The sequence below is a fragment of the Pseudomonas sp. 1 genome (genome assembly GCF_056626735.1).
This window is the reverse complement of the sequence record NZ_JBWXMQ010000012.1, coordinates 1-55578: the sequence shown is the minus strand read 5'-3', so window position 1 is coordinate 55578 and position 55578 is coordinate 1. Positions and strand designations below refer to the sequence as shown.

Annotated in this window: 51 protein-coding genes and 1 pseudogene (1 of these 52 only partly in view); 17 read left to right on the top strand and 35 right to left on the bottom strand. The window is 61.9% G+C overall.

Going from position 1 to position 55578, the window contains the following annotated elements:
• Together AC1MDC_RS18780 and AC1MDC_RS18775 are read right to left on the bottom strand one after the other, a co-directional pair.
• A protein-coding gene (locus AC1MDC_RS18780) for a PAS domain-containing sensor histidine kinase (protein WP_480393479.1) crosses the window boundary here: on the bottom strand, positions 1–1484 show its 5' portion. It extends 1276 nt beyond the left edge of the window; 1484 of the gene's 2760 nt are visible here — the first part of the coding sequence; it begins with the start codon at positions 1482–1484; its stop codon lies beyond the left edge, outside the window.
• The gene (locus tag AC1MDC_RS18775; protein ID WP_085703465.1) at positions 1481–1921 is read right to left on the bottom strand and encodes a TadE/TadG family type IV pilus assembly protein; all 441 of its coding nucleotides are present in this window, start codon (positions 1919–1921) and stop codon (positions 1481–1483) included. The genes AC1MDC_RS18780 and AC1MDC_RS18775 overlap by 4 nt, the downstream gene beginning before the upstream one ends.
• A gap of 75 nt (positions 1922–1996) precedes the next feature.
• On the opposite strand from AC1MDC_RS18775, the gene AC1MDC_RS18770 reads away from it, so the two are divergent.
• Both AC1MDC_RS18770 and AC1MDC_RS18765 read left to right on the top strand, forming a co-directional pair.
• Positions 1997–2467, top strand: coding sequence for an A24 family peptidase (locus tag AC1MDC_RS18770; protein WP_085703466.1), 471 nt, complete (start codon positions 1997–1999; stop codon positions 2465–2467).
• 124 nt (positions 2468–2591) lie between these two features.
• Positions 2592–3368, top strand: coding sequence for a response regulator transcription factor (locus AC1MDC_RS18765; RefSeq protein ID WP_085703497.1), 777 nt, complete (start codon positions 2592–2594; stop codon positions 3366–3368).
• 516 nt (positions 3369–3884) lie between these two features.
• Here AC1MDC_RS18765 and AC1MDC_RS18760 read toward each other — a convergent pair.
• The 9 genes from AC1MDC_RS18760 to cpaB form a co-directional block, all read right to left on the bottom strand.
• Positions 3885–4259: a DUF6124 family protein gene (locus AC1MDC_RS18760; RefSeq protein ID WP_085703467.1), complete on the bottom strand. Its 375-nt coding sequence runs from the start codon at positions 4257–4259 to the stop codon at positions 3885–3887.
• A 322-nt stretch (positions 4260–4581) separates the two neighbouring features.
• Positions 4582–4854, bottom strand: a complete 273-nt coding sequence (locus tag AC1MDC_RS18755) for a DUF3613 domain-containing protein (RefSeq protein WP_480393478.1) — start codon at positions 4852–4854, stop codon at positions 4582–4584.
• A gap of 11 nt (positions 4855–4865) precedes the next feature.
• The gene (locus tag AC1MDC_RS18750; protein ID WP_227234344.1) at positions 4866–5555 is read right to left on the bottom strand and encodes a tetratricopeptide repeat protein; all 690 of its coding nucleotides are present in this window, start codon (positions 5553–5555) and stop codon (positions 4866–4868) included.
• A gap of 10 nt (positions 5556–5565) precedes the next feature.
• Positions 5566–6456 carry a type II secretion system F family protein gene (locus AC1MDC_RS18745; RefSeq protein ID WP_480393477.1) on the bottom strand — a complete coding sequence of 297 codons (891 nt, stop codon included), beginning with the start codon at positions 6454–6456 and terminating at the stop codon, positions 5566–5568.
• Entirely contained in the window at positions 6453–7334 is an 882-nt protein-coding gene (locus AC1MDC_RS18740; RefSeq protein ID WP_227234347.1) for a type II secretion system F family protein, read from the bottom strand. The genes AC1MDC_RS18745 and AC1MDC_RS18740 overlap by 4 nt, the downstream gene beginning before the upstream one ends.
• 10 nt (positions 7335–7344) lie before the next feature.
• Positions 7345–8616 carry a TadA family conjugal transfer-associated ATPase gene (locus AC1MDC_RS18735; protein ID WP_085703472.1) on the bottom strand — a complete coding sequence of 424 codons (1272 nt, stop codon included), beginning with the start codon at positions 8614–8616 and terminating at the stop codon, positions 7345–7347.
• Positions 8613–9803: a CpaE/TadZ family protein gene (locus tag AC1MDC_RS18730; protein ID WP_085703473.1), complete on the bottom strand. Its 1191-nt coding sequence runs from the start codon at positions 9801–9803 to the stop codon at positions 8613–8615. The genes AC1MDC_RS18735 and AC1MDC_RS18730 overlap by 4 nt, the downstream gene beginning before the upstream one ends.
• Positions 9800–11068, bottom strand: coding sequence for a type II and III secretion system protein family protein (locus tag AC1MDC_RS18725; RefSeq protein ID WP_227234349.1), 1269 nt, complete (start codon positions 11066–11068; stop codon positions 9800–9802). The genes AC1MDC_RS18730 and AC1MDC_RS18725 overlap by 4 nt, the downstream gene beginning before the upstream one ends.
• Before the next feature lie 21 nt (positions 11069–11089).
• On the bottom strand, positions 11090–12028 hold the full coding sequence (gene cpaB / locus AC1MDC_RS18720; RefSeq protein ID WP_085703475.1) for a Flp pilus assembly protein CpaB: 939 nt from the start codon (positions 12026–12028) through the stop codon (positions 11090–11092).
• Between the two features lie 338 nt (positions 12029–12366).
• On the opposite strand from cpaB, the gene AC1MDC_RS18715 reads away from it, so the two are divergent.
• The 3 genes from AC1MDC_RS18715 to AC1MDC_RS18705 all read left to right on the top strand — a co-directional run bounded on the left by AC1MDC_RS18715 (position 12367) and on the right by AC1MDC_RS18705 (position 15792).
• The gene (locus tag AC1MDC_RS18715) at positions 12367–12567 is read left to right on the top strand and encodes a Flp family type IVb pilin (RefSeq protein WP_085703476.1); all 201 of its coding nucleotides are present in this window, start codon (positions 12367–12369) and stop codon (positions 12565–12567) included.
• Between the two features lie 89 nt (positions 12568–12656).
• Positions 12657–13064 (top strand): response regulator, encoded by a 408-nt coding sequence (locus AC1MDC_RS18710; protein WP_085703477.1) that lies wholly within the window; start codon positions 12657–12659, stop codon positions 13062–13064.
• Between the two features lie 334 nt (positions 13065–13398).
• Entirely contained in the window at positions 13399–15792 is a 2394-nt protein-coding gene (locus AC1MDC_RS18705) for an autotransporter family protein (RefSeq protein WP_480393476.1), read from the top strand.
• Between the two features lie 17 nt (positions 15793–15809).
• Here AC1MDC_RS18705 and AC1MDC_RS18700 read toward each other — a convergent pair whose 3' ends face one another.
• The 4 genes from AC1MDC_RS18700 to AC1MDC_RS18685 all read right to left on the bottom strand — a co-directional run bounded on the left by AC1MDC_RS18700 (position 15810) and on the right by AC1MDC_RS18685 (position 21677).
• Complete coding sequence (locus AC1MDC_RS18700; protein WP_085700957.1) at positions 15810–17480, bottom strand: ShlB/FhaC/HecB family hemolysin secretion/activation protein; 1671 nt, start codon at positions 17478–17480, stop codon at positions 15810–15812.
• Between the two features lie 133 nt (positions 17481–17613).
• Complete coding sequence (locus AC1MDC_RS18695; protein ID WP_170929798.1) at positions 17614–19161, bottom strand: collagen-like triple helix repeat-containing protein; 1548 nt, start codon at positions 19159–19161, stop codon at positions 17614–17616.
• A 306-nt stretch (positions 19162–19467) separates the two neighbouring features.
• Entirely contained in the window at positions 19468–20322 is an 855-nt protein-coding gene (locus AC1MDC_RS18690; RefSeq protein WP_480393475.1) for a MaoC family dehydratase, read from the bottom strand.
• A 2-nt stretch (positions 20323–20324) separates the two neighbouring features.
• Positions 20325–21677 (bottom strand): 3-oxoacyl-ACP reductase, encoded by a 1353-nt coding sequence (locus AC1MDC_RS18685; RefSeq protein ID WP_480393474.1) that lies wholly within the window; start codon positions 21675–21677, stop codon positions 20325–20327.
• Positions 21678–21854: 177 nt separating this feature from the next.
• Here AC1MDC_RS18685 and AC1MDC_RS18680 point away from each other — a divergent pair, with 177 nt between their 5' ends.
• Positions 21855–23132 (top strand): acetyl-CoA C-acetyltransferase, encoded by a 1278-nt coding sequence (locus AC1MDC_RS18680; RefSeq protein ID WP_480393473.1) that lies wholly within the window; start codon positions 21855–21857, stop codon positions 23130–23132.
• A 47-nt stretch (positions 23133–23179) separates the two neighbouring features.
• Here AC1MDC_RS18680 and AC1MDC_RS18675 read toward each other — a convergent pair whose 3' ends face one another.
• Together AC1MDC_RS18675 and AC1MDC_RS18670 are read right to left on the bottom strand one after the other, a co-directional pair.
• On the bottom strand, positions 23180–23908 hold the full coding sequence (locus AC1MDC_RS18675; protein WP_371320909.1) for a methyl-accepting chemotaxis protein: 729 nt from the start codon (positions 23906–23908) through the stop codon (positions 23180–23182).
• Positions 23909–24037: 129 nt separating this feature from the next.
• A pseudogene (locus AC1MDC_RS18670) lies at positions 24038–24970 on the bottom strand (HAMP domain-containing protein); the annotation flags it as partial.
• Between the two features lie 597 nt (positions 24971–25567).
• Here AC1MDC_RS18670 and AC1MDC_RS18665 point away from each other — a divergent pair.
• Positions 25568–26464, top strand: coding sequence for a PA4780 family RIO1-like protein kinase (locus AC1MDC_RS18665; protein WP_085700952.1), 897 nt, complete (start codon positions 25568–25570; stop codon positions 26462–26464).
• 56 nt (positions 26465–26520) lie between these two features.
• Positions 26521–27738, top strand: a complete 1218-nt coding sequence (locus AC1MDC_RS18660) for an MFS transporter (RefSeq protein ID WP_480393472.1) — start codon at positions 26521–26523, stop codon at positions 27736–27738.
• Here the strand turns inward: AC1MDC_RS18660 and cueR are convergent.
• The 3 genes from cueR to AC1MDC_RS18645 all read right to left on the bottom strand — a co-directional run bounded on the left by cueR (position 27692) and on the right by AC1MDC_RS18645 (position 31092).
• The gene (cueR, locus tag AC1MDC_RS18655) at positions 27692–28105 is read right to left on the bottom strand and encodes a Cu(I)-responsive transcriptional regulator (protein WP_480393471.1); all 414 of its coding nucleotides are present in this window, start codon (positions 28103–28105) and stop codon (positions 27692–27694) included. The two genes, AC1MDC_RS18660 and cueR, sit on opposite strands and share 47 nt — an antisense overlap.
• Complete coding sequence (locus tag AC1MDC_RS18650; protein WP_480393470.1) at positions 28102–30495, bottom strand: heavy metal translocating P-type ATPase; 2394 nt, start codon at positions 30493–30495, stop codon at positions 28102–28104. Before AC1MDC_RS18650 ends, cueR begins: the two co-directional genes overlap by 4 nt.
• A gap of 213 nt (positions 30496–30708) precedes the next feature.
• A complete protein-coding gene (locus AC1MDC_RS18645; protein WP_085700948.1) occupies positions 30709–31092 on the bottom strand; it encodes a hypothetical protein in 384 nt (127 codons plus the stop codon).
• Between the two features lie 148 nt (positions 31093–31240).
• Between AC1MDC_RS18645 and AC1MDC_RS18640 the strand changes: the two genes are divergently transcribed.
• Both AC1MDC_RS18640 and AC1MDC_RS18635 read left to right on the top strand, forming a co-directional pair.
• The gene (locus AC1MDC_RS18640) at positions 31241–31438 is read left to right on the top strand and encodes a heavy-metal-associated domain-containing protein (RefSeq protein WP_085700947.1); all 198 of its coding nucleotides are present in this window, start codon (positions 31241–31243) and stop codon (positions 31436–31438) included.
• 117 nt (positions 31439–31555) lie between these two features.
• Complete coding sequence (locus tag AC1MDC_RS18635; protein ID WP_480393469.1) at positions 31556–32758, top strand: multidrug effflux MFS transporter; 1203 nt, start codon at positions 31556–31558, stop codon at positions 32756–32758.
• An 11-nt stretch (positions 32759–32769) separates the two neighbouring features.
• Here AC1MDC_RS18635 and AC1MDC_RS18630 read toward each other — a convergent pair whose 3' ends face one another.
• The 3 genes from AC1MDC_RS18630 to AC1MDC_RS18620 form a co-directional block, all read right to left on the bottom strand.
• Positions 32770–32943, bottom strand: a complete 174-nt coding sequence (locus tag AC1MDC_RS18630) for a hypothetical protein (protein WP_170929797.1) — start codon at positions 32941–32943, stop codon at positions 32770–32772.
• Between the two features lie 166 nt (positions 32944–33109).
• Positions 33110–34123 carry a zinc-binding alcohol dehydrogenase family protein gene (locus tag AC1MDC_RS18625; RefSeq protein WP_480393468.1) on the bottom strand — a complete coding sequence of 338 codons (1014 nt, stop codon included), beginning with the start codon at positions 34121–34123 and terminating at the stop codon, positions 33110–33112.
• 32 nt (positions 34124–34155) lie between these two features.
• On the bottom strand, positions 34156–34449 hold the full coding sequence (locus AC1MDC_RS18620; RefSeq protein ID WP_085700944.1) for a putative quinol monooxygenase: 294 nt from the start codon (positions 34447–34449) through the stop codon (positions 34156–34158).
• Positions 34450–34566: 117 nt separating this feature from the next.
• Between AC1MDC_RS18620 and AC1MDC_RS18615 the strand changes: the two genes are divergently transcribed.
• The 3 genes from AC1MDC_RS18615 (at position 34567) to AC1MDC_RS18605 (ending at position 38042) form a co-directional block, all read left to right on the top strand.
• Positions 34567–35496: a LysR family transcriptional regulator gene (locus AC1MDC_RS18615; RefSeq protein ID WP_085700943.1), complete on the top strand. Its 930-nt coding sequence runs from the start codon at positions 34567–34569 to the stop codon at positions 35494–35496.
• A 305-nt stretch (positions 35497–35801) separates the two neighbouring features.
• On the top strand, positions 35802–36536 hold the full coding sequence (locus tag AC1MDC_RS18610) for an ArsR/SmtB family transcription factor (RefSeq protein WP_085700942.1): 735 nt from the start codon (positions 35802–35804) through the stop codon (positions 36534–36536).
• 126 nt (positions 36537–36662) lie between these two features.
• Entirely contained in the window at positions 36663–38042 is a 1380-nt protein-coding gene (locus tag AC1MDC_RS18605) for an MFS transporter (RefSeq protein WP_234206380.1), read from the top strand.
• Between the two features lie 49 nt (positions 38043–38091).
• Here the strand turns inward: AC1MDC_RS18605 and AC1MDC_RS18600 are convergent, their stop codons facing one another.
• The 3 genes from AC1MDC_RS18600 to AC1MDC_RS18590 form a co-directional block, all read right to left on the bottom strand.
• Positions 38092–39045, bottom strand: coding sequence for an adenosine deaminase (locus AC1MDC_RS18600; protein ID WP_007958502.1), 954 nt, complete (start codon positions 39043–39045; stop codon positions 38092–38094).
• Positions 39046–39125: 80 nt separating this feature from the next.
• Positions 39126–40091: an isopenicillin N synthase family dioxygenase gene (locus AC1MDC_RS18595; RefSeq protein ID WP_480393467.1), complete on the bottom strand. Its 966-nt coding sequence runs from the start codon at positions 40089–40091 to the stop codon at positions 39126–39128.
• A 72-nt stretch (positions 40092–40163) separates the two neighbouring features.
• On the bottom strand, positions 40164–41237 hold the full coding sequence (locus tag AC1MDC_RS18590; RefSeq protein ID WP_480393466.1) for a BMP family ABC transporter substrate-binding protein: 1074 nt from the start codon (positions 41235–41237) through the stop codon (positions 40164–40166).
• Between the two features lie 287 nt (positions 41238–41524).
• Here AC1MDC_RS18590 and AC1MDC_RS18585 point away from each other — a divergent pair, with 287 nt between their 5' ends.
• On the top strand, positions 41525–42616 hold the full coding sequence (locus AC1MDC_RS18585; RefSeq protein WP_085700937.1) for a calcium:cation antiporter: 1092 nt from the start codon (positions 41525–41527) through the stop codon (positions 42614–42616).
• A gap of 138 nt (positions 42617–42754) precedes the next feature.
• On the opposite strand, the gene AC1MDC_RS18580 is transcribed toward AC1MDC_RS18585, so the two are convergent.
• From AC1MDC_RS18580 to AC1MDC_RS18570, 3 genes are all read right to left on the bottom strand, one after another.
• Positions 42755–44113 carry an 8-oxoguanine deaminase gene (locus AC1MDC_RS18580; RefSeq protein WP_085703492.1) on the bottom strand — a complete coding sequence of 453 codons (1359 nt, stop codon included), beginning with the start codon at positions 44111–44113 and terminating at the stop codon, positions 42755–42757.
• Positions 44114–44296: 183 nt separating this feature from the next.
• Positions 44297–44983 (bottom strand): SDR family oxidoreductase, encoded by a 687-nt coding sequence (locus tag AC1MDC_RS18575; RefSeq protein WP_085701019.1) that lies wholly within the window; start codon positions 44981–44983, stop codon positions 44297–44299.
• 36 nt (positions 44984–45019) lie between these two features.
• On the bottom strand, positions 45020–45370 hold the full coding sequence (locus AC1MDC_RS18570) for a MerR family transcriptional regulator (RefSeq protein WP_085700934.1): 351 nt from the start codon (positions 45368–45370) through the stop codon (positions 45020–45022).
• Between the two features lie 83 nt (positions 45371–45453).
• On the opposite strand from AC1MDC_RS18570, the gene AC1MDC_RS18565 reads away from it, so the two are divergent.
• Positions 45454–45870: a hypothetical protein gene (locus AC1MDC_RS18565; RefSeq protein WP_085700933.1), complete on the top strand. Its 417-nt coding sequence runs from the start codon at positions 45454–45456 to the stop codon at positions 45868–45870.
• Here AC1MDC_RS18565 and AC1MDC_RS18560 read toward each other — a convergent pair.
• The 6 genes from AC1MDC_RS18560 to AC1MDC_RS18535 all read right to left on the bottom strand — a co-directional run bounded on the left by AC1MDC_RS18560 (position 45867) and on the right by AC1MDC_RS18535 (position 52255).
• Positions 45867–46793 carry an ABC transporter permease gene (locus AC1MDC_RS18560; protein WP_085609257.1) on the bottom strand — a complete coding sequence of 309 codons (927 nt, stop codon included), beginning with the start codon at positions 46791–46793 and terminating at the stop codon, positions 45867–45869. The genes AC1MDC_RS18565 and AC1MDC_RS18560 overlap by 4 nt on opposite strands.
• Positions 46793–47899 carry an ABC transporter permease gene (locus AC1MDC_RS18555; RefSeq protein ID WP_085700932.1) on the bottom strand — a complete coding sequence of 369 codons (1107 nt, stop codon included), beginning with the start codon at positions 47897–47899 and terminating at the stop codon, positions 46793–46795. The genes AC1MDC_RS18560 and AC1MDC_RS18555 overlap by 1 nt, the downstream gene beginning before the upstream one ends.
• A 12-nt stretch (positions 47900–47911) precedes the next feature.
• Positions 47912–49462: an ABC transporter ATP-binding protein gene (locus AC1MDC_RS18550; protein WP_085700931.1), complete on the bottom strand. Its 1551-nt coding sequence runs from the start codon at positions 49460–49462 to the stop codon at positions 47912–47914.
• A 536-nt stretch (positions 49463–49998) separates the two neighbouring features.
• Complete coding sequence (locus AC1MDC_RS18545) at positions 49999–50580, bottom strand: IMPACT family protein (protein WP_085700930.1); 582 nt, start codon at positions 50578–50580, stop codon at positions 49999–50001.
• Positions 50581–50588: 8 nt separating this feature from the next.
• Complete coding sequence (locus tag AC1MDC_RS18540) at positions 50589–51239, bottom strand: TetR/AcrR family transcriptional regulator (RefSeq protein ID WP_085700929.1); 651 nt, start codon at positions 51237–51239, stop codon at positions 50589–50591.
• Positions 51240–51334: 95 nt separating this feature from the next.
• On the bottom strand, positions 51335–52255 hold the full coding sequence (locus AC1MDC_RS18535) for a LysR family transcriptional regulator (protein WP_085690635.1): 921 nt from the start codon (positions 52253–52255) through the stop codon (positions 51335–51337).
• A gap of 139 nt (positions 52256–52394) precedes the next feature.
• On the opposite strand from AC1MDC_RS18535, the gene aptA reads away from it, so the two are divergent.
• Both aptA and AC1MDC_RS18525 read left to right on the top strand, forming a co-directional pair.
• Positions 52395–53744, top strand: a complete 1350-nt coding sequence (aptA, locus tag AC1MDC_RS18530; protein ID WP_480393465.1) for an omega-aminotransferase AptA — start codon at positions 52395–52397, stop codon at positions 53742–53744.
• 76 nt (positions 53745–53820) lie between these two features.
• Positions 53821–55314: a CoA-acylating methylmalonate-semialdehyde dehydrogenase gene (locus tag AC1MDC_RS18525; protein WP_011332326.1), complete on the top strand. Its 1494-nt coding sequence runs from the start codon at positions 53821–53823 to the stop codon at positions 55312–55314.
• Positions 55315–55578: the final 264 nt, after the last annotated feature.

Here is a 55578-nt window from a genome sequence, read left to right as displayed (position 1 = left end):
CCCTCGCGCAGCAACTGCCGGGTACGTTCGAAGTACGCCGCACGATCCTCGGGATGCACATGATTCACCAGCCCGCCATCGGCGCAATCGGCGAGGCCCCAGCCCAGCAGCGGTTGCAGGCTGGCGCTGAAAAATGTCGGCTGCAACGCACCTTCGACATAACGCTGCACATAGATCACAGCTGGCGCGCTGGCGATCAGGTTGTCCAGTCGCGCATGGGCGGCGGCGGCCTGTTGCTGCTGGTTCTTGATGTCGCTGATGTCGAGCATGAAGCCCACGAGACGCCGCTCGGCACCGATGCCCAGCGATTGGCCCTGCAAACGGAACCACTGCGGTTGCGCCTGATCGTCGGATTGCAGGCGCACGCAGAGTTCCAGCGGCTGACCTTCATCCTGCAACGCTTGCAGTCGGCTGCGCAGTTCTTCGCGGTCGGCCGGGTGTACACGGGCGAACCAGTCCTGGATCGGCAGGCGCCCGGCGCTCAATCCGAGGCAGGTGGCCAGTGCGTCGGCCAGCAGCACTTCGGCGCTGTCGCTGAACATCTCCCACCAACCGGTTCCGAGCAGACTTTGCAGGATTTCCAGACGTTCCAGCTGCAAGTGGTGACGATGTTCACGCAGCCGTTCCAGCAGCGGCGCGGCCACGGCGGCGGCCAGTTGCAGCCAGTCGTGATCGTTCAAGTCCGCGGTGTGTGGCTGCACGCTGAAGCAGCCGAAGAGCAGCCACGCCGCCACGCCATGAGCATCGCGATAGGGCACCGCAAACCCTTCGGCGGGGCCGAACACACTGCTCAGGCGAGGATGCTCGGCGGGCAGCACACGTTGCGGTGCAGCGCCGTTGAGGCTGTCGAGGCCGGTGCCCAGGCGCTGATCGGTGTCCCATAACTGCGGAGCATCGGGCGCGCTGTAATGGTGACGGATCTGCCAGCTCCCGGTCTCTTCATCCAGCAGCGCCACGGCCAGGCTAGGCACCTGAAAACGCTGGCTCAGGCACTGCAACTGTTCGCCCAGCACTTGTGGCAGACGCGCCAGGCCGCAGAGCCGCAAGTGGTCGCGGATGTGTGCGGCGAGCCACTGGCACTGCTCGCGGCTGCGCGCCTGACGCCTTTCCCCCAACAGGTCGCCGATGTCCAGCAGTTGCAGAACCCAGCCATCCCCCTGCGGTTGCACCCAGCCGCGCAAATGCAGTGGCGGGCCGGCGAGGCTGAAAAAATCCAGATCGAGCATTTGTCCCTGCCAGTCCGCGGGCACGCCTTCGATCGAAAGCGCGCTGTGCGGCAGCAGGTAATCGAGCAAATGCAGCGTGTGGGTGGCGGACAGTTGTTGCGCCAGCAGATGGCGCAGCGGCCCGGTCAGGTGGGTGACCTGACCTTCGCCATCCAGATGCAGCTGCAAGCCGACGCCGGGCACCATGGGGTTGTCCACGGATGGTGTGGGCGTTTGACGATTGAGCAGGCGGTCGAACAGCTTGTCTCCGGAACTCAAAATTGCAGGCTCGAGCTGGCGGTCAGGTTGGCAGGCAGATTGGGCACCGCGCCGATACCGGGCAAGACCAGAAACGGTAACGCCTGGTTGAGCTTGTTGGTCGGGTAGTTGATGGTGACGGTCAGCAGGCCTCCCGCGTAGGTAACCGTGGCGTCGGTGGTTGCGTTGAAGTTCAGCGCCGGTGGCAGCCAGGTCAGGCGCCGGGCCAGTTCAGCGCGAGCGACGTTCTGGATCGCGGTGGCGTAGTTGGCGGTCGACGGATCCAGGGCCACGCCACGCCGCACGGCTTCGGACGTCGACTGGGTGAAGGCCTGCATCAGCAACATCGGCAGGCTGTAGCTCACGATCCCGTAAAACACTGCAAAGAAAATGACAAAGACCAAGGCAAATTCGATGGCGGCAGCGCCTTTTTGCTTGCGGGGGAGGCCGGTTTTCATGAGCGCGTCTACCCTGACAGTCACTACGTAGTATCAGCATAGAATCATTCAGCCAAAACGGACGATTTTTACCGGATGCACAGCTTTGCCCTACTGATCTGGCTGTCACTCTGCGCTGTGCAGGATGCCCGCGAACGCCATATCGGCAACGTCCTGACCCTCGGCGTCGGCGCGCTGGCGCTGGTCTGGTTGCTGGTCACCGGCAGCACCTGGCTCGGTGCCGATGCGGCGCAGGGCGGCTGGGCAGTGTTGCTGGCGCTGGCGCTTACGCTGCCGGGTTATCTGTTGGGGCGAATGGGCGGCGGCGATGTGAAACTAATGACAGCCCTAGCCCTTGCGACAGACGGTCAGCACCTGCTCGGCGCGTTTATCGGCGCCGCACTTTGCAGTGCGATCTGGATGCTTCTGGTGCCAAAAGTCTGGCTGCTTGCAAGTCAAGAGGTTAGGGGCCGCCTTCGATATTTGAGCCCAGAACCGTCAAAAAAGCTGCCATTTGCGCCTTTCGTGCTGGTTGGAACAATCCTGACTTTCTGTTGGATCCATTAGTCGCCATTCGCCACTACTGCGATGTACATAGTCGGAAAGTGCGTCTACTTTCAAATAAGGGTTTGTACAGCCACTGGCTGGCAGTACAGGAATGGTCAGCTTTGGCCCGGGCATGGAGTGGCACGTGAACAAGCTTACGTCGGCGGTAAAGGTTCTTGTGGTCGATGATCAGGCGCTGATTGTTGAAGAACTTTGCGAGTTTCTCGAGAGCAGCGGTTATCGCTGCGTTCCTTGTGGGTCCAGTCAGGAGGCGATTGCGCGGTTCAGTGACGATCTGGCGATCGGCCTGGTGCTGTGCGACCTGCACATGCCGGACATGGACGGCATCGAGCTGGTGCAGGCGCTGCAGCGCTTGGCCGGTAAGAGTCGCGCGTTCGAAGCGATCATGCTCACCGGTCGCGCCGACAAGCAGGATGTGATCAAGGCGTTGCGCGCGGGGATTGCCGATTACTACCAGAAGCCGGTGGATCTGAATGAGTTGCTGGACGGCCTGCGGCGTCAGGAAGCAGTGCTGCAGGAGCGGCATAAAACGCTGCAACTGGGGCACCTGAATCAGAAGCTGCAGGATCTTTCTTCGTCGATCGATGATTTGTATCAGGATCTGGACAAGGCGCGGCGCGGGCCTGGGCCGGCAGCCCAGTCGTTGCCTGAGGGTGACAGTGTGGAGATGCCGGCGATTTTCGAGCAGTTGTCGCCACGACAGCTCGATGTGGCCCGGCTGGTAGGCAAGGGGCAGACCAATTATCAGATTGCCTGTGAGTTGGGGATTACCGAGAACACGGTGAAGTTGTATGTGTCGCAGGTTTTGCGGTTGACGCATATGCATAATCGGACGCAGCTTGCGTTGGCTTTGGCACCGGGGAGTTCTTTATCTGTTCGGCGGGGGGTTACGGCGCATTGACCTTGGCGGCCTTTGGGCCGGCCAGGCTTTGGGTTGGTTTGGGTGAATATCCGTTTTTGCGGGTGCCTCTGCTGGCGGTTTCGCCCTTACGGCGGGTCCCTTTTTCAAACGCCAAAAAGGAACCAAAAGGCTTGGCCCCTGCGTTCGGCACCTCGCCTGGGCTCGGTGTTCCTTCATTCCGGGATTGATCCGGGGGCATCGCCTACGGTTTGCTTCGCTGCACCTCCTCTCGATGTGTTTGGCTTCGCCAAACGGTCGCTTCGCTCCCACCCCCCCGGATCAATCCCTCCACTCAGCCTTCCGATGGGGCCGGCAAGTCAAAAGCGGTACTCGAGCTAACGCTCATCGTGGTGAGTGGTGAGTGGTGAGATGTGGAGGGTGTAGGGCGAAAGGCGAACTGTTTTTGCTTGATCGTTCCCACGCTCCGCGTGGGAATGCAGCCCGGGACGCTCTGCGTCCCAATCGATCTGCCAGCGAATGCAGCCGGCGCTGGCAGGTCGGTTTTGTCGGAACGGCTTAGCAGGGGGTCGGGTAACGCTGTACTTCGACGTTATCCAGCACGCGGTTCACCGCCAGTTCGGCGAGCATGATGACTTGTTGTATCCCCAGGATCCGGTGCCGTTGCGGTGAGTCGACATAGGCTGCCACGTCACTGGCCATGACGCTGGCCGAGGCCAGGGATTCGCAGGCGTGGGCCAGCAGGCTTTCATCGTCCATGTCCGGTGAAATCTGGAACATTTCGCTCGTTTTACGGCCGGGGCATTTTTTCGGGAGGGGGTTCAGGTAGTGATCGAGGGCGCGCTCGGCGGCGTCGTGGAGTTTCTTTGAATCGGTAGATTCGTAGGGCGAGGTGTTGTCGGTTTCGGGTGGATTCGGCGTTGGTTTTTTCATGGTGAAGCTCCATTCGGAATATGGAGTTCGCCGCGCTCTGCGACCAAGCAGTCGGGTGGCGAACCGTACGCGGGTTGGTCGACCAGGGAATGGAAACCCGGCAGGGCCGGAGCCCTCCCACGCACAGTTCGCCATTAAGCATGCTGAAAAGTGCGCCATTCTAAACCCGGACGACCAAGCCCGTTCGCTGAATTTGCAGCGACCCCCAAAGCCTATCCACCCCGTTTCCGAGGGACAACCGACGCGAGGTGTCGGAAACATCCTCCAGAATCACGCCATCTGTAGGAACAAACACGTTTAGAAGTGTGTGCTTGCGCCCCGATTAACCTCCCGACCCACTGTCAACAGTTCCTCCCTGCTTCTGATCAAAAAATTCCGGAATCTCGTGTGTGTAGCTCTTCAACCAGCGTTGCATGCTCAGTTCGCGTTCGGTGGGGGTGCTGGTCTGGGGTCTGGCGGAGGCGGCTTTGTTGCGGCTTTGCAGGAGCAGCCAGCCTTCGGTTTCCTGTTGTTGCGCCGAGGAGGGGCCGGGGTCGATGGCGTGGGTGGTCAGAGGCAAGGCGAGGAGGGTGAGGCAGAGCGCGGTGGCTTTCATGGCGGGGCTCCTTATTTGAGCATCGCGGTGGTGGCTGCGGTGACGGGGCTTGGGGTCTTGAGTTTCTGGGCGCGGGCCTGGGCTTCGCTGAATTGTTCGGGGCTGAGGTTCAGGCGGCTGACGAGTTCAGCGGCCCGGGTCCAGTCGTCCTGGTAGAGCAGCAGCGTGACCAGGTTCAGGGCGGCCAGCGAGTCGCTTTGCTTGAGTTCCATGGCGGTGAGGAATTCGAAGCGAGCGTCTTCGATGCGCAGTTGGTTGAGGTACACCACGCCCAGGTCGTTGCGGATTTTTTCATCAGTGGGGGCCAGGCGCGCGGCGCGTTGCAGGTGGGCCTGGGCCTGGCCGTAGTCGGCGCGGGCGGCGGCGAGTTGGCCGAGGCCGTGTTCGGCTTCGGCGGCCAGGCAACTGCCGAGCAGGCCGCGATACAACGGCTCGGCTTCGTTGCGCCCCAGCAGGCGATAGACCTTGGCCTTGCGCAGGCGGACCTCGGCGAGGTTGTCCGGCAGGCTTTGCAGGTTGGCCAGGCTGGCATGCAGTTTGCCGTCTTTGGCCATGTCGTCGGCCAGGGTCATCGACAGTTGTTGTTCCTGGCTCAATGGGCCGCAACCGGCGTTTTGTGTCAGGGCGTTCCAGGACGCCTGGCCATTGCTGGCGCAGCCGCCGAGCATCAACAGGGTCAAACAGGCAATCATTGCTTTCATGGCGATTCCTTTATGAGCCCAGCGCCCGTGCCAGGGCACTGAAGCCCGGGCCGGCGAGGACGATCAACAGCGCCGGGAAGAGAAACATCATCATCACGACGGACATTTTGGCGGACATTTTCGAGATGTATTCCTGCAGCCTTGTCAGGCGCCGGTCATCGAGCAGTTGCTTGAGCGCCAGCAGCGATTTCATCGCGCCGCCGCCCTGTTGCAGCAGTTGCTGAAGGATCACGCAGGTGTCGGTGAATTCGTCCACCGCCAGCAGGCGCGTGGCCTTGTTCAGTTCTTCGCCCAGTTCCAGGCCCGAATCGACCCGGGCCAGCACCAGGCGCAATTCCTGGGTCAGCACCGGCAGCAGCGTCTGACCTTCGTGGCTGAGCACGCGCAACGCCTGCTCGACGGCCATGCCGGCTTCGAACAGGATGCGCAGCAAAGGGATGAAGGTGGAGATTTCCATGGCCAGTTGTTTTTGTCGGCGGGCGGCGGCCATCGCCAGCAGGCGTTTGGGCAACAGGTAGCCGATGCCGAGGGCGAACATCGGGGCGATCCATGGCCTTTCGATATGAGGAAACAACACGCCTTGCAGCAATACCGCAATAGTCAGCAAGAGCAGCGGCGAGGCGATCTGGCAGGCGGCGAACAGCGAGCGCTGGCGGGCGCTGCGCCAGCCGAGGCGGTTGAGCAGGGTCTGGGTTTCGTTGTCGAGTTTGACCGCGCGCTGGCCGAGGGCACTGCCGCCGAGCACTTGCAGCAGGTTGTCGAAACGATTGTCGCGCAGCAGCGCACCTTCCAGCCGCCGCGTGACCTGACGGGCGCGACGACGGCGCTCAAGCAGGGCGCTGATCAGTAACAGTGCGGCGCCCAGCATTAACAGGGCGCTAATCATCAGGGGCATTGTCATAGGCTGCGCAACATCCGCCAGAGCAACAGGCTGCCTATCACCTGTAGGCCGAAGGCGCTGGCGAGCATCATCTGGCCGGAATGGTCGTTCCACATGGCGATCAGGTACTTGGGATTGGACAGCAGAAAGTACCCGGCCAGCCCCACCGGCAGCAGGCCGAGCACCCAGGCGGTGATGCGGGTTTCGCCGGTCATGGCGCGCAACTGGCGGGACGCCTGGTCGCGTTCGCGGATCATCCGGATCAGGTTTTCCAGCAGTTCGCTGGCGTTGCCGCCGTAGCGGTGATTGACCTTGAGGCCGACGGCGAACAGGCGCAGTTCGTCCTTTTCATACAGCTCGGCCACATCGCCCACAGCCTCCGGCAGGCTTACCCCCAATTGCACGTTGCGCTGCACCCGGCCCATGGCGTTTTTCAACGGGTCTTCGCTGGCGTCAATGGCGCCCAGTACCGCGTCGGCCAAAGTGCGTCCGGATTTCAGGCTGCGCACCGTGTGATCGAGCAGTTGCGGCAGTTGTTCGATCATTCGCCGCAGGCGTCGCTGATAGCGCCAGCTGACGTAGAGACGCAACGCCAGCAATGGCAATACCAGCAGCAACAGAAAGCCGATCCAGCCACCGATTGCCAGGCCGATTACGCTGCCGAAGGCCCACAGCAGCAACCACAATTCGAGGCGATCCGGGCGGCCAAGACCGGCGCGCAAAAAGGCTCGTTCCAGTCCGGCCCAGCGCGGTTTCTCGGCCAATAGCTGTGGTTGTCCCTGATTCAAGCGATCCAGCACCCGTTCCGTGCCACCCTGGCGCCAGCCGTTATAGAACAGGCGCAGCGACAGCCCGAGCAGCGCCAGACAGATGAGGATCAGCACCAGGGGTTTGAGCATGCCGTGATCCTCACTGTGGCAGCGCCGGTTCACGGCGCAATTTGTCACCGGCCGGGTTGACCGCTTCGCGCAGAAAACCGAAACCGGTGCGGCGGTCGAGACGGAACAGAGTGTTGGTGACGTAAACGTCGTCGCGTACCCCGACCACTTCCACCACTTCGCTGACGCAGCGGCGGCCGTCGGGCATGCGCGTCAGTTGAATGATCACGTCGAGTGCCGCGCAGATCATCTGGCGCAGGGTGCGTTCAGCAATGGTACGGCCGGTCAGGCCAACCAGGGTTTCCAGGCGCAGCAGCGCGTCCTGGGCATTGTTGGCGTGGACCGTGCTCATCGAACCGTCGTGGCCGGTGTTCATTGCAGTCAGCACGTCGACCACTTCGACCCCGCGAATCTCGCCGAGGATGATCCGGTCAGGACGCATCCGCAGGGCGTTGCGGATCAGGTCGCTGGCCTTCACTTCGCCGTGACCCTCGGCATTCGGCGGGCGGGTTTCCAGGCGCACCACGTGAGGATGGCCGAGTTGCAGTTCGGCGACATCTTCGATGGTCACCAGACGTTCATGGGGGTTGATCAGCTGGCTGAGGATGTTCAGCAGGGTGGTCTTGCCGGTGCCGGTGCCGCCGCTGATGAGGATGTTGCAGCGCTTGCCGACGGCCTCGGCGATGAAGTCGAAAATCGCCTGATCGATGGTCTGCATCGCCATCAGATCGGTGCTTTTGAGCATGTCCTTGCGGAATTTGCGGATCGACAGGCACGGGCCGTCGAGGGCGATCGGCGGGATGATCGCGTTGACCCGGCTGCCATCGGGCAGGCGCGCATCGACCATCGGCGACGACTCGTCGAGGCGCCGGCCGAGCGGGGCGAGGATGCGTTGCATCACCCGTTCGACGTGGTGCGCGTCGATGAAACGCAAGTCGCTCAAATGCAGCATGCCATCGCGTTCGATGAACACCCGGTGCGGGCCGTTGACCAGAATCTCGGTCACCGCGCTGTCGCGCAGCAGCACTTCCAGCGGGCCGAAGCCGGTCAGTTCATCGACGATTTCTTCAGCCAGACGCTCCATTTCATAGCGGGAAATCGCCAGGTGCAGGCGGGCGATGTACTCAGCGACCTTGTCGATGACGAACTGCGACAGCACTTGCCGCGAGCCTTCCAGCAGGTTTTTCCCCGATTCTTCGATGGCGTCGATGATGTAGCGATGCAGCACCAGCTTCAGGCCGTCGTGGTCGGTGTTGCCGGTGGCGTTGCGCTGTGGCCCGCCGAACAATTGCTCGCTGCTCATGAGCTGCCTCGCAAGCGATCGAACCAGGTGACTTTGGGTTTGGCCAGGCCTTCGGAGCGCTTGGCCAGCCGTTCGCCGAGGGTGCGCAGGCTCTGGCTGATGGCTTCGCGCGGTGCCAGTTCGAACAGGGTTACGCCCTGGTTTTTGGCGTTGAGGCGCAGTTCCGGGCTGTACGCGAGCACCGCAATGACTTCCAGGCCGAAGGTCCGGCCGAGGGTGTCGGAGTCCGGCGCGACATTGCGCAGATAGCGATCCACCAGCAGCCGGCCGTGGTCGAGCTTCATGCCTTTTTCGCGCCACAGATTGAGTATTGCGAGGTTGCGCCGGCAGTCGAGCACATTCTGGTCGGTGTACCACAGCAACTTGTCGCAATGGCTGACGAAGGTGCGCAGCGCTTCGCTGTCGGGCTGGCCGGTGAGGTTCACCACGATGTGCTGGAAGTGCTGGCGCAGGGCGCTGAGCAACATGTACAGCTCGGCAGCGCTGGTGCGTTCCAGCGGTTCGTCGCCGGGGGCGTAGGCGAGGATGCGCAACCCGGCCTCGGCGCTGGTGAAGGCGCTGTCGATCAGGGTCGCGTCGAGGCGGCGCAAGTGGCGCAAGGCGTCGCCGAAATGAAAAGAACTCTCCAGCCCCAGCAGGGCGAGGCTGTCGCCGCGCGGCAGGCCGAGGTCGAGCAGCAAGGTCTGCTGACCGCTCTTCTGCACCACCAGCGCCATGTGATTGGCCAGCAGCGCACCGTCAGCGTTGCTCTGGACTCCGTACAGTACGGTCAAACCGCCGAGTTGGGCGTTCGGCGTTACCGCCGGCAGGCGTTTGCTCAGCCGTCGCACCAGACCGGCGACTTCGCTGGAACGCGACCCATAGGCCACGAAATCCCTTGCGCCGGCACGCATCGCATTGAGCACCAACTGATTGTCCATGCCGTCGCCGAGAGCGACGATCGCCAGCATCGGTTTGGCTTCGAGCACGCCTTCGATCAACGCACTCTGGGCCACCAGATGTTCACGGTCGAGGCCGACGAACACCAGGCTGGCGAAGGTCACGTCGACCAGCGCCAGCAGTTCGTCGAGACTGCCGCCTCCGGCGCTGACCACCTGGCCCAAGGGCGCCAGCGCGCCTTGCAGCCACTCGAGATCAGTGGTGTTGCGGGTGATGGCGAGGAACGTCTGGCTCAGGCTCTGGCTCATTGCGATAACCCGCTGCGTTTATCGAAGTTGCCGTTTTCCAGGAAGTACAGGCGATACCAGTTCGGATCGTAGTTGCGCAGTTTCTCGCCGGGCAACGACGGCAATGGCGCGTTGACGGCCAGCGGTTGCACCAGGTGCGGGGTGACGATCATCAGCAGTTCGCGTTCCTCGCGGTTGATTGACGAGTTGCGGAAAAACGCGCCAAGCACCGGGATGTCGCCCAGCCCCGGAAACTTGTTCACCTCCGAGGCATTGCGGGTGCTGATCAAGCCGCTGATGACGAAGCTTTCGCCGTCGGCCAGGGAGATGCTGGTGTCGGTACGTCGAATGGTGAACGCCGGTACTTTGGTACCGCCGATGGTCACGCCGTTGTTGTAGTCCAGCTCGCTGACTTCCGGGGCGACCTTGATGGCGATCCGGTCGTTGCTGACCACGGTCGGGGTCAGGGTCAGGCGGATGCCGAACTCCTTGTACTCGATGGAATAGCTGTTGCTGTTGGCGCTAGGTACCGGGATCGGAACCTCGCCACCGGCCAGGAAACTTGCACTCTGACCGCTCAGCGCAACCAGACTCGGCCGCGCCAGAGTGTAGGCAAAACCGCTGCCTTCCAGTGCGTTGACGATGCCGAGGAACTTGCTGCTGCCACCGCCCCAGACGATGTTGAACATGTCGTTGGCCAACGGGATGCTTGGCGAGGCAATACGAGGATCAATGTTCAGCAGCGGCACCACACCCGGCGTGACCCCGGTGTTCGGCACGGTGCCCGGCGCACCGAACAGAAAGTTGTTGGAGCCCTTGCCGTAGATCGACGTACCGGCCTCCTTGAGTTTGGTGCGGCTGACTTCGACGAAACGGATGTCGGTCTGCACCTGCGAGGGCAGGTTCGGTTCGCTGTTGGACGGCAGCGCCGCCGCGCTCATCGCCGCGCTGGCCTTGCCCTGCACGAACACCATGCTCTGACGCGGTGTGCTGGCGCAGGCCGTCCAGATCATCAACGTGGTGGCGCCGGGGCCGACGCCGGTGAGCAGCACGCCCTGATCGCCGGTCACGCGCACGTCGGCGATCTTCGGATCGCCCACTGCCACCCGGGTGATCGCCACCGGTGATTGCACGGCCTGTTGCAGGCCTTCGCCGATTTCCAGCACGGCCGGCAGCGGCGCGAGCGCGGCGCAATTGCCGGTGGCGGCGGCCGCGCTGCCGATCGAAGCCACGCTCAGCAAGATAAACCGCAGCCAGTGGAACAGGGGCGTAAAGCGTTTGCGCATGAATGTGCGTCCTTGCTCGATTCAGGGGTTGGGTTCGGCGGATTCGGTGCCGCGAATCACTTCCACGGCCGGCTTTCTGGGGGCCGTCTGACTGGCGATCGCCAGGGGTTTGGGTGGTGGCGTCAATGACAGTTGGCTGAACTCGATCAATTCGCGCCGAGGGCTGTCGAGGCCGGCGGCAACGTTGTTGTCGCCGGCCCAATAGCGGGCCAGTTGCTGCTCGTCGGCACTGCGCACGGCCAGCCGCAAGACGCCGGCGCTGGAGGCCAGCATCAGGCGGTTGAGCAACGGTTCAGGCACCGCGAGCACCACGCTGCGGGCGGCGGCGCGCAGTTGTTCCTGTTTGAGTTTTTCTTCTTCGCTGTGAGCTGGACTCGCGGGCTGGCCGCTGTTGGTCAGGCCCATCTGATTACCCACGCCCAGCACCCGCACGGCAGGCACCACCAGTTGGGCGGTCGGCTGCGGGTTGTTTTCATCCTTGCGCAAGAACAGCAGCACATCGACGTAATCCCCCGGCGCCAGTTGGCCGCCGGCATTGATCACTTCATCCACGGCCACTGCGAGTGCACGTTCGCCGGGACGGATCATCCGCGCCAGCGGGCTGCCGGCCTCAAAGCTTTCCTGGGTCAGCCAGGTTCCGGCGGACAGGGCACGCCATGGCGTGCGGCCGACCACCTGATCGACGCTGGCCAGGCTGCCGGCGGGGGCGGTGCGCAGTTTTTCCACGGCGACATCGGCGGCGGTGATGGTTACGAACGGAGCGATGTCGCGCACTAGCACCACCACCGGTTGGCGAGTCGGATCTTCCACCGGTACCGGGGTGGCGGCGGGGGTATCAGGGGCGGCAACCACGGGTTCGGAGGCCGGGGTCTGACGACTCAATGTGAGCCCCCAGTAACCGGCGATGATGGCACCTAGCAGCAAGATGCTGGCCAAGCCCAGGGTGACGCGACTGTTCATGACGGCTCTCCCTTTCCCGCTGCGCTATGTCTCTTGCAACAACCCGTGACTTTCGACGAGATAAATTCGCAAACAGGCAGCTATGAACCAGTAACTATTTCGCTATTTGACGGTAGCGCAGCCAAAACAAAACGCCATTACGCGGGCCGAAATATCTACCGAAAGTAGGGGTCTAAAGCGCCAAAAATGGTTTTTTGCCGTTATTCGGGCCGTTACTACTTTGGTGTTAATTCGTTCTTACAGTTGTAGGTCCGGGCATTGCCGACAATGCTGATGCTGGCACGGGGGAATCATGTTGCGAACGCCGCAACACCCCATGCCTTCAAGGAGAATCAGTCATGTCCTTTGCAAAAAAAGCGGTGCAGACAATCAAATCCCAGGTCGCCTTCTACAAAGGCTTGGCCAGGGACACCGAAGGGGCATCCGGTATCGAATATGCGATCATCGCCGGGATGGTGGCGGTGGCGCTGGCGGCATTCGTGACTCCCATTTCCGGTGCTATTACCACGATGTTCAACACCATTCAGGCTGCACTCTGAGAGAAGGTTGAAGATCCGTGGACGGCAACTTGCGAATGCGCCCAAGGGGTTCTAACGTCAGCGCTCAGTCCATCGCAAGGTAATGCCTTATGTCTTCCTCCCCGACTCCCCGCCAACAATTGCTTCTGGTCGATGACGAGGAGGACGCGTTGTTGGAGCTGGCGGAGTTGCTGGAGGGAGAGGGCTTTGTCTGTCATACCGCGACGTCGGTGAAGCTGGCCCTGCATCATCTGACCCGGCATCCGGACATTGCGCTGGTGATTACCGATCTGCGCATGCCGGAGGAAAGTGGCATGTCGTTGATCAAGCGGCTACGGGAACATACTTCGCGTCAGCATTTGCCGGTGATTGTGACTTCCGGGCATGCGGACATGGAGGATGTGAGTGACATGTTGCGGTTACAGGTGCTGGATTTGTTTCGCAAGCCGATTTATCACGTTCGGTTGCTTGAGACTTTGGATAATCTGTTTCCCAAACCTCGGGTGAATGTTTCCTGATTTTTTTGGTGGAGCGCCGCTGCACCTCCTCTCGATGTGTTTGGCTTCGCCAAACGGTCGCTGCGCTCCCACCCCCGGATGAATCCCTCTACTCAGCCTGTCGACGTCGCCCGAAGATCCAGAGCGTTACTCGAGCTAACGCTCATTGTTTGATTTGAGGTGGTGGGAGTGCGTGTTTTTATTTGGCGTCAGTGGTTTGACTTTTGGGTAGTATCGAAATGATGGCTCGTGTAAATTCCGCGCGCCCGGTCAGTTGCTGACGGGTCGGTAGGGAGGCCTGTTTCGAGTGTAGAGCCCTGCTGGAACAATTTTGTGTTTTGGAAGGGACTCTGGTTTGAACATTTCCTGCGTGCGCCGCTCGTTGCTGGCGCTGTCTGTTGCTGCCGCCTCTTTGCAGGCGTCTTCTGTCTTTGCTGCCAATCTGAATTACGACCTGAGTGGCGGGCCGTTGAGCAGTAATCTGCAAACCTGGAATCTGGTCGATTTGAGTGGCAACGGGACATTTGCGCCAGTTACGCCGTCGACGGTGACTTATGGCGTTCAGTTCATGGGGCTGACAGCGGATCAGTTGCGCAACAACGGCACGATCAGGATTGATGGAGCCAGTTCGGGCGTGGGCCTTATGCTCGGTTCCTCAGGTGTGACGCCCAGCAAGATTGCCTATAGCCTGATCAACAAGGGCTCGATCACAGTCAACGGTCTGGCCGGTTCGGGCAGTTCCAGCGGTATTGCCGATATCGGCAGCACGCTGGGCGGTTCGTTGATCAACGAAGGCCTTATTGAGGTCAGCGGGGCGCGGGCTGCCGGCGTGTCGCTGGTGCATACCACGCTGAACGGGGTATCCAACGATGGCACGATCAGTGTCAGTGGGACCGACGCGTTGGGGTTGTTTCTGGATGGTACGACGCTCAAGGGAGTACTGAACAACAACGGCACGATTCGCGTAACCGGGGAAAATGCTGAGGCTTTGACGCTGGAGGGTGTGAAATACAGTGCCTCGGCAGGAGCGGGTACTTTCGCGCTGTTCAACCAGGGTACGATTTCCGGTGAATCCATCGGCGTGCATGTCAGCGATCAGCCGGCCGGTGGCCTGCCGTTTGTGATCTATCAGCAGCAAGGTCTGATCGAGGGTGGTCAGGCGGCGATTCAGGTGGATGACGGAGTCAGCTACTTTCATTTCTATGGCGGCGAGGTCAAAGGTGATCTGCTCGGGTTGTCCGGCGTGATCATCGACGGTGACGCAATCTTCGACGGTTCGACCATCAAGTCCGGTTACGTGACCATCGAGGACGGGACGCTGACGCTGGTGAAACCGCACACCACGATCATCGGTGACTTCGACATGGAAGAGTCCGATTCGGTGCTGGAAATGTACCTGGGCAATGACACCAATCCGGCGTTGCCGGTGTTGAAAGTCACGGGCACTGCCGATATCGCGCCGGGTGCGACGTTGCGGCTGCTGGCGCGCTCCAGTGATTTCCGGGTTACGCCGGGTGGTACGAAATACACCCTGATCAGCTCGGGCAGTCTCGTCGGTGGCAATAACCTCAACGTGACGTCTTCGTCTGCGTTGCTGGATGTGAAGAGCTTCGGGGTCGTGGGCAACGACATTACGTCGGTGGTGACCAACAAATCCGATGAGGTGTTGGCGCAGAACACCCTTGTGGCGGGCGGCAGTCGCAATGCGGCAACGGCGGTGGGCCGTGTGTCGAGTCTGTTGTCGCGGCTCGATGAGCAGGATCCGGTGTTCCAGGCGTTCGCTAACGCCAGCACCGATGCACAACTGGCCAGGTTGTCCGAAACACTCAGTCCGGATGTTAGCCGTGGCGTGATTCACGCGGCCATCAACAGTCAGACGTTGGTGTCGGATGTCATCAATGAGCGCTCCAGTCGCGTCCGTACCGGAGGCGTTGGCGCGGGCAAAGGTGTCTGGCTGCAAGCCTTGAGCAGCGATGCCAGCCAGGATGAGCGTCACGGTGTCAGTGGTTACGACGCCGACAGTCACGGTATCGCGGTAGGTGCCGATGGTCAGTTTAATGCCGATACCGCAATCGGGCTGGCGTACAGCTACCTCGACACCAATGTGAAGTCTGATCGCGGCAGCAAGACTCAGGTCACCGGCCATGCGCTGACCTTTTACGGCAACTGGACCCATGAAAACTGGTTCGTCGATTCGTCGCTGATGTATGGCTGGAACGACAACGAGTCCCGCCGTTACATCGCCGGCACTCGGGCCAAGGGGGATTACGACAGCAACGTGTTCGGCGTCAGCGCGCTGGCTGGTTACACCGCGCACCTGATACCGGATGTGGTGCTTGAGCCGCAGGTCGGGGCGCGTTACGCCAACGTAGGCATGGACAGCTATCGCGAGAAGGGCAGTTCGGCCTCGTTGAATGTCGGCAGCCAACGCTACGAGGTCGGCGAAGTAGGTGTGGGGGCACGTCTGGCCGCCGCGTTCGATGTGGGCACCGGGAGCCTGGAACCTGAAGCGAAGTTGATGGCCTGGCATGACGCCATTGGCGATAAGACCGGTACCACGTCGTCGTTTGTGCTGGGGGGCGATTCGTTCACCAGCCGTGGTACCACACCCGTTCGCGACAGCTATGAGCTGCGCCTGGGTGCCAACTACCGGTTCGGCGCGTGGAGTGTTGGCGGGTCGTACAACTACGTGACCGCCAGCGGTTTTGACGCTGACGGGTTCACGGCAAAAGTCCGCTACGCCTTCTGATTCATCGGCCGGTCGAGCTACAACTGATAGCTGAAACTGATGCTGTAGCGCGGCCGGCGATTGAAGGTGTCCAGCGCTTCATCCGACATCGCCTTGGCCGCCTCCAGGGCAATGTTGTAGTACTTCGCATCGCCGAATCGCAGGCCGACCGCCGCCGATGACAGGTTGTTGGCCTGCACCGGCAATTCGTTGAACCAGCTGCGCGAGCGGTCGAGCACGAAGTACGGTTGCAGGATGCGCACCCAGTTGCCGTCGCGGTTGAAACTGTAGTTGATCTCGTAAGCCACGCCCCAGCCCTTGTCGCCCGACGCCTGATCGTCGGGATAACCGCGGCCGAAATTCTGCCCGCCGAACACCGCACGTTCGCTGTCGGGCAGGGTGTCGCGGCTCCAGTACAACGCAGCCGACAGCACCCCTTGCCAATTGTCGAAGAACTTGTCGCTCTGCACCCCCGACAGACGCACCCGAAAGAAGTCGAGGTCGATGGCGTTGTTGTTGGTGTGTGCTCCCATGCTGTCGAAGCCCTGGTACACGCCACCACTGAGAATGCGCAGTTGTCGGGCATCGACCTTGCGCCAGTCGCTTTCGAAGGCGAGGGCGCGGATGTCGGTGCGTTCTTCGACGCTCAGGGGGTAGCCGATCACCTTGTAGCGGGTCTTGTCGTTGACGGCGTACAAGCGCGATCCGGCAGTCAGCAGTTCATCCGAAGCGGCAATCAGCGGCAGGGTGAAACCGAGCGAATAACGGTCGTTTTCACGGTGCGGCTTGAGTTCCAGTCCATTGCTCAACTGCACATTGGTGCCGGGATCGGCCCGGTAGCGCGAGGCCGAAAGGTTCAATTGCGCGCCTTCGTCATTGATGAACTGGTTGTAGTCCAGCCGGTAGTAATGCTCGTGATCATCTCCCGGCGGAAACAACCCGCTGAGGCTCAGCTGTTCGCCCATCGACGTTTGTGAATTGCTGCTGACGCCGAGCAATGCCTGGGTGCCGTTGCGGTTGTCTTCGGTGGTGCTCAGGGTGCTGGTGAACGGTTTGCGGCTGGCCTGGGCCACCAGCGTCGTTGCGCCGTCGGTGGTGCCGGGTGGTGGCACCTGGGCCTGGATCGTCACGCCGGGAATGCGGGTCATCAGCGTGGTGTAGCGCTCGAACGTCTTGCGCGTCAGCGGGCGTTCGGCCTGGAGCTTGGCGGCCAGTCGCTCAAGCAGGGCTTTGACCCGTCCGACGTCGCCCGCGATCTGCACGTCGCGGACGTAGCCTTCCACCAGCACCACGCGCGCCACACCGTCATCGAAAGTCTGCTGTGGCAGGAACGCGTAGGACAGCAGATAACCGTCCTGTTGATAACGACGGGTGATGTTGCGAGTGGCCTCGATCAGGTCGGCGAGACTGCTCTGGCGGCCGATCAGGGGTTTGTAGATTTCGGCCAGTTCGTTCAGCGGGTAAAGCGTGCCGCCTTCGATCTGCACGGTCCTGAGGTTGATCCTGGTACTCATCAGCAACGGCTGGGCGGCCGTGGCGCCGGGCTCCGGCACTTGCAGCGGCGCGGCGTTCGGCCGGTAGGCGTCGGCGGGCAGGTTCGGCACCGGCAGATTGCGTATGGTTTCGTTGCTGTTGAGAAAGCTGGGCAGGGTATCGGCGAGGGCTGTGGAACTGAGACTGACAAACAGCAGGGATGCCATAACGCGCATAGGACACTCCATGTTCAACCCCCAGCACCGGGCGGGTTTCTCCTAAGAAAAAAGCGGAAGACTCGTGGGAATCTTCCGCCCTCAACCAAGCGTAGGCGCTGTAGGTTCGGCCGTCGAATCGGCCAGGTGCAAATCAGCGTTTGTTGCCGCCCAGGGCACCGGTCAGGCCGCCGAGGACGCCACCCAGTCCGCCGCCGGTTCCGGTGGTGGTGCCGCCGTTGACCAGCCCGCCCACCGCAGTGACGGTGTTGCCCACTGTGGTGACGGTGTTGCCGACCGCCGCCACTACCGGGTTGCTGTTGGTGCCGGCAATCGTGTTGCCGAGGTTGCCGACGGCACCTCCGACCTGGCCGGTGAGGCCGGCGACCGGGGTACCCAGCCCGGTGGCGGCGCCGACATTCTGGGTCAGGCTGGTGACCGCCGTGGTGACCGGAGCAAGTCCGGCACCCACGTTGTTGCCCAGAGTGGCCAGGGGAGTGGTCGGGCTGGTGATCGGCGTGCCCGAACCGCCGAGCACGGTGTTGAGCGAGGCCACGGTATTACCCGCCGCCGCCAGTACACCACCTGGTGCGGCGAGGCTGCCGTTGCCGCTGCTCAACCCGGCGCCGACATTCACGACCGCGCCACCAACGGTTTGCAGCAAGCCATTGTTGCCCAGACCGCCACCGACGCCGGTTCCCGAACCGGTTCCGTTGTCCACCAGTCCGCCGGCCTTGCCTACAGCGGTGCCGACGTTGCTCAAGGCCCCGCCGACTGTGTTGGTCAGTGCATTGCCGTTGCCGGCGCCAGTGACTTTGTCGCCCACGCCATCGACCGTGGTGCCGACTTTCTGCAGCAGGCCGTTCACGGGAGCACCCAGCCCCGTGGCACTGCCGAGTTTGTCCGTGGTGCTTTCGACCATGGCGATCACCGGCACCAGTTTGCTGCCGACCTCTTTGGTCACCGAGCCGAGTGGGCCGGTGGTGGTAGCGGTGCTGAGGGTGTCGCCGAGCATGGTGACTTTTTCGCCGACGCCATTGAGCACCGGTGCCACACGGGTGACGACGCCGCCGACCACCGGAACGCTGCCCGTGGCCGTCGCCAGTTTGCCGCTCAGGTCGGACACGCCGTTGCCCACATCCTGCACCACGCCGCCGACTGCCGAAGCGGTGACGCCCAGGCCATTGTCGGTGGTCGCCAGTTTGCCGATGCCGTTGGCTACGCCGTCACCCAGCGTGGTCACTACGTTGCCGGCAGTCCGGGCCGCGCTTTGCACCACGCCGCCAACCACCGGCACGCCGCTCAGGGAATCACCGACCTGACCGACACCATCACCCACTCCGCTGACGGTATTGCCGACGTCCTGCACCAGCGTGGTGGTGACCAAAGGCGTCGGTGTACTCGGATTGGTGGGGTTGGTCGGGTCCGTCGGGTCGGTTGGATTGGTCGGATTGGTAGGATCGGTCGGCGTCGTCGTGCCGCCAGTTCCGCCGGTACCGCCAGTGCCCGCCGTGCCTCCAGAGCCTGCGGTACCGCCCGTGCCGCCGGTGCCCGCCGTCGAACTGTCGGGGGACGAACTGCCGGAGCTGCTGTGATGACCGCCGCCGCCACTGCTGCAACCGGCCAGACCGAGGGAGAGAATGAGGGCGAGTGCTGTTGCCGATTTGCACCAAGACGCTTGAACTTTCATCTGAGTTTTCATGAGCGTTATTCCTTGCACCTGTCACAACGTTCGTTGTCTTCGACGGCTTGCCGGTTCTGTTGCCGGCAATGCCTTCGTCCGTTGTGCTCATATCAGTCGCAAGGCTGGATCGACGCCATTCTCCAGTTGGTATTAACGCCTTTATGCAGGCGGCCGCGAATGCCGCCTAACGACTAATACCGAGGATATAGGCGCGCAAAAAAAAGCCTTGAAAATCAAGGCTGGAAATTCGGCGACGTCGCGTGTGCGGCGCGGGAAAACTTAAGTGATATATACACAATTAATCAGGTTTTCCCGCCCTCGATGTCAGGCAACCGGCTGCCAATTGCCCACCATGTGCTCCAGATCCGTGGCGCCGATCAGACGCAACTCACCGCTGGAACCGGCAGCGCTGGCGAACAGGCTCACCTCGCTCGGCAGGCGCACCGGTTTGCGAAAGTGCACGGTGACTTCAAGGTTGGCCTTGGGCAGATGATCCGCCAGCGCTGCCAGGGTGCGGGCCTTGTTCCACAAACCGTGAGCGATGGCTGTCGGGAACCCGAACAGTTTGGCGCTGGCGGCACTCAGGTGAATCGGGTTGTAGTCGCCGGATACTTTCGCATACTGCCGGCCGATGTCCGCCGGCGCCTTCCACTGCGCCACTTGTGCGAGGGGCAGTGTCGGCTCCCAGCTTTTCTCCACCGGTTCGCCTTCCAGCTTCACGCTGCGACAGAGCATCCGGCTTTCGGCTTCCCACAACGGGCCAAGTTGATCGTCCAGGGTGGTCAGCAGATCGAAGGTCGCGCCTTTGGGATGCGGTTGCAGGTTATGCACCCGGACGCTGACTTGCGCGCGACTGATTCCGCCCATTGGTCGCAATACGCGGATGCGGTTGCTCAGATGAATCAGCCCCAGCAAAGGGAACGGAAACTCTTTGGCCGTCAGCAGTTGCATCTGCAAGGCGAACGCCAGGATATGCGGATAGGTCGGCGGCAGCAGGCCGTCATCGGCGAACCCGCAGACTTTGCGATAGGCCGCCAGACGTTTGCCATCTACCTCGACGGCGCAACGCAAACCTTTGTCAGGCAGGGTGGTGCCGGTGATTTTGCGTCGGGTCGCCGCCCGGGCGTACAGCCCCGGCAGGCTCGGTTCGTGGTGCAGCGTTTGGCATTCGATGGTCATGTTCAGGCCCCCAGAACGCTTTGGCCGCAGACCCGCAACGCTTGCCCGGTGAACGCGCCGGTGCCCGGTTGTGCCAGCCACGCCACGGCTTCGGCGACGTCTTGCGGCAGGCCGCCCTGGCCCAGCGAACTCATGCGCCGCCCGGCTTCGCGCAGACCGAACGGAATGTGCGCGGTCATCTGGGTCTCGATGAATCCCGGCGCCACGGCGTTGATGCTGATGCCGCGTTCCAGCAGGGTCGGCGCCCAGGCCTGGGCCAGCCCGATCAACCCGGCCTTGCTCGCCGCGTAATTGGTCTGCCCGCGATTGCCGGCAATACCGCTGATCGACGCCAGCAGAATCACCCGCGCGTTGTCGTGCAGGGTGCCGCTGTCGAGCAGGGCCTTGGTCAGCACTTGCGGCGCGTTGAGATTGACGGCCAGCACTGCGTCCCAGAACTCGGGTGTCATGTTGGCCAGGGTCTTGTCGCGGGTGATGCCGGCGTTGTGCACCAGAATGTCGAGGCCGTCCGGCAGCTGTCCGGTCAGTTGCGCGGCGGCGTCTTCGGCGCAGATGTCGAGGGTGATGGCGCGCCCGCCGAGGCGGGCGGCCAGGGCTTCGAGATCGGTTTTTGCGGGCGGCACGTCGAGCAGGATCACCTCGGCACCGTCACGGGCCAGGGTTTCGGCGATGGAGGCGCCGATGCCGCGCGCTGCCCCGGTGACCAGCGCCTTGCGCCCGGCCAATGGGCGCGTCCAGTCGGTGACTTGAGTGGCGCAGGCCGTCAGCCGGATCACTTGTCCGGAGACGAACGCGCTTTTCGGCGAGAGGAAAAACCGCAGCGGCCCTTCGAGCTGATCCTCGGCACCTTCGCCGACGTAGATCAGTTGCAAGGTGCCGCCGCTGCGCAGTTCCTTGGCCAGCGAGCGCGAGAAGCCTTCAAGTGCTCGCTGCGCGCTGGCGGCAAACGGTTCACTCAGGGTTTCCGGGGCGCGGCCGAGGATCACCAGGTGCGCGCTGCTGTCGAGGTTCTTCATCAACGGCTGAAAGAATTCACGCAGCTGCTTGAGCTGGTCGGTGTGCTGCAGATCGCTGGCATCGAACACCACGGCCTTGAGTTTCGGGCCATGGCCGGGAATCCATTGGGTGGCGGCCGCAGGCTGGTCGCCGTAGCGGTAGATCGCGTCGGTCAGGCGGTTGGCAAATACACTGACCCGCTCGGCCAGCGGCCCGCCGCCGATCAGCAGTGCACCGTCCACCGGCCGCAGGCGCCCGGCCTGCCAGCGTTCCAGCCGCACCGGCGACGGCAGGCCCAGGGCCCCGACCAGACGGTGGCCGATGGACGAGTTGGCGAAGTCGATATAGCGGTCAGACATGGAACGCTCTCCAGAAGATGGGGTTCAAAGTGTGGACTGCGAAGGGCAATCAATCGTTCGATCCACGCAATAAGGCCTACGCTAGAACAGCAGAGTAGTTTGCCCTCGGCGCTTTTGTGGCCCGACGGGATTTTCAGTGCCCGATTTTCAGACTGGATATTTCACAAGGAGCATTTCATGAGTCAGCTGCGCCGCGTCGCGATCATTGGTGGCAACCGCATTCCGTTCGCCCGCTCCAACGGGCCCTATGCCACCGCGAGCAATCAGGTGATGCTCACCGCCGCCCTCGAAGGCCTGATCGAACGCTACAACCTGCACGGCCAGCGCATCGGCGAAGTGGTCGCAGGCGCGGTGCTGAAATTGTCACGGGATATGAATCTGACCCGCGAATGCGTGCTCGGCTCGCGCCTGTCACCGGCCACCCCGGCCTATGACATCCAGCAGGCCTGCGGCACCGGTCTGGAAGCCGCGCTGCTGGTGGCGAACAAGATCGCCCTCGGCCAGATCGACTGCGGCATTGCCGGCGGCGTCGACACCACGTCGGACGCGCCGATCAGCGTCAGCGAAGGCCTGCGCAAAATCCTTCTGCAAGCCAACCGCGCCAAGACCACCGGCGACAAGCTCAAGACCTTTCTGCAACTGCGTCCGAAACACCTGATCCCCGAATTCCCGCGCAACGGCGAACCGCGTACCGGCCTGTCGATGGGCGAGCACTGCGAGTTGATGGCGCAGACCTGGAACATCCCCCGCGAAGAACAGGATCAACTGGCCTTCGAAAGCCACCACAAACTGGCGGCGTCCTACAGCGAAGGCTGGCATAACGACCTGATGACCCCGTTCCTCGGCCTGACCCGCGATAACAACCTGCGTCCGGACCTGACCCTGGAAAAACTTGCGACCCTGAAACCGGCTTTCGAGAAAAGTGCCAAGGGCACCCTGACCGCCGGCAACTCGACGCCGCTGACCGATGGCGCCTCGGTGGTGTTGTTGGGCAGCGAAGACTGGGCGAAGGAGCGCGGCTTGCCGATCCTTGCGTATCTGCGCGACGGCGATGCGGCGGCGGTGGATTTCGTCAACGGTGCCGAAGGACTTTTGATGGCGCCGGTGTACGCGGTGCCACGGCTGTTGGCACGCAACGGCCTGACCTTGCAGGACTTCGACTACTACGAAATCCACGAAGCATTTGCCGCACAAGTGTTGTGCACGTTGAAGGCCTGGGAAGATCCGGAGTACTGCAAGACGCGGCTGGGGCTGGACGCTCCGCTGGGATCGATTGATCGCAGCCGCTTGAACGTCAAGGGCAGCTCCCTGGCGGCGGGGCATCCGTTTGCCGCGACAGGCGGGCGGATCGTGGCGAACCTGGCGAAGTTGCTGGATGCGGCGGGGCAGGGGCGGGGGTTGATTTCGATTTGTGCGGCCGGGGGGCAAGGTGTGACGGCGATCATCGAACGCTGACAGAACAACAATCCCCTCTCCTGAAGAGAGGGGATTGCAAAGGTTACTCAGGTACGGAACCTGCGCACCAACCCATCCAGCTCATTCGACAACCCCGCCAGACTCTGCGAATCCAGCCGCGCCGAATTCGCCAGCTCCGCCACCAACTGCGCATCACCATGAATCTGGCTGATGTGCCGATTGATGTCCTCGGCCACCTGATGCTGCTCTTCCGCCGCAGTCGCGATCTGAGTGTTCATGTCACGAATCACATCCACCGACTCACGAATCTGCCCAAAGCTCTCCCGCGCCTCACCAATCCGTGCCACCGATTGCTGCGACACATCAAGACTGGCGCGCATCTGCTGGGTCACCGCGCTGGTGCGCTTCGCCAGATTGCCCAGCAGCCCGTCGATCTCAGCCGTCGAATCCGCCGTGCGTTTGGCCAATGCGCGAACCTCATCGGCGACCACCGCAAATCCGCGCCCCTGCTCACCGGCCCGCGCTGCTTCGATAGCCGCGTTGAGCGCCAGCAGGTTGGTCTGTTCGGCGATGGAGCGGATGGTGCCGAGGATCGACTGGATGTCGTTGCTGTCGCGTTCCAGTTGCTGCATCGACTGCGCCGATTGCTCCAGTTCCTGGCTCAGTTGGTCGACGCTGTGCACCGCCGCATCGATCTGCTGCTGACCTTCGCGGGCCTGGCGCTGGCCGCTGTCGGCCGACTCGGCTGCCTGGCTGCACGAGCGGGCGACTTCGTTGGCGGTGGCGACCATTTCGTGGAATGCGGTCGAGACCATGTCCACCGCTTCGCGCTGGCGTCCGGCGGCTTCGGCCATATCGCCGGAGACCCGGGTCGAGCTCTGCGATGTGGCGAGGATTTTTCCGGCCGCGCCGCCGATGTGCTGGATCAGGCTGCGGATTGCGGTGAGGAACTGGTTGAACCAGTTGGCCAGTTGCGCGGTTTCGTCGCTGCCACGGATGTCGAGGCTCTTGGTCAGGTCGCCTTCGCCCTGGGCGATACCTTCCAGACCGCTGGCCACGCTGCGGATCGGCCGCACGATGAGGCTGGCGAAACTGGCGCCGACGACCGCGAAAAATGCTGCCAGCACCGCCGCGATGATCGCGATCAGCCAGGTCAGTTGAGTGGCGGAACTCATCACTTCGTTCTGTTTGATCAGGCCGATGAAGGTCCAGCCCAATTGCTCCGACGGCCAGACGTTGGCCATGTAGCGTTCGCCGTTGAGCTCGACTTCCACCAGGCCTTTGCCGGCCTTGGCCAGTTGCGCGTAACCGTCGCCGAGGCTGTCGAGCTTCTTGAAGTTATGCTCCGGTTGCTTCGGATCGACCAGCACCGTGCCGGTGTTTTCCATCAGCATCAGGTAACCGCTTTCACCGAGCTTGATCTGTTTGACGATCTCGGTCAGTTGCTTGAGCGACACGTCAATGTTGACCACGCCACCCTGGGCGCCCAACTGGTTGGCCACTGCGCGCACGGTGCTGACCAGTACCGCGTCATCGCCGGCCCAGTAATAGGCTTCGGTGCGCAGGGTCTTGCCCGGGTTGGCCATGGCGGTCTTGTACCACGGGCGGGTACGCGGGTCGTAGTTGGCCATTTTCGGGTCGCCCGGCCAGAACGCGTAGCCGCCGCTGCTCAGGCCATAGGAAACGTAGGAGTAGGCCGGGTGGGATTTCGCCAGCCCTTCGAACAGGGCAAACAGTTGCTTGTCGATCTCGCCATCCGAGGTATCGGAGGCATTGGCACTCATGCGACTGCGCACGCTGCCGTCGGCGTTTTTGACCAGTGGCTGCGCCGCCAGGTAATCGACGTTCTGGCTGATGCCGTCGAAAAACAGCTGCATGGCGTTGCTGACCTGACGGATCTCGCGCCCGCTGCTGTCGACAAAATCGTCCCGGGCATCGCTGCGCAGGTTCAGTACCACCAGGGTGGCGACCAGCACCACGGGCAAGCAGGCGATGATTGCAAACGCCCAGGTCAACTTCTGTTTGATGTTCATCCGCGCTCCAGATTTTCTTGTAGGCCCACGCAGTGCAGATGACTCGCGGTTATTGGCAGCCGAAAAACGTATTTCTCACCCGTTTCCTTGAGTGCGACATCGAAGATTTTTTTGAAACGATTGTCGGACAAATTCCTCTGCCTCAAAGGAATTCGGCCGCGCGCGAGGGAAATTGAGGCTGCAAAAGAAAATTAATGTGAGCGGTGTTCGGCGGGATGGCAGATTCTGTCGCAAATGCCCTCAAGGCCTGTCGCCAACAACTCCGACAGCCTCGGCTATGATTCGCAGCGGTCGATAAAGAGGCGGATCGGCCCGGTTTATCCGGCACAGTGTGTGCATCCACAGGTTCACAGGTCGGCAACCCCTCCCCGTGATGCGAGGATTGCCGTATAACGAGTGACATTCGCGTGTTTGGTAATAAAGGACCCACAATAAAAGCTGATGAAGACTCCAAAACGCATTGAACCCCTGATCGAGGACGGTCTGGTCGACGAAGTGCTGCGTCCACTCATGAGTGGCAAAGAAGCAGCTGTTTATGTGGTGCGCTGCGGCAATCAGTTACGTTGCGCAAAGGTCTACAAGGAGGCGAACAAACGCAGTTTCCGCCAGGCGGCCGAGTATCAGGAAGGCCGCAAGGTGCGCAACAGCCGACAGGCCAGGGCAATGGCCAAGGGTTCCAAATTCGGGCGCAAGGAAGCCGAAGACGCCTGGCAGAATGCCGAAGTCGCGGCGCTGTTCCGCCTGGCCAACGCCGGGGTGCGAGTGCCCAAACCGTACGACTTCCTCGAAGGCGTGCTGCTGATGGAGCTGGTGGCCGACGAATACGGCGACGCCGCACCGCGTCTGAATGATGTGGTGCTGGAGCCGGATCAGGCTCGCGAATATCACGCGTTCCTGATTTCGCAGATCGTGCTGATGTTGTGTACCGGTCTGGTGCACGGTGACCTCTCGGAGTTCAACGTGCTGCTGACCCCGACCGGGCCGGTCATCATCGACCTGCCGCAAGCGGTGGACGCCGCCGGCAACAACCACGCGTTCAGCATGCTCGAACGTGACGTCGGCAACATGGCGGCGTACTTCGGCCGCTTCGCTCCGGAGTTGAAGAAGACCCGATACGCCAAGGAAATGTGGGCGTTGTACGAAGCAGGTACGTTGCACCCGGCCAGCGTGCTGACCGGCGAGTTCGACGATCCCGAGGACCTGGCCGATGTCGGCGGGGTGCTGCGCGAGATCGAAGCGGCGCGTCTGGATGAGGAGCGCAAGCGAGCCATCCGCGCGGCGGACGACGAGCCCAAGGGCAAGTCCGACGAACCGCCTCCGCCACCGTGGATGCAGTGAGCATCTGAAATGGGAAACCCGGCTTCGGCCGGGTTTTACACATTCAAGGATTGATTGTGAGCACCACTTCGCGCAATGCCCGGCTGATCATCACCGCGCGGCTGATTTCCGATTTCGGCGCGTTCCTCAACATGGTTGCGCTGGCCACGTATGTCTACCTGCTGAGCAACAGCGCGGTGAGCGTGGGGATCTTTCTCGCCAGTCGGGTGGGCGGGGGAATTTTCGCCAGCCTGATCGGCACCGCGTTTTATCGTCGATGCAGCGGTCGCTGGCCGTTGATTGCCTTCGATCTGCTGCGCGCCGCTGTGCTCGGTTTATTGCTGATCGTGCCGGTCAGTCAACAGGCGTTGTTGCTGCCGCTGATTGCGTTTGGTCTGGGTTTTGGCAATTCGATGTTCGCCATCGGCCTCAACAGCCAGCTTGCGCGATTGATCGAGCCTGCGCAGTTGCTCAAGACCAATGCCTGGATCACGTCCGCCTCCTCCATGGCGATGGTCGTCGGCAGTCTGGTGTCCGGGTTGCTGGTTGCAGGGTTTGGCTTTGAAACGGTGTTTGCGCTGAACGCGCTGACCTATCTGTTGGCGGCGCTGTTGATTGCGCCATTGCGGTTCAACGCACCGGAGCCGGTGGCCGAATCCAGCGCCAGACAGGGTGAGTGGTCGGCGTTGTTGCAAGGCCTGCGCAGTGCCCCGGTGGTGGCCGCGATGCTGGCGGTGACCATGGCCGACACCCTTGGCAGCGCTGCGCACAACGTCGGTTTTCCGATCATTTCCAGACTGCTGACACCGGACGCGGCGAGCACCACGCTGGGCCTGATGCTCGCGGTGTGGGCCGCCGGCAAATTGCTCGGTGCGCGGATTGCCAGTCGCCTGAACGGCTCGGAAAACATCCATCTGGAGCGTCGCTATTTCGGCGGCGTGTTGTTGATGTCCTGCGGCTTCATCCTGATGTTCCAGCAGCACAGCGTCATCGGTCTGTTGCTGTTTTCGCTGCCGGCCGGATTGGGTGACGGGTTCTCGGAAGTCTGCCTGATGTCACGGCTGCAACGGGAGCCGGAGCCCTTGCGCCTGCCGATCTTCAGTTTCCTGACACTGTTGCAGATGACCGGGTTCGGCGTCGGCATGCTGATCGCCGCACCGTTCTATGAGTGGTGGGCGCCGGGGGCCGTGGTGTTGCTGTTCCACGGCATTCCCCTCGCCACGGTGCTGTCGATGAAAGCCCTGCTGCTCAGGCGCGAGCGGGTTGCGCGCAGCAGCCCGACGCGAGTTCCTTGAGGATCGGGCAGTCCGGGCGGTGGTCGCCGTGGCAGTGTTCGACCAGATCCTGCAGGGTGTCGCGCAGTTCGCCGAGTTCGCGGATCTTTTGATTCAGCTCGTCGATGTGCTGGCGGGCCAGAGCCTTCACATCGGCGCTGGCGCGCTGGCGGTCCTGCCAGAGCATCAGCAACTTGCCGACTTCCTCCAGCGAAAATCCCAGGTCCCGCGAGCGCTTGATGAACGCCAGCGTGTGCAGGTCATCGTCGCCGTAGATGCGATAGCCACTGTCGGTGCGATGGGCAGCCTTGAGCAGACCGATCGACTCGTAATACCGGATCATTTTCGCGTTCAGGCCACTGTGGCGGGCCGCTTGGCCGATGTTCATCGGTTGTCCTCCAGATCCTCGGGTTTCCAGGTTTTCAACAGTAGCGCATTGCTCACCACGCTGACGCTCGACAGGGCCATCGCCGCACCGGCCAGCACCGGATTGAGAAAGCCGAACGCCGCCAGCGGGATGCCGATCAGGTTATAGACGAAGGCCCAGAACAGGTTCTGGCGGATCTTCGCGTAAGTCTTGCGGCTGATTTCCAGCGCCGCCGGCACCAGTCGCGGATCGCCGCGCATCAGGGTGATGCCGGCGGCGTGCATGGCCACGTCGGTGCCGCCGCCCATGGCGATGCCGATATCGGCAGCGGCCAGCGCGGGGGCGTCGTTGATGCCGTCGCCGACCATGGCCACGACCCCGGTTTTTTTCAGCTCGGCGACGGTGGCGGCTTTTTCCGCCGGTAGCACTTCGGCGTGGACGTTTTCGATGCCCAGCGCTTCGGCGACGACGCGAGCGCTGCCACGGTTGTCGCCGGTCAGCAGGTGGCTGTGGATGTGCTGCGCCGCCAGTTGTTGCACCGCGTGCAGCGCGCCGGGCTTGAGGGTGTCGCCGAAGGCGAACAGACCGAGCACGCGGGGCTCGGGGCTTTGCTCGATCAGCCAGGACAGTGTGCGGCCTTCGGTTTCCCAGGCCTTCGCGGGCTCGCTCAGGTTTCCGGCGTTCAGACCGCTTTCTTCCAGCAAGCGACGGTTGCCCAGCGCCAGGCGTCGGCCGTCGAGGCTGCCGGCGATGCCGCGTCCGGTCAGGGACTGGCTGTCGCTCACGTCCGGTACGTTCAGGCTGCGTTCGGCGCAGGCATCCAGCACCGCTTTGGCCAGCGGATGTTCGCTGCCGCGTTGCAGCGCGCCGGCCGCTGTCAGCAGGGCGTTTTCGTTACCGTCGATTGCACTGAAATGCGCAATGCGCGGCGTGCCGGAGGTCAGAGTTCCAGTCTTGTCGAACACCACGGCGCTGACTTCATGGGCGCGCTCCAGAGCTTCGGCGTCCTTGATCAAAATCCCGTGCCGCGCGGCCACGCCAGTGCCGGCCATGATGGCGGTCGGTGTCGCCAGGCCGAGGGCGCAGGGACAGGCGATAACCAGTACCGCGACGGCGTTGATCAGCGCGGTTTCCAGTGGTGCGCCATACAACCACCAGCCGATCAGCGTGGCCAGGGCCAGCAACAGAACCGTCGGCACAAACACCTGGCTGACTTTATCCACCAGTTTCTGGATCGGTGCTTTCGCGGCCTGGGCGTCCTCCACCAGACGGATGATCCGCGCCAGTACGCTTTCCGCGCCGAGCGCCGTGGTGCTCACCAGCAGGCGGCCTTCGCCGTTGATCGCACCGCCGGTGACCTTGTCGCCCGGTTGCTTGGGCACCGGCAGGCTTTCGCCGCTGATCAGCGCTTCGTCGGCGTGGCTCTGGCCTTCCAGCACTTCGCCGTCCACCGGGAAACGTTCGCCGGGTTTGACCAATACCCGATCGCCAAGGCGTAGAGCGCTGATGGCAACGTCCTGTTCACGGCCATCGATGATTTGAATCGCCCGTTCTGGCCGCAACGCTTCCAGTGCGCGGATGGCGCTGGCGGTCTGGCGTTTGGCGCGGCTTTCCAGGTATTTGCCGAGCAGTACCAGCGCGATGACCACTGCCGAGGCCTCGAAATACAGATGCGGCATGCGCCCGGCAGCGTTTGCCCATTCATAGAGACTCAGGCCATAACCGGCGCTGGTGCCCAGCGCTACCAGCAAGTCCATGTTGCCGGCTCCGGCGCGCACGGCTTTCCAAGCGGCCACATAGAACCGCGCACCGAAGATGAACTGCACCGGGGTCGCGAGGGCGAACTGCGCCCAGGCCGGCAGCATCCAGTGAATGCCGAACGGTTGCAGCAGCATCGGCAGCACCAGCGGCAAGGCGAGGGCGATGGCGCAGATCAGCGCCCGGCGCTCATGATTCAGGCGTTGCTGGCGATTATCAGATTGAGGGTGTTCAAGTTCGAAGAGGCTGGCCGAATAACCGGCCTTGCTCACGGCGGCGATCAAGGTTTGCGGGTCGACCGCGCCGAACAATTCAAGGTGGGCTCGCTCATTGGCGAGGTTGACGCTGACGCTTTTCACCCCCGCAACCTTGTTCAGGGCGCGTTCGACACGACCCACGCAGGACGCGCAGGTCATGCCGTCGATGTTCAATTCCACGGTGTGCTGCGGCACGCTGTAACCGGCGCGTTCGACTGCCTCGACCAGCGCCGGCAGACTGTCGCCGGGGGCCTGCACCCTGGCCTGCTCGGTGGCGAGGTTGACGCTGACGGCACTGGCGCCGCTGACTTTGCTCAGCGCCCGCTCGACACGGCCGGCGCAACTGGCGCAGGTCATGCCGCTGATGGGCAGATCAAACGTGATGGAATCGGACATCGGTCGTACTCCCTGTAGTGGATGACTACAGGATCAACCTTGCCATGCTGGCAAGGTCAAGCACCAGTTTCCGCTACCGGCTGCTCGCTTGTTCGCCTGATCGTTCCCACGCTCCGCGTGGGAATGCAGCCGGGGACGCTCTGCGTCCCAAAGCGTGACGCAGAGCGTCACAAGAGGCATTCCCACGCAGAGCTTGGGAACGAGCGGCAGGCTTTAGTAACCGAGGCCGGTCGGCTTGAGGTACATGCCTTCCGCATTCATCGCGATGCGGAATTTCAGGATGTCGCCGGCATGCAGTTTGATCTCCTGCGAACCTGGCGCGAGCATGCCCGGGTTGCAACCCGGCATTTGCCCCGGCAGCAGTTTCAGGCGCAGCGAAACATTGCCCGGCGGCAAGTTGAACGAGGTGCTTTGTTCCTGGAACAGGCGCGCCGACAGTTGATCCTGGATGTACACGCCGATTTCGCACGAGGTCGCGACTTCCAGGCGCTCGCGGGAAATGATCAGCACCCCGTAATCTTCCCCGGCGGCATGCACCGAAGGGATCGCGGCAAAGAGGCTGAGTAAGCCAAACAGGCTGAAAGCTGACCAGCGCATGGCTGAATCTCCTGAATTCATGTCATTGATGCACGCAGCTTGGCCGAGCGCGGCGCCGATTGCCAGCCCGGCAGTTTTTTGCAGAACTTGACCTTGCCATTGTGGCAAGCCCGAGACTGCCGGCAACCTCACTCAAAGGAGTCATTCCATGCAAGTGTTCACTGTTGAAGGCATGTCCTGCGGTCACTGTGTCAAAGCCGTCACCCAGGCGGTGCAGAGCAAGGATCCGACCGCCAGCGTGCGGGTCGATCTGGCGGCGAAGGAAGTCGGCGTCGAAAGTGCGCTGAGCGCCGAGCAAGTGATCGAGGCGATCAGCGAAGAAGGTTATGCGATCAAACTCGCCTGATCTTTTTAATAGTTAGCGAGCTACCGGAATGTTCAAGGCGTCCTCGCGCGGCTAGACTGTCGGGCTGCATAGTCAGTCCGACTGCCCAACCCAACCGCCGCCCGAACTGGACGCCTGATGAACTTCCGTACCCTTCTGATTCTCGGTGCCCTGACCGCTTTCGGTCCGTTGGCGATCGACTTCTATCTACCCGCCTTTCCAACCATGGCGCTGGCGTTCGGCACGGATGAGAAACACGTCCAGCTGACGCTGTCGGCTTACTTTTTCGGCCTGTCCATCGGCCAACTGGCTTACGGGCCGTTGGCGGATCGCTTCGGTCGGCGGATTCCGCTGCTCATTGGTCTGGCGCTGTTCACGCTGGCGTCAGTGGCCTGCGCCTACGCGCCGAATCTGGAATGGCTGATCGGCGCGCGGCTCTTGCAGGCGCTGGGCGGCTGTGCGGGGATGGTGATTGCCCGGGCGGTGGTCAGCGACAAATGCGATGCGGTGGGCTCGGCGAAAGTCTTCTCGCAACTGATGCTGGTGATGGGGCTGGCACCGATTCTGGCGCCGATGCTCGGCGGCCTGCTGGTGAACACGTCGGGATGGCAGTCGATCTTCCTGGTGCTGACCGGTTTCAGTGCCTTGGCCGGACTGGCGGTAGCCCTCGGCCTGCCGGAAAGTCTGCCGGCGCATGTTCCGCGTCAGCCGTTGTCTGGCGCCCTGCGTCAGTACGGCCGGTTGCTGACCGATCCGGTCTACATGGGCCATGCCCTGACCGGCGGCATCGCCATCGCCGGGATGTTTGCCTACATCGCCGGTTCCCCGTTCATTTTCATCAAATTGTATGGCGTACCCGCCGAGCACTTCGGCTGGCTGTTCGGTACCAACGCGGCCGGGTTCATTCTGGTGGCGCAGGTCAATGCGCGGCTGCTGGCCAAACGTGGCCCGGCCTTCCTGCTGTCGCGAGCGGTCTGGGTTTACCTGTGTGCCGGGCTGACGCTGCTTGCGGTCGGCGCCTTGCACACCGAGGCGCTGTGGCCATTGCTGATTCCGTTGTTCATCTGCGTGGCCAGCCTTGGTTGCATCAGCCCCAATGCGGCAGCGTGTGCAATGAACGGGCAGGGTGGTCGCGCCGGCAGTGCTTCAGCCTTGCTCGGCAGCCTGCAATTCAGTGTCGCCGCCGGGGCTTCGGCGCTGGTGGGGATCCTGCACGATGGCACCGCGGTGCCGATGGCCACTGTCATCAGCCTGTGTGGTCTGCTGGTGGTGTGTGCAGCGATGCTTACCCGGCGCATACAGAATGCCCGGGCGCTGGCAAAGGCGCAGGCTGAAATCTGAAGTCGAAAGCCTCAGCCGACAGCGCGCTGCTGGTCGGGATCGGGAATCTGATGGGGCGCGCGCAGACGCGCTTCGAGGGTGCGAGTGAAGGCGCGAGCTTCGGCCTCACTGCGGAAGGTCACGGCGTGCTGGTCGAGACGAACTTGCCACTGGGACTTTGCCACTTCTTTTATCAGGATCTTCATTGCTGACCTCCCGTACGTAAAAGATTGCATCGCAGAGGACTCGAGTGTAGTCCTGAATACGATCGCAATTGTGACAAGGGTCAAGCATCTGACTGACGGCAAAAAAACACCGCAGCCCCCGAGCCAGCCACATCAGAGGCTGAAGAAGGCTGCGGTCTTCCGAGTTTTAGAAACCTTCTAAAACAATTTTCCCCTTGGCCTTGCCGCTTTCCAGCAACTCATGGGCGCGGCGCAGGTTGCTTGCGTTGATCGTGCCGAAGTGCTCGCCGACCGTGGTTTTCAAGGTCCCGCTGTCGATCAGCCCGGCCACCCGGTTGAGCAGTTTGTGCTGCTCGATCATGTCCGCGGTTTCGAACAGCGAGCGGGTGTACATGAACTCCCAGTGCAGCGACAGGCTCTTGCGCTTGAGCTTGGTCACGTCCAGCGCCTTCGGATCATCGATCAGCGCCAGCTTGCCTTGCGGTGCCAGGGCTTCGACCAGTTGGTCCAGGTGCTGGTCGGTCTGGGTCAGGCTGGCCACGTGGGTCACGTTGGCGACACCGGCGCGTTTCAGCTCTTCGCTCAACGGCTGGCTGTGATTGATCACCCGATCAGCGCCCAGTTCGGTCACCCAGTCGCGGGTCTCCGGGCGGGAGGCGGTGCCGATCACCTTGAGCCCGGTCAACTGGCTGGCGAGTTGGGTGAGGATCGAACCGACGCCGCCGGCCGCGCCGACGATCAGCAGGCTCTGGCCTTCATCGGTATTGCCTTCGCGAATCTGCAGGCGTTCAAACAACAACTCCCAAGCCGTGATCGCCGTCAGCGGCAGGGCAGCAGCTTCGGCGAAACCGAGGGTTTTCGGCATATGGCCGACGATCCGCTCATCCACCACGTGCAGTTCGCTGTTGCCACCGGCCCGGGCGATGGAACCGGCGTAGAACACCTTGTCGCCGGCCTTGAACAGGGTCACTTCACTGCCGACGGCCTTGACCACACCGGCCACGTCCCAGCCCAGTACCTTGGCGGCGCCGCCTTCGGGCGCGACGTTCTGGCGAACCTTGGTGTCGACCGGGTTGACCGAAATCGCTTTGACTTCTACCAGCAGGTCGCGGGGGCCGGCTACCGGTTCCGGCAATTCGATGTCTTGCAGGGATTTTTCGTCGCTGATCGGGAGCGAGGCGTAATAGGCGATGGCTTTCATGGAAATCTCCAACAGTGAATATAAGGAAGGCTTCAGGCAATGACGCGCAGGCGCTTGAGTTCGAAGTGTTCGAGGAACGCCTCGGCCTGGCTGCGGAAGTGCTGGATATGGGCGCTGGCATCGTGAGCCTGCAGGGCTTCGTCGCTGGCCCACTGCTCGATCATGTAGAAGGCCAGCGGATTGGTCAGGTCCTGGTGCAGTTCGTATTGACCGCAACCGGCTTCGGCGCGGGTCGGCTCGATCAGAGCGCGCAGGTGCTGTTCGAGGGCCTCCTGCTGGCCAGGTCGGGCGATCAGGGTGGCGATGGCGGTGAAAGGCTGGGACATGTTCGACTCCGGGACAGGATGAATTCGATGGATGGCATGATTGGCTATTTCTGCGGGAGATAAAACCGGCTAAAAGAGCAGTCTCTTTCAATATTTTTTTGATAATCGGGGCTGAGGATGCTGCGTTTCGATGACTTGCAGTTGTTTGTTCGGGCGGCGGATCTGGGCAGCCTGTCGGCGGCGGCGCGGGTGATGGACATGTCCGCCGCCGTGGCCAGTGCTGCGCTCAAACGGATCGAGCAGCAATTGGGCGCGCGGCTGTTGGCGCGCTCCACTCGTAGCCTGCGGCTGACGGCCGAAGGTGAAGGGTTTCTCGAATACGCCCGGGCGGCGCTGAGCAATCTCGATGAAGGCCGCCGCCTGCTGGCCAGCGGGCAGGATCAGGTCAGCGGGATTCTGCAGCTGTCGGCGCCCTCCGACTTCGGGCGCAACCTGCTGTTGCCGTGGCTCGATGATTTTCAGCGTGAACACCCGAAGCTGACGGTGCGCCTGTTGCTGGGCGACCGCATCGCTGACCTGTTTCGCCAGCCGGTGGACATCGCCTTGCGCTATGGCGAGCCGGAGGATTCGAGCCTGGTGGCGTTGCCGATTGCCCCGCACAACCGACGGGTGTTGTGCGCATCGCCCGCCTACCTGGCCCGGCACGGCGAGCCGCTGCATCTGGAACAGCTCGCTCAGCACAACTGCCTGCTTTATATGCTCGGTGGCCGGGTGCACGACCATTGGAGTTTCCACGACGGCAAGCGTGAAGTCGGCCTGACGGTCAGTGGCGACCGCTTCAGTGACGATGCCGATGTGGTACGCCTGTGGGCGGTGGCGGGAGCCGGCATCGCCTACAAGTCGTGGCTCGATGTGGCCGGTGATGTGCTGGCGGGGCGGCTGAAAGTGCTGCTGCCGGAGCTGCTCTGCGAACGCGCTCCGCTGAATCTGCTGTGCGCCCATCGCGCACAATTGAGTAAGCCAGTGAACCTTCTGAGGGAAATGCTCGCCAGCCGTTGCGCCGAATTGGGTAGCCGTTTTCCCGTTTTCCAGAAGTCTGACCATTAGTCGCAGGTAAATAGCGAAATTTCTCTCAGGAACAATCACCAACCACGGGCACTCCGGCGCAGGACGCCGCGAGCAACCCGCTTATACTAACGGCCGCCTGTTGCCCGCACCAAAAGGCCGATGCGAGAACGATCAGACCGCAACCGGCCGGGTAGGGTCGAGGGTCGCGACAGTGCTGCGGTTTCCTTGCTGCGGCGCGCTGCCTCGCTTCGGCTCAAGGTATTTTGCGCGCCTTGGCCGACGACTGATTACTGGTCAAGATGTCTATGAGCTGTAGACGATACGATTCAACAGGGAGTGAATAGATGGAACATGCACCTTGCATCAGCCAGATCGCCACGTTGCTGGCCGATCCCAAACGCAGCGCAATGATGTGGGCGCTCATGGATGGCTCGGCGCGGCAGACCGAGGAACTGGCGTTGCTGGCGGGGCTTTCGCCGTCATCGGCCAGTGCGCATCTGGGGCGCTTGTCCGCTGGCGGTCTGTTGAAGGTCGAGGCGCGCGGTCGCAAACGCTTCTTCCGCCTGGCGGCTCCCGAAATCGGCGCGGCCATCGAAGCGCTCGCCAGCGCCACGCTGGCCAGCGCTCCGCGAGAAATCCCCGAAGTGTTCAAGCGTGCCTCGCCGGTCGTCAGACCCCAGGCGGCTCCTTCATCACTGCTGCGCGCACGGTTTTGTGACGACCATCTGGGCGGAACGCTGGCCGCCGACCTGTACCAGCGCCTGCTTGATGCCGGATGGATCGAACAGCTTGAGCATCGAGTGGTAGTCACGCATAAAGGCTCGACACAATTGGCCGGGCGCGGCGTTTATATCCAGGCGCTGGCCCACCGCAATGCCCAGGTGGCGTGCGCCTGTCCGGACTGGAGCGAACGTCGCCCGCACATGGGTGGCTCGCTGGGAGCGGCGTTGCTGCAGTTGTTCATGCAGTCGGGCTGGCTGGTGCTGCCCAACGATTCCCGCGCCTTGCAACTGACGGCGGCGGGCCAGCGGGAAATTCATCGATTTGCCTGTGAAACCGAGCTGGAAATGGCGTTGTAGAGCGCTTTCCTCCACTGATTTGCTAGCAAACGTCGCCAGCGACTGCGAACACGTCGCATCTGGCACAGGCGCGTCACCGCTATCGCGCACACTCGATCCGGGGACTTTTCGGATTGAGGAGGTGGCATGGACACGGGAAACTTCAGCGCGGCAGATCGACTGGAGCGTCTGCCAGTCAGCGGTTATCACCGGATCATCTTCATCATCATCGCCCTGGCGTTTTTCTTCGACTCCATGGATCTGGCGATGATGACCTTCCTGCTCGGCTCGATCAAAGCCGAGTTCGGCCTGAGCAGTGCGCAGGCTGGTCTACTGGCCAGTTCGAGTTTTTTCGGCATGGTGCTGGGGGCGTCGCTGTCCGGACTGCTGGCTGATCGGTTCGGTCGCAAACCGGTGTTCCAATGGAGCATCGTCTTGTGGGGGCTGGCCAGTTACCTGTGTTCCACGGCGCAGACGGTCGAGAGCCTGACGCTGTTTCGCATTCTGCTGGGGATAGGCATGGGCATGGAGTTTCCGATTGCCCAGTCCATGTTGTCGGAGTTGATCCCCGCGCAGCGTCGGGGTCGTTACATTGCCTTGATGGACGGTTTCTGGCCGCTCGGTTTCGTGGCTGCCGGGGTACTGTCGTATTTCCTGCTGCCGTTGATTGGCTGGCGCGACATCTTCCTGGTGTTGGCGGTGCCGGCGGTGTTCGTGCTGGCGATCCGCTTTTTCATTCCCGAGTCGCCGCGCTGGCTGGAACAGGCCGGCAAGCATGACGCGGCGGACAAGGTGTTGCGCGGGATCGAAGCGCGGGTACAGGCCTCACTCGGCGGTGCTGCATTGCCGGAGCCGGTTCGTCTGCCACGAAGCATGACCCCTCCGGGCCATTTCCTTTCGGCGCTCAAGCAGATCTGGTCACCGTTGTATCGCCAGCGCACGACGATGATCTGGAGCCTGTGGTTCTTCGCGTTGCTCGGTTTCTACGGCCTGACCTCGTGGCTCAGTGCGTTGTTGCAACAATCGGGTTTTGCCGTGACCCAGTCGGTGTATTACACGGTGCTGATTTCCCTCGGCGGGATTCCTGGCTTCCTGATGGCCGCCTGGCTGGTGGAGCGTTGGGGTCGCAAGCCGGTGTGCATCGTCACGTTGCTCGGCGGCGGGGTGATGGCGTTTCTGTACGGACAAAGCGCGGTGTTTGGCGGCAACGTGGCGCTGCTGATCGGCACGGGTCTGTTGATGCAGTTTTTCCTGTTCGGCATGTGGGCGGTGCTCTACACCTACACGCCGGAACTCTATCCGACCTCGGCGCGGGCAACGGGCTCGGGGTTTGCTTCGGCCATCGGACGCGTCGGCTCGCTGCTCGGGCCGTTGGTCACCGGGCTGGTGTTCCCGATCACCGGGCAGGGCGGGGTGTTTGCGCTGGGTGCGTTGTGCTTTGCGATCGCGGCGGCAGTGGTGTGGCTGTTCGGGATGGAGACCCGCGGCAAGACGCTGGAAGAGCTGACCGAAGCGGTCGTGCGCTGAGAACTGAAAAGCCGTTCGAACACGGGCATGTTCGAACGGCTTTGTGCCTTTACGGTTTTACCAATCGCGCATCCAGACTGTTCTGCGCCAGGCGTTTGGCCTGATCCTGGGTCATGCCCAGATGGGTGTGCAGCGCATGGAAGTTCTCGGTCACGTAACCACCGAAGTACGCCGGGTCATCGGAATTCACCGTGACCTTCACGCCGCGCTCGAGCATGTCGAGGATGTTGTGCTGCGACATGTGATCGAACACGCAGAGCTTGGTGTTCGACAGCGGGCACACGGTCAGCGGGATCTGCTCGTCGATGATTCGCTGCATCAGGCGCTCGTCTTCGATGGCGCGTACGCCGTGGTCGATGCGCTGGATTTTCAGCAGGTCGATGGCTTCCCAGATGTACTCCGGCGGGCCTTCCTCACCGGCATGGGCGACGGTGAGGAAGCCTTCGTGACGGGCACGGTCGAACACGCGCTGGAACTTGCTCGGCGGGTGACCCATCTCGGAACTGTCCAGACCCACCGCAACGAATGCATCGCGGAACGGCAGCGCCTGGTCGAGGGTTTTCTGTGCTTCGTCTTCGCTCAGGTGGCGCAGGAAACTCAGGATCAAGCCGCTGGTGATGCCCAGTTGCTGCTCGCCATCCTTCAGCGCGGCGGCGATGCCGTTGAGCACCACTTCGAACGGGATGCCACGGTCGGTGTGGGTCTGCGGATCGAAGAACGGCTCGGTGTGAATCACGTTCTGTTCTTTGCAGCGCAGCAGGTAGGCCCAGGTCAGGTCGTAGAAATCCTGGGAGGTGCGCAACACGTCGGCGCCCTGGTAATACAGGTCGAGAAATTCCTGCAGGTTGTTGAAGGCGTAAGCCTTGCGCAGGGTTTCAACGTCGCTCCACGGCAGGGCGATCTTGTTGCGTTCGGCCAGAGCGAACAGCAGCTCGGGCTCCAGCGAGCCTTCGAGGTGCAGGTGCAGTTCGGCTTTGGGCAGGGCGTTGAGCCAGTCGTACATATTCTTTTCTCATCAGGTGCAATGACGGCATTCTACAGATGCGCGCCGAAACAATTGGCAAAACCTGACCAACCGATCCATCACACCGCTTCCTGCTCCCGTCGATAGGCGTAGGTATCGGCGAAGCGCGACAGCAGGAACTCGGCGCAGGTGGTGGTCGGATATTTCGCCGGATGCTGTGCGTCCTGGCAACCGGGCAGGCACTCGATGCGGGTATCCGGATGCGGCTCGGCGAAGAACGGCATCGAGTAGCGATCCACGCCGAGCGGGCTGATGACCCGGTGCGGGGTGGAGCGATAACGGTCGTTGCTCCAGCGCGCCATCATGTCGCCGAGGTTGACCACAAAGGTACCTTCGATGGGCGGTGCGTCGATCCACTGGCCTTTGACGTTTTTCACCTGCAAGCCACCGGCCGCGTCCTGATACAACAAAGTGATGCAGCCGTAATCGGTGTGCGCGCCGGCACCTTGCTGCTCGGCGGAACTGGCGGTGTGGCGCGGCGGGTAGTGGATCATTCGCAGCACGCTGACCGGTTCATTGAAGCGAGTGTCGAAGAAGTCGCGCTCGATGCCCAGCGCCAGAGTCATGGCCCGCAACAGGGTTTGCGCGAGGGCCTGCATGTCGAGATAGTGCTGCTCCATCAGCGCTTCCCAGCCGGGCATCGCTGGATGACGGTTGGGGCCGCGCAAGGGTTTTTCCGCCAGCACCTCGGGATGATCGGCCGGCAGGTGCAGGCCCATGTCGAAGGTTTCCTTGAGGTCGCTGGGTTTGTCCGGGTCGAGTTGTTCGGTGGCGATGGCGCCGTAGCCGCGGTGATGGACGGTCCGGGTGATGTCGATCTTGAGTTTTTCTTCTGCCGGTTGCGCAAAGAAGCGCTGCGCGTAATCAAGCAGGGATACGATGCGCTGCGCAGAAATCGGATGACCCTTGATATAGAAAAAGCCCCATTCGCGGCAGGCGTGGTCGATCTGTTCGGCGACGGCGGGCCAGGCGTTCTGGTCGTTGGAGTAAAGCGGCGAGATATCGATGATCGGGAGTTGGTTCATTTCGAATGCTCTTTATTGATCGTTCCGACGCAGAGCGTGGGAACGATCAGGGTCAGGTCGGCGTCAGGTTGGTTACTTCGGCATCTCGGCCTTCATGCCTTCGACGTAGTAATTCATCGACGCCAGTTCGGCGTTGGTCGCGCTCACGCCCGCCGGGATTTTCTCGACGCCGGCCTGATCCTTGATCGGCCCGGTGAACGGTTGAAGGGCGCCGCTCTTGATGTCGGCGATGATCTGCTCGGCTTCGGCCTTTACCGGTGCCGGCACCAGATCGCTGATCGGCAGTTCGACCGTGCCTTCCTTCAACCCGCCCCAGTAGTACTGGGATTTCCAGGTGTGGTCGATCACGCTCTGGGTCGCCTGAATGTAGTGCGGCGCCCAGTCGTTGACGATCGAGGTCAGCACCGCTTTCGGCCCGAAGTGCGCCATGTCCGAAGCGTAGCCCACGGCATACACACCGCGCCGTTCGGCGGCCTGGATCGGCGCCGGACTGTCGGTGTGCTGGAACACCACGTCCACGCCCTGATCGATCAGCGCGTTGGCGGCGTCAGCCTCTTTGCCCGGATCGAACCAGGAGTTGACCCACACCACTTTGATCTCCGTGCCGGGGTTGTATTTGTTCAGGGCCAGCTGGATGGCGTTGATGTCGCGGATCACTTCCGGGATCGGGAACGAGGCTACGTAGCCGATCTTTTTGGTCTTGGTCATTTTCGCGGCCAGGAAACCGCCGACATAACGGCCCTCGTAGGTACGAGCGAGGTAGGTGCCGAGGTTTTTGTCCTGCTTGTAGCCGGTGGCGTGTTCGAAGGTCACCTTGGGAAACTGTTTGGCCACTTTCACCGTCGGGTTCATGTAGCCGAAAGAGGTGGTGAAGATCAGGTCGTAATTGTCCTTGGCCATGTTGCGGATCACCCGCTCGGCATCGGCGCCTTCGGCGACGTTTTCCACATAGTTGGTGGTGATCTGCGAGCCGAGTTTTTCCGCCAGCGCCTTGCGCCCCTGCTCATGCTGATACGTCCAGCCATGGTCGCCGATGGGGCCGATGTAGACGAAGCCGACTTTCAGTGGATCGGCGGCACTGGCGCTCAGGCTGAGGCCAAGGCCCATGGCGATGCACAGCAGTGTTTGCAGTGGACGTTTTTGCATGAACGCGAACTCCCTTTTGTTGTGTGTGGGGAGGGCAATGCAAAAGGCTGACCAAGCGGACAACAAATCGATTCGAAATCGCGGCGAGGCCTTTGCGGGCAAGCCCGCTCCCACAAAAAAACGCGATCCCTGTGGGAGCGAGCTTGCTCGCGATGAGGCCGGCCGGGCCGAAAAAAGTGCATGGCCGTACAAGGACGCCATCCACTGGTGCGCTAAGGTGTAACGAAACGTTAGCGCCGCCCCGCAGTCAGTAGCTCATTCGCACTCTTCGGCAAAAAAGGCCCGTCATGTTCACCATCCTCAAGCAAGAAAGCTTTCTGCTGTTGGCCGTCATCGCCGCCTGTGTTGCCTATCCGCTGGAGCACTGGTTGCTGCACAGCGGCCAGATCGTTGCCCTGACGGCCGGGCTGGTGCTGATCGCGTTCATCGTCGCCGCCTCGATGCGCGTCGCCCATCAGGCTGAACTGCTCGCGGAAAAAGTCGGCGACCCGTACGGCACGATGATCCTGACGCTCGCCGCCGTGCTGGTGGAAGTGGTGATCCTGGCGATCATGATGAGCAACGAAGCCTCGCCGACCCTGGTACGCGACACGATCTATTCGGCGGTGATGCTCGACATCAACGGCATCCTCGGTCTCGCCGCGCTGATGGGCGGGATCAAGCATGGCGAACAGTCCTACAACGATGATTCGGCCCGCAGTTACAGCGTGATGATCCTCACCGCCATGGGCGTGTCGATGGTGGTGCCGGAGTTCATTCCCAAGGCCAACTGGAAACTCTATTCGGCGTTCACCATCGGCGCGATGGTGTTGCTTTATGCGTTGTTCCTGCGCATGCAGGTCGGGCCGCACAGCTACTTTTTCAGCTACAGCTACCCGGACAAACGCCGCAAGAAAGAGCCGGTGGAGCAGGAGCCGAAACCGGTCAGCCTGGCGCTGTCGATCGGCATTCTGGTGTTCGGTGTGGTGGTGATTGGCGCACTGGCCGAAGTGATGTCCAAGACCCTCGATCTGGGCCTGGAAGGGACGGGCGCACCGCCGGTGATCACGGCGATTCTGGTGGCGGCGATTTCGGCAGCGCCGGAGATTCTGACTGCGTTGCGCGCAGCGTTGGCCAACCGTATGCAGTCGGTTGTCAACATCGCGATGGGGGCTTCGTTGTCGACGGTGATCCTGACGGTGCCGGTGATGGAAGCAATGGCGCTTTACACGGGGCAGCCGTTTCAGATGGCGATGACGCCGGTGCAGACAGTGATGATTTTCATCACGCTGATCGTCAGCGCGATCAACCTTAATGACGGTGAGACCAATGCCATCGAAGGCATGACCCACTTTGTGCTGTTTGCGACGTTCATCATGTTGTCGCTGCTGGGCCTCTGAGAGCGACCAGCACCGACAGATCGTTCCCACGCTCTGCGTGGGAATGCCGCAAAGGACGCTCCGCGTCCTACGCTGGGACGCAGAGCGTCCCGGTATGCATTCCCACGCGGAGCGTGGGAACGATCAGAGGGGGGGAGATCAGGTGCCGGCGATCAGCTGCCGGGCCGCCTGGCTGTGATCGGCAATCAGGCCTTTGAGATCCAGGCCTTCAACCTGCCCGTCAACCACACGCCACTTGCCGCCGACCATCACCCGATCCGCACGATCCGCGCCGCACAACAGCAGCGCCGAGATCGGGTCATGGCTGCCGGAGAAGCGCAGTTCATCCAGCTTGAACAACGCCAGATCCGCCTGCTTGCCCACCGCCAGTTCACCGATATCGGTGCGGCCCAGCAGGCTCGCCGAACCCTTGGTCGCCCAGCCCAGCACACGTTCCGGGGTGATCTTCTCGGCGCCATAACGCAGGCGCTGGATGTACAGCGCCTGACGTGCTTCGAGGATCATGTTCGACGCATCGTTGGATGCCGAACCATCCACACCGATACCGAACAACGCGCCGGCATCGGTCAGTTCGATGCTCGGGCAGATGCCGGATGCCAGGCGCATGTTCGAGCTCGGGCAGTGGCAGATACCGGTGCCGGCCGCGCCGAGACGGGCGATTTCGTCGGGGTTGAAATGGATGCCGTGGGCCAGCCAGGTGCGCGGGCCTAGCCAGCCGACGCTGTCCAGATAATCCACGGTGCGCAGGCCGAAGCGTTGCAGGCAGAAATCTTCTTCGTCGAGGGTTTCGGCGAGGTGAGTGTGCAGGCGTACATCAAGCTTGTTCGCCAGTTCGGCGCTGGCGGACATGATTTCCGGGGTCACCGAGAACGGCGAGCACGGCGCCAGAGCGATCTGGATTTGCGCACCGTCGCCACGTTCGTGGTACTCGTGAATCAGCCGCTGACTGTCGTCGAGAATCACCTGGCCTTCCTGCACGGTCTGCTGCGGCGGCAGGCCGCCGTCCTTCTCGCCGAGGCTCATCGAGCCACGGGTGAGCATGGCGCGCATGCCCAGTTCGCGCACGGTTTCGACTTGCACGTCGATGGCGTTTTCCAGGCCATCCGGGAACAGGTAATGGTGGTCGGCAGCGGTGGTGCAACCCGACAACAGCAACTCGGCCAGCGCGACTTTGGTGGCGAGGGCGAGTTTTTCAGGCGTCAGGCGCGCCCAAACCGGGTAGAGGGTTTTCAGCCACGGGAACAACGGCTGATTGACCACCGGCGCCCAGGCGCGGGTGAGGGTCTGATAGAAGTGGTGGTGGGTGTTGATCAGGCCCGGCAGGATCACGTGTTCACGGGCGTCGAACACTTCATTGCAGGGGGCGGAGGGTTGCTGGCCAGCGCCGAGCACTTCGGTGATCACACCGTCTTGCAGCACCAGGCCGCCACGGGCATCGAGACCGTTGGCCGTGAAAATGGCGAGGGGATTTTTTAACCAGATACGGGTCGCAGGCATTGTGGCCGGCTCCTCTGAAAGTTGGGTTCAGGGTTGCCAGCTCAGTGTTGCCCTGTCTGCTGATCCAGGGTCGCCGCGAAGGACGAGGTGCGGAGTTTCGAACAAAATGTTGCGACGGGCAAGCCCGATCCGACCAGACACCGGGATAACCCTGCGGGAGCAAACCCCCACAGGGTCCAGCGGTTACCAGGGAATGGTTTCACCCTTGTAGTTCACGAAGTGATGGCCGCCCTTGCCGGCAAACGCGCCCACTTGATCCACCAGGCCACGGGTGCTGGTCTCCACGTCGATGTCGGCGCCTTCGCCGCCCATGTCGGTCTTCACCCAGCCCGGATGCAGCGACAACACCGTGAGTTTCTGCTCGCCCAACTGAGTGACGAAGCTGTTGGTCATCGAGTTCAGCGCCGCCTTGCTGGCCTTGTACAGCGCCAGTTCCGGCGCGTCGGGCATGGTCACGCTGCCCAGCACCGAACTCATGAACGCCAGCACGCCGCTGCCGTCGCGAATCTGCCCGACGAAGCGCTGGGCCAGATTGATCGGCGCCACGGCGTTGGTGAAGAACAGCTGACCGACTTCCGCCAGCGTCGCGCCGCCCGGCGTCTGGACTTCAGGCCCCTTGACCCCGGCGTTGACGAACAACAGGTCGAAGGTCTCGCCCTTGAGCTTCTGGCTCAGGGCGATTACCGCTTGCTGGTCATCCATGTCGAGTTTTTCGATCTGTACGTTACCCAGTGCTTTGAGCGCCTCGGCGTTGGAAGGATTGCGAACCGTGGCGGTGACTTGCCAGCCGTCGGCCAGCAGGGTTTTCACCAGTCCCAGGCCCAGGCCCCGGGAGGCGCCGATGATCAGTGCGTGCTTGGCAGAATTCAATGCGGACATGATGGGCTTTCCTCGAAAGTTGAAAGATCACGGGTTCAATGGACAGCGTTGACCGAGCCGATGCTGCAATTCGTGGCGCAGCTCGCCGAGTTCGGCGATGCGGGTTTCGACCAGCTTGAGTTTGTCTTGCAGTAGTTGCGTGACGGTGGTGTCGGGATTTGGCGATTGCCACAACGCGCCAACGCTGCTGCCGATCTCGCCGAGGGTAAAGCCCAGACGCTGCGCCGTTTTGATGTAGAGCACCAATTGCACCATCTCCGGCGGATAGTCGCGATAACCGTTGGCGCTGCGTTGCGCCGCGATCAATCCGCGCTCCTCGTAAAAACGCAGCGTGTCACGGCTGACATCGCAGGCCTGGGCCAATTCACCGATGCGCATCTTGCAGGTCTCGAAAGTGTTTGACCCTGGAGCATACTCCAGGCTTTACCGTGGTTGCTCCCTGAATTTTCGGAGCAAGGATGATGTGGACTTCAACGCAGTATCGGCAGTTGGTGCGCGGCAGCGCCTGGTATGACTTGATCGTGACGGCGGCGTTTGTCACACCGTGGAGTTTTGCTGTGTTGCATGGGTTGCTGACGGCACTGAGTCAGGCGCTGGAGCTGCCCGGCGAGCTGCCGCCGTTCGAACCGGCGCATCTGCTGATAGCCAATCTGTTTGGTTCGGTAGTGTGCTTGTGGGCGGTGCTGCGGATTCGTGATCCGCAGCCGGTTTATGGGCGCTATGACGCGGTGGCCCGGTTTCTGTTCGCCGCGTGGATGACGTATGCCCTGGCCCACGGCGCCAGTTCTTTGGTGGTGGGTTTCCTGGTGCTCGAACTGGCGTGGGGCATCGCTCAGGCGTTGCCGGTTCGGCCGCTGTCGCGAGCCGTCACGGTTTAATGCCCGGCCTGCCACGGCTGCCCCAGTGACACCGGCGCATACAGCCGCGTACGCACTGCATCCCGCGACAACAACACCAGCACCAGAATGGTCGCGACATACGGCAGCATCGCCAGCAAACTCGAAGGAATCGCCAGCCCCAACCCCTGCGCCACCAGGTGCAGGATGCTGGCGAGTCCGAACAGATACGCGCCGAGCAACAGTCGCCACACCCGCCAACTGGCGAACACCACCAGCGCCAGCGCAATCCAGCCGCGTCCGGCGGTCATGTTCTCGGCCCACATCGGCGTGTACGCCAGCGACAGATAAGCCCCGGCCAGCCCGGCCATCGCCCCGCCGAACAATACGGCCAGGGTACGCACGGTCAGCACCGGCAAACCCATGGCGCTGGCTGCGTCGGGATTCTCGCCGACCGCTTGAATGATCAGCCCGACACGGCTCTTCACGATCACCCAGGCTACCAGCGCAAACAGCGCGAACGACAGGTACACCAGCAGATCCTGGGCAAACAGCATGCGGCCGATCAGCGGGATTTCGCTCAAGTAAGGAATGGCCAGCGGCTCGAAACCGGCCAGCGGTTTGCCGACCCACGCTGCGCCGACAAAGGTCGACAGGCCCACGCCAAAAATTGTCAGTGCCAGCCCGGTCGCCACCTGATTGGCGTTGAACACCAGCGCCACCAGGGCAAACAGCGACGACAGCAACATCCCGGCAAGCATCGCCAACACAACGCCCAACCAGAGGTTGCCGCTGTTGAACGCGACGATGAAACCGATCACCGCGCCAAACAGCATCATGCCTTCCTGACCAAGGTTGAGTACGCCGCTCTTCTCGCAGATCAATTCGCCCAATGCCACCAGCAGCAGTGGCGTACCGCAGCGCACCATGGCGTAGAAAATATTGCTCAGCAGATCGATATCCATCACAGCGCTCCGGCAGTTACGGCGGTGGTAGAAGTGCGCCGTACCCAGCGCAGGTTCAGGCGTGGCCGATAGAGGATCAGCACGTCACAGGCCAGCAGGAAAAACAGCATCATTCCCTGGAACAGCTGGGTGATCGCCTGTGGCAGATTCAACGTCATCTGTGCGCTCTCGCCACCGATGTACAGCAGCGCCATCAACAGGCTGGAAAACAGAATCCCGATCGGATTCAGCCTGCCGAGAAACGCCACAGTGATCGCTGCATAGCCGTAACCTGGCGAGACCTGCGGCACCAGTTGGCCGATCGGTCCGGTGACTTCGCAGACACCGGCAAGCCCCGCCAACCCGCCACTGATCAGCAGTGCGAGCCAGATCAGACGTTTCTCGCGAAACCCGACAAATCCTGCAGCACGCTTGTCCAGCCCCAACACCTTGATCTGGAAACCGACGAAACTTTTCTGCAGCAACACCCACACCGTGACCAGCGCGAGCAAGGCGAAATACACGCCGATATGTGCGCGACCGTCCTCCATCAACAGCGGCAGGCGGCTGGCGTCGCTGAACATTGCCGACTCGGGAAAATTGAACCCGGCCGGGTCTTTCAGCGGCCCGTGCACGCAGAACAGCAACAGGTTCAGCGCGATGTAATTGAGCATGATGCTGGTAAGGATTTCGTTGGCGTTGAAGCGAGTGCGCAACCAGGCGGTGAGCCCGGCCCACGCGGCGCCGGCGAGGGTGCCGGTGAGCAGGATCAGCACCAGCGCCCAGTGGCTTTGCATATCAATGATGTTCACCGCCAGCGCACTGCCGGCCAGAGCGCCGAGCAGCAACTGGCCTTCGGCGCCGATGTTCCAGATCCGCGCCTGATAGGCCACTGCGAGGCCGAGTGCGCACAACAGGATCGGCAGGGTTTTGACCAAGAGTTCGGAAACGCCATACAGGTCACTGACCGGAGCGATCAGCAACGTGTGCAGAGTCTTCAGTGGATCATGGCCAAGGGCGACGAACAGCAACGACCCGCAGACCAGCGTCAGCGCCGCCGCCAGCACTGGCGAGCACCACAGCATCAGGCGCGATTGCCGGCCTCGGGGTTCAAGGGAAAGCAACATGGGAAAACTCCGTTAAACCGTGGCCGGTTGTGATTTAGGGGTGTCGAATTGGCCGGCCATCCAGCCGCCGACGTCGCTGAGGCGGGTCAGCGCGGTGTCCTGCAACGCCGACAGACGCCCGCCGCACAGCGCGCCGAGGCGATCGCTGATCTGGAACAGTTCGTCGAGGTCTTCGGAAATCACCAGAATCGCCGCCCCGGCATCGCGCAGGGCAATCAGAGCGCGGTGGATGGTGGCCGCCGCGCCGACATCCACGCCCCAGGTCGGATGCGCGGCGATCAGCAGTTTCGGTTGCTGGAGGATTTCCCGGCCAAGGATGAATTTCTGCAGATTGCCGCCGGACAGGCTGCGGGCAGCGGTTTGGGTGCCCGGGGTTTTCACGCCGAAGCGCTGGATGATCGTTTCGGCGAGGGCTTCGACCTTGCCGCGCTCGATCAAGCCGTGGCTGACCAGGCCTTGTTGGAAGGCGGTAAGCAGGGCGTTGTCCGCCAGGCTCATGTCCGGCACCGCGCCATGCCCGAGGCGTTCGGCGGGGACGAACGCCAGACCGAGTTTGCGTCGCGCATCCGGGCGCAGATCGGCGACAGCGTGTTCTCGGAAGCGGATGGTTGACGCTGCGTTGTTGGGCAATGTCTGTTCGCCGCTGAGCAAGGCCAGTAACTCGTCCTGACCATTGCCTGCCACGCCAGCGATGCCGACGATTTCACCGCTGCGCACCTGCAGGTCGATGTCGCTCAGTGAACAGCCAAACGGATCCGGGTTGTGCCAGTTCAATCCGCTGACCTGCAAAAACGCCGCGCCGCCGGTGGCTTTCGTGAACTCGCCGATCAATGTCGCGGCGTCGCCCACCATCAATTGCGCCAGTTGCCGATCGCTGCAATCGGCCGGCACGCAATGCCCGGCAACCCGCCCGCTACGCAGCACCGTGGCGCTGTGGCACAAGGCGCGCACCTCACCGAGTTTGTGGCTGATGAACAGAATGCTGCAGCCCTCGGCCGCCAGCCGGCGCAGGGTGATGAACAACTCGTCGGCTTCCTGCGGCGTGAGCACCGAGGTCGGTTCATCGAGAATCAACAGGCGAATGTCTTGCATCAGGCAACGAACGATCTCGACCCGTTGCCGCTCGCCGATTGACAGGCTGTGGACAAGTCGCTGGGGCTCCAGCGCCATGCCGTATCGGCGCGACACTTCACGGATTTTCGCTTCAAGCTGTTTCGGCGAACCGGCCGCCGGACCCATCGCCAGTGCGATGTTTTGCGCAACGCTCAGAGTCTCGAACAGCGAGAAATGCTGAAACACCATGCCGATCCCCAACTGCCGCGCCTGAGCGGGGTTGCGCATGGTCACCGGTTGACCCTGCCACAGCATCTCACCCGAATCGGCGTGGGTGACGCCGTAGATGATTTTCATCAACGTACTTTTACCGGCACCGTTTTCACCGAGCAGCGCGTGGATTTCACCGGGGGCGATGCTCAGGTCGATGGCGTCATTGGCGAGGCAACCGGGATAACGCTTGCTGATGTGGCGCAGTTGCAGGCGCGGTGGGGACGTGGGATTTGGCATGACAGGCTCGGGTTGCTTGGAGTTGTGCCTGTGGATAAAGCAATTTCCTGGCCATTGAGTCAGGAACGCGGGCGGCCGCTGTTTGCCAGCCTTTGGCGCAGAGCCTGTGAAGTAAGTTCGACGTCTTGTGCGGCACCACATGAGGGCAAAGCCGTTGATCAGGCTCCAGTTTTGCCCGCGCCTGGCTGATCAAAAAACGAGCAACCCCGTCCAAGCCATACAGAACCGGCGACTGCGCCAGCCATGAACGGCTTATCCACAGGTTGCTCCACAGTATTTGTGCGCAAGACAGAATCCCGGGCATAAGCACTGCCGGGCTTTCTTCTAAAGGCGATAAACAACGCTAAGCGATTGTTTTTACGTGAAATTGTTCGCCGGGTCAGCCGTTTGGACGAAAAGTGAGCAAATCCCGCAAAGCCACGTGACAGAAGGGTTACAGCAGCCTGTGCTCAGGTTATCCACAGCCGGGTGCACAGCGGATGTGGGCAAGTCACGGGCATAAGCAAACGGCTTGTGCCCCAAAAAAGGACGAGGGCTCAACGCTGCAGCAGGATTCGTCCACGGCTCAGATCGGCCAACTGTTTCTGCAGCAGCTCAATGTGCGCTTCGCCCACGGCCAGTTGCAACTCGACACCATTGGCGGTGAAGTTTTCTTCCACCACCAATCCGCCCAGATCCGCAACCCGCAGCTTCACCAGCGCCAGTTCGCCAAAGGCGCAGGCGCAACGCACGGGCACACGACTGATCAATTCGATCTTCGGCGCTGCTTGCAGGCATTTGTTGGCGCCGCCGCCATAGGCCCGGGCCAGACCGCCGGTGCCCAGTTGAATGCCGCCGTACCAGCGGATCACCAGCACCGCGACCTGATCGCAGTCCTGCGCTTCGATGGCCGCGAGAATCGGTCGACCTGCTGTGCCACCGGGTTCGCCGTCGTCGTTGCTGCGGTACTGATCGCCAAGTTTCCACGCCCAGCAATTGTGCGAGGCATTCAAGTCGCTGTGTTGCTCGATGAAGGCTTGCGCCTCAGTGGGGCTTGCGATCGGCGCGGCGAAGGTGATGAAACGGCTTTTGCGAATCTCTTCGCGAAATTCGCAGAAGCCGCTGAGGGTGAATGGCATAAAACGACTTATATGGAAGAAGTGAGGCCGCAGCCTTTGAGGATGATGCGGATCAGATTGTTGCCGGCGTCTTCCATGTCTTGCTTGGTCAACTTGCTGCGACCGGTCACCCGGCAGATCTGGGTGGCGAAGTCGGCGTAATGCTGGGTGCTGCCCCACAACAGGAAGATCAGGTGCACCGGGTCGACCGGGTCCATTTTGCCCGCGTCGATCCAGGCCTGAAATACACTGGCGCGGCCCTGGAACCAGGCGCGGTAATCCTGGTTGAAGTATTCGGTCAGGCATTCGCCGCCGCTGATCACTTCCATCGCAAAGATTCGCGACGCTTGCGGCTGGCGCCGGGAAAATTCCATTTTCGCGCGGATGTAGCGGGTCAGCGCTTCGGCCGGATCGTCTTCGGCCGTCAGGGTGTTGAAGGTGCTGTCCCACAATTGAAGGATGTTGCTCAGCACGGCCACGTACAGACCCAGCTTGTTGGTGAAGTAGTAATGCAGGTTCGCCTTGGGCAGCCCGGCCTTGGTGGCGATGGTGTTCATGCTCGTGCCTTTGTAACCGTGACGGGCAAACTCGTCTTCGGCGGCTTTGATGATGGTCTCTTCGTTCTTCTGACGAATGCGGCTGGCGGGTTTGCCGCCGTGAGCGGGGACTTCAAAGGTCATAGGCACTTCCGGGTTTGTCTGTGGGGTGCAACCAGTTGCGTTGATAGCGCAACCGTCGGCGCGGGACAAGCCCCGGTCGAATAAAACCCCGGTCATCAGCGGGTGGCGGCCAGGCTTTCGAGAAAGCTTTCCAGTACCAGATGCGGGCGACGGCCCTTGCGGGTGACCGAGGCCAGGCTCAAGTCGTAGAACCGCGTACTGGCCTTGAGCGCGCGCAAGCGACCTTGTTGCACCCAGAGGCTGGCGTAGTGATCCGGCAGGTAGCCGATGTAGCGCCCGGTCAGAATCAGGAACGCCATGCCTTCACGGTCGGAAGCGCTGGCGGTGCAATTGAGGGCCTGATAGTGCGCCTGGATCTCCGCCGGCAAACGGAAGGTCGGGGCAATGGCGTCCTGACTGTTGAGGCGCTTGTCATCCAGCTGTTTATCGTCGACATAAAACAGCGGATGACCCACTGCGCAGTAGAGAAGCGAACGTTCGCTGTACAGCGGCTGATATTCCAGTCCCGACAACGCACTGGCCTGCGGCACCACGCCGACATGCAGGCGTCCGTCGAGCACGCCTTGCTCGACTTCGTTGGGGGCGATCATGCGAATCTGGATCTGCACGTCCGGCCCGCGCTCTTTCAACTGCGCGAGCGCGTGGGTGATGCGCATGTGGGGCAGGGTGACGAGGTTGTCGGTCAGGCCGATGATCAATTCGCCTCGCAAATGCTGGTGCAGGCCGTTGACCTCGGTGCGGAAACTTTCCAGCGCACTTAAAAGCTGCAGCGCCGATTGATAGACCTCGCGACCCTCCTCGGTCAGCGAGAAACCCGCGCGCCCGCGTTGGCACAGACGCAGTCCGAGACGCTGCTCCAGATCGCTCATCTGCTGGCTGATCGCCGAGCGACCGATGCCGAGCACGGTTTCCGCCGCCGAGAAGCCGCCGCACTCCACCACGCTGCGAAAAATCCGCAGCAGACGAATGTCGAAGTCACTGACCTGGGCCAGTGGATCGGGGCGGCGGCTGCTCATGCTGTTGTTCTCATTGTTTAGCAGAGTTCTAACTGAAGGTTAGAAGAGTTGAATTTCACCGACTTTATCCGCGTGGCAATTTAGCTGCAACAACGCTTTTTATCTCTCTGAAGCTTATTGCCCTGCGAGGTTTTGCCCGATGAACATGCCTGAAAACGCGTCGTCGCCACTGGCCAGCCAACTGAAGCTGGACGCGCACTGGATGCCGTACACCGCCAACCGCAACTTCCAGCGCGACCCGCGTTTGATCGTCGGCGCCGAAGGCAGCTGGCTGATCGACGACAAGGGTCGCAAGGTGTATGACTCTCTGTCCGGTCTGTGGACCTGCGGTGCAGGGCATACCCGCAAGGAAATTCAGGAAGCGGTGGCCAAGCAGTTGGGCACTCTCGATTACTCGCCGGGCTTCCAGTACGGCCACCCGCTGTCGTTCCAGTTGGCGGAAAAAATCACCAACCTGACGCCGGGCAACCTGAATCACGTGTTCTTCACCGACTCCGGTTCCGAGTGCGCCGATACCGCGGTGAAAATGGTCCGTGCCTACTGGCGCCTGAAAGGCCAGTCGACCAAAACCAAGATGATCGGCCGTGCCCGTGGCTATCACGGCGTGAACATCGCCGGCACCAGCCTCGGCGGCGTCAACGGCAACCGCAAACTGTTCGGTCAGGCAATGATGGATGTCGATCACCTGCCGCACACCTTGCTGGCGAGCAATGCGTTCTCCCGTGGCATGCCGGAGCAGGGCGGTATCGCGTTGGCCGATGAACTGCTGAAGCTGATCGAACTGCACGATGCGTCGAACATCGCAGCGGTGTTCGTCGAGCCTATGGCCGGTTCCGCTGGCGTACTGGTTCCGCCACAGGGCTACCTCAAGCGTCTGCGTGAAATTTGCGATCAGCACAACATCCTGCTGGTGTTCGACGAAGTGATCACAGGTTTCGGCCGTACCGGCACCATGTTCGGTGCAACGACTTTCGGTGTGACTCCGGACCTGATGTGCATCGCCAAGCAAGTCACCAACGGCGCGATCCCGATGGGCGCGGTGATTGCCAGCTCCGAGATCTACCAGACTTTCATGAACCAGCCGACCCCGGAATACGCTGTGGAATTCCCGCACGGCTACACCTACTCGGCGCACCCGGTGGCTTGCGCCGCGGGCCTGGCGGCACTCGACCTGCTGCAAAAGGAAAACCTGGTGCAGAGCGTGGCCGAAATCGCACCGCATTTCGAAAACGCCCTGCATGGTCTGAAAGGCGCGAAGAACGTCATCGACATTCGTAACTTTGGTCTGGCCGGTGCGATCCAGATCGCGGGTCGTGACGGCGACGCCATCGTGCGTCCGTTCGAAGCCGGTATGGCGTTGTGGAAAGCCGGGTTCTATGTGCGCTTCGGCGGCGACACGCTGCAGTTCGGCCCAACTTTCAACAGCAAGCCGCAAGACCTTGATCGTCTGTTCGACGCGGTCGGCGAAGTGCTGAACAAGCTCGACTGATTTTCCTTCTATATAGCTACGCCAATGGCAGGCGCCTCTTGCGGGCGTCTGCGCACAAGAATTCAGGAGTTCCCCGATGAGCGTTATCCCGCATTTGATCAATGGCGAACTGGTGACCGAGAACGGTCGCGCGGTCGATGTGTTCAACCCGTCCACCGGTCAGGCAATCCACAAGCTGCCGCTGGCCAGCCGCGAAACCATCCAGCACGCCATCGATGCCGCCAAGGCTGCATTCCCGGCCTGGCGCAACACGCCACCGGCCAAGCGTGCTCAGGTGATGTTCCGCTTCAAGCAACTGCTGGAGCAGAACGAAGCACGCATTGCGCAACTGATCAGCGAAGAACACGGCAAGACTCTGGAAGACGCGGCCGGTGAACTGAAGCGTGGTATCGAGAACGTCGAGTTCGCCTGCGCAGCGCCGGAAATCCTCAAGGGCGAGTACAGCCGCAACGTCGGCCCGAACATCGATGCCTGGTCCGATTTCCAGCCGCTGGGCGTAGTGGCCGGCATCACCCCGTTCAACTTCCCGGCCATGGTGCCGCTGTGGATGTATCCGCTGGCGATCGTCTGCGGCAACTGCTTCATCCTCAAGCCATCCGAGCGTGATCCAAGCTCGACCCTGCTGATCGCGCAACTGCTGCTGGAAGCCGGTTTGCCGAAGGGTGTGCTGAGTGTCGTGCATGGTGACAAGACTGCGGTGGACGCGCTGATCGAAGCGCCGGAAGTCAAAGCGCTGAGCTTTGTGGGTTCGACGCCGATTGCCGAATACATCTATGCCGAAGGCACCAAACGCGGCAAGCGCGTTCAGGCGCTGGGCGGGGCGAAGAACCACGCGGTGTTGATGCCGGATGCGGATCTGGACAACGCGGTCAGCGCCCTGATGGGCGCGGCTTACGGTTCTTGCGGCGAGCGCTGCATGGCGATTTCTGTAGCCGTGTGTGTGGGCGATCAGGTGGCGGACGCACTGGTGGCCAAACTGGTTCCACAGATCAAGGCGCTGAAAATCGGTGCCGGCACTTCTTGCGGTCTGGACATGGGGCCGCTGGTTACCGGTCAGGCACGCGACAAGGTCAGCGGTTACGTCGAAGATGGCGTGGCGGCGGGCGCGACCCTGGTAGTCGACGGTCGCGGGCTGAGCGTTGCCGGTCATGAAGAAGGTTTCTTCCTGGGTGGCTGCCTGTTCGACAATGTCACTCCTGAGATGCGCATCTATAAAGAAGAGATCTTCGGGCCGGTTCTGTGTGTCGTCCGGGTGAACAGCCTTGAAGAGGCGATGCAACTGATCAACGATCATGAATACGGCAACGGTACTTGCATCTTCACTCGTGATGGTGAAGCAGCGCGTCTATTCTGCGACGAGATCGAAGTCGGCATGGTCGGCGTCAACGTTCCATTGCCGGTGCCGGTGGCTTACCACAGCTTTGGCGGCTGGAAGCGTTCGCTGTTCGGCGACCTGCATGCTTATGGTCCGGATGGCGTGCGCTTCTATACCCGTCGCAAGGCGATCACCCAGCGCTGGCCGCAGCGTGCGAGCCATGAAGCTTCGCAATTCGCTTTCCCTAGCTTGTAAGTAGAAGAGCAGTGCAAAGAAGGCCGACCTATTAAGGTCGGCCTTCGCGTTTCGGGGCTTTTTTGACCGATATGACAGATTTGTGAAAATAAGTGTTGACGGCAGATTCTGAATCTCTATAATTCGCCCCACTTCCGGCGCAGTCGAAACGGAAAACTCCTTGAGATTCAATGAGTTAAGTGAGTTTCGAAGGCGGGCCGCTTCAGTTCATAGAAGCCTGGAAGGCGTTGGAAATGCCGGTTTGTTGGGCGCTTTCAGCGATTC

Excerpts from the sequence above, each read along its gene's own strand:
- AC1MDC_RS18775 (WP_085703465.1), bottom strand. The coding sequence starts at position 1,921 with ATGAAAACCGGCCTCCCCCGCAAGCAAAAAGGCGCTGCCGCCATCGAA.
- AC1MDC_RS18770 (WP_085703466.1), top strand. The coding sequence starts at position 1,997 with ATGCACAGCTTTGCCCTACTGATCTGGCTGTCACTCTGCGCTGTGCAG.
- AC1MDC_RS18760 (WP_085703467.1), bottom strand. The coding sequence starts at position 4,259 with ATGAAAAAACCAACGCCGAATCCACCCGAAACCGACAACACCTCGCCC.
- AC1MDC_RS18755 (WP_480393478.1), bottom strand. The coding sequence starts at position 4,854 with ATGAAAGCCACCGCGCTCTGCCTCACCCTCCTCGCCTTGCCTCTGACC.
- AC1MDC_RS18750 (WP_227234344.1), bottom strand. The coding sequence starts at position 5,555 with ATGAAAGCAATGATTGCCTGTTTGACCCTGTTGATGCTCGGCGGCTGC.
- AC1MDC_RS18745 (WP_480393477.1), bottom strand. The coding sequence starts at position 6,456 with ATGACAATGCCCCTGATGATTAGCGCCCTGTTAATGCTGGGCGCCGCA.
- AC1MDC_RS18740 (WP_227234347.1), bottom strand. The coding sequence starts at position 7,334 with ATGCTCAAACCCCTGGTGCTGATCCTCATCTGTCTGGCGCTGCTCGGG.
- AC1MDC_RS18735 (WP_085703472.1), bottom strand. The coding sequence starts at position 8,616 with ATGAGCAGCGAGCAATTGTTCGGCGGGCCACAGCGCAACGCCACCGGC.
- AC1MDC_RS18730 (WP_085703473.1), bottom strand. The coding sequence starts at position 9,803 with ATGAGCCAGAGCCTGAGCCAGACGTTCCTCGCCATCACCCGCAACACC.
- AC1MDC_RS18725 (WP_227234349.1), bottom strand. The coding sequence starts at position 11,068 with ATGCGCAAACGCTTTACGCCCCTGTTCCACTGGCTGCGGTTTATCTTG.
- cpaB (WP_085703475.1), bottom strand. The coding sequence starts at position 12,028 with ATGAACAGTCGCGTCACCCTGGGCTTGGCCAGCATCTTGCTGCTAGGT.
- AC1MDC_RS18715 (WP_085703476.1), top strand. The coding sequence starts at position 12,367 with ATGTCCTTTGCAAAAAAAGCGGTGCAGACAATCAAATCCCAGGTCGCC.
- AC1MDC_RS18710 (WP_085703477.1), top strand. The coding sequence starts at position 12,657 with ATGTCTTCCTCCCCGACTCCCCGCCAACAATTGCTTCTGGTCGATGAC.
- AC1MDC_RS18700 (WP_085700957.1), bottom strand. The coding sequence starts at position 17,480 with ATGCGCGTTATGGCATCCCTGCTGTTTGTCAGTCTCAGTTCCACAGCC.
- AC1MDC_RS18695 (WP_170929798.1), bottom strand. The coding sequence starts at position 19,161 with ATGAAAACTCAGATGAAAGTTCAAGCGTCTTGGTGCAAATCGGCAACA.
- AC1MDC_RS18690 (WP_480393475.1), bottom strand. The coding sequence starts at position 20,322 with ATGACCATCGAATGCCAAACGCTGCACCACGAACCGAGCCTGCCGGGG.
- AC1MDC_RS18685 (WP_480393474.1), bottom strand. The coding sequence starts at position 21,677 with ATGTCTGACCGCTATATCGACTTCGCCAACTCGTCCATCGGCCACCGT.
- AC1MDC_RS18680 (WP_480393473.1), top strand. The coding sequence starts at position 21,855 with ATGAGTCAGCTGCGCCGCGTCGCGATCATTGGTGGCAACCGCATTCCG.
- AC1MDC_RS18675 (WP_371320909.1), bottom strand. The coding sequence starts at position 23,908 with ATGGTCTCGACCGCATTCCACGAAATGGTCGCCACCGCCAACGAAGTC.
- AC1MDC_RS18665 (WP_085700952.1), top strand. The coding sequence starts at position 25,568 with ATGAAGACTCCAAAACGCATTGAACCCCTGATCGAGGACGGTCTGGTC.
- cueR (WP_480393471.1), bottom strand. The coding sequence starts at position 28,105 with ATGAACATCGGCCAAGCGGCCCGCCACAGTGGCCTGAACGCGAAAATG.
- AC1MDC_RS18650 (WP_480393470.1), bottom strand. The coding sequence starts at position 30,495 with ATGTCCGATTCCATCACGTTTGATCTGCCCATCAGCGGCATGACCTGC.
- AC1MDC_RS18645 (WP_085700948.1), bottom strand. The coding sequence starts at position 31,092 with ATGCGCTGGTCAGCTTTCAGCCTGTTTGGCTTACTCAGCCTCTTTGCC.
- AC1MDC_RS18640 (WP_085700947.1), top strand. The coding sequence starts at position 31,241 with ATGCAAGTGTTCACTGTTGAAGGCATGTCCTGCGGTCACTGTGTCAAA.
- AC1MDC_RS18635 (WP_480393469.1), top strand. The coding sequence starts at position 31,556 with ATGAACTTCCGTACCCTTCTGATTCTCGGTGCCCTGACCGCTTTCGGT.
- AC1MDC_RS18630 (WP_170929797.1), bottom strand. The coding sequence starts at position 32,943 with ATGAAGATCCTGATAAAAGAAGTGGCAAAGTCCCAGTGGCAAGTTCGT.
- AC1MDC_RS18625 (WP_480393468.1), bottom strand. The coding sequence starts at position 34,123 with ATGAAAGCCATCGCCTATTACGCCTCGCTCCCGATCAGCGACGAAAAA.
- AC1MDC_RS18620 (WP_085700944.1), bottom strand. The coding sequence starts at position 34,449 with ATGTCCCAGCCTTTCACCGCCATCGCCACCCTGATCGCCCGACCTGGC.
- AC1MDC_RS18615 (WP_085700943.1), top strand. The coding sequence starts at position 34,567 with ATGCTGCGTTTCGATGACTTGCAGTTGTTTGTTCGGGCGGCGGATCTG.
- AC1MDC_RS18610 (WP_085700942.1), top strand. The coding sequence starts at position 35,802 with ATGGAACATGCACCTTGCATCAGCCAGATCGCCACGTTGCTGGCCGAT.
- AC1MDC_RS18605 (WP_234206380.1), top strand. The coding sequence starts at position 36,663 with ATGGACACGGGAAACTTCAGCGCGGCAGATCGACTGGAGCGTCTGCCA.
- AC1MDC_RS18600 (WP_007958502.1), bottom strand. The coding sequence starts at position 39,045 with ATGTACGACTGGCTCAACGCCCTGCCCAAAGCCGAACTGCACCTGCAC.
- AC1MDC_RS18595 (WP_480393467.1), bottom strand. The coding sequence starts at position 40,091 with ATGAACCAACTCCCGATCATCGATATCTCGCCGCTTTACTCCAACGAC.
- AC1MDC_RS18590 (WP_480393466.1), bottom strand. The coding sequence starts at position 41,237 with ATGCAAAAACGTCCACTGCAAACACTGCTGTGCATCGCCATGGGCCTT.
- AC1MDC_RS18585 (WP_085700937.1), top strand. The coding sequence starts at position 41,525 with ATGTTCACCATCCTCAAGCAAGAAAGCTTTCTGCTGTTGGCCGTCATC.
- AC1MDC_RS18580 (WP_085703492.1), bottom strand. The coding sequence starts at position 44,113 with ATGCCTGCGACCCGTATCTGGTTAAAAAATCCCCTCGCCATTTTCACG.
- AC1MDC_RS18570 (WP_085700934.1), bottom strand. The coding sequence starts at position 45,370 with ATGCGCATCGGTGAATTGGCCCAGGCCTGCGATGTCAGCCGTGACACG.
- AC1MDC_RS18565 (WP_085700933.1), top strand. The coding sequence starts at position 45,454 with ATGTGGACTTCAACGCAGTATCGGCAGTTGGTGCGCGGCAGCGCCTGG.
- AC1MDC_RS18560 (WP_085609257.1), bottom strand. The coding sequence starts at position 46,793 with ATGGATATCGATCTGCTGAGCAATATTTTCTACGCCATGGTGCGCTGC.
- AC1MDC_RS18555 (WP_085700932.1), bottom strand. The coding sequence starts at position 47,899 with ATGTTGCTTTCCCTTGAACCCCGAGGCCGGCAATCGCGCCTGATGCTG.
- AC1MDC_RS18550 (WP_085700931.1), bottom strand. The coding sequence starts at position 49,462 with ATGCCAAATCCCACGTCCCCACCGCGCCTGCAACTGCGCCACATCAGC.
- AC1MDC_RS18545 (WP_085700930.1), bottom strand. The coding sequence starts at position 50,580 with ATGCCATTCACCCTCAGCGGCTTCTGCGAATTTCGCGAAGAGATTCGC.
- AC1MDC_RS18540 (WP_085700929.1), bottom strand. The coding sequence starts at position 51,239 with ATGACCTTTGAAGTCCCCGCTCACGGCGGCAAACCCGCCAGCCGCATT.
- AC1MDC_RS18535 (WP_085690635.1), bottom strand. The coding sequence starts at position 52,255 with ATGAGCAGCCGCCGCCCCGATCCACTGGCCCAGGTCAGTGACTTCGAC.
- aptA (WP_480393465.1), top strand. The coding sequence starts at position 52,395 with ATGAACATGCCTGAAAACGCGTCGTCGCCACTGGCCAGCCAACTGAAG.
- AC1MDC_RS18525 (WP_011332326.1), top strand. The coding sequence starts at position 53,821 with ATGAGCGTTATCCCGCATTTGATCAATGGCGAACTGGTGACCGAGAAC.